The 47,663-nt window shown below is 54.7% G+C and carries 37 protein-coding genes and 1 pseudogene; 21 read left to right on the plus strand and 17 right to left on the minus strand.

Going from position 1 to position 47,663, the window contains the following annotated elements; translation table 11 throughout:
• The coding region (locus AB8B76_RS09435; RefSeq protein WP_405271962.1) for a phospholipase D family protein at positions 1-1,242 on the plus strand (1,242 nt) is incomplete at its 5' end.
• On the opposite strand, the gene AB8B76_RS09440 is transcribed toward AB8B76_RS09435, so the two are convergent.
• Positions 1,237-2,424, minus strand: a complete 1,188-nt coding sequence (locus AB8B76_RS09440) for an aminotransferase (protein WP_405271964.1) — start codon at positions 2,422-2,424, stop codon at positions 1,237-1,239. The genes AB8B76_RS09435 and AB8B76_RS09440 overlap by 6 nt on opposite strands.
• A 148-nt stretch (positions 2,425-2,572) precedes the next feature.
• Complete coding sequence (locus AB8B76_RS09445; protein ID WP_405271966.1) at positions 2,573-3,886, minus strand: diguanylate cyclase; 1,314 nt, start codon at positions 3,884-3,886, stop codon at positions 2,573-2,575.
• A gap of 110 nt (positions 3,887-3,996) precedes the next feature.
• Between AB8B76_RS09445 and AB8B76_RS09450 the strand changes: the two genes are divergently transcribed.
• A complete protein-coding gene (locus AB8B76_RS09450; protein WP_405271968.1) occupies positions 3,997-4,551 on the plus strand; it encodes a GNAT family N-acetyltransferase in 555 nt (184 codons plus the stop codon).
• Here AB8B76_RS09450 and AB8B76_RS09455 read toward each other — a convergent pair.
• The 4 genes from AB8B76_RS09455 to AB8B76_RS09470 form a co-directional block, all read right to left on the minus strand.
• On the minus strand, positions 4,525-5,958 hold the full coding sequence (locus AB8B76_RS09455; RefSeq protein ID WP_405271970.1) for a M16 family metallopeptidase: 1,434 nt from the start codon (positions 5,956-5,958) through the stop codon (positions 4,525-4,527). The genes AB8B76_RS09450 and AB8B76_RS09455 overlap by 27 nt on opposite strands.
• Complete coding sequence (locus AB8B76_RS09460) at positions 5,955-7,499, minus strand: M16 family metallopeptidase (RefSeq protein ID WP_405271971.1); 1,545 nt, start codon at positions 7,497-7,499, stop codon at positions 5,955-5,957. The genes AB8B76_RS09455 and AB8B76_RS09460 overlap by 4 nt, the downstream gene beginning before the upstream one ends.
• A 112-nt stretch (positions 7,500-7,611) precedes the next feature.
• Positions 7,612-8,172 carry a SprT-like domain-containing protein gene (locus tag AB8B76_RS09465; protein ID WP_405271972.1) on the minus strand — a complete coding sequence of 187 codons (561 nt, stop codon included), beginning with the start codon at positions 8,170-8,172 and terminating at the stop codon, positions 7,612-7,614.
• A 12-nt stretch (positions 8,173-8,184) separates the two neighbouring features.
• Entirely contained in the window at positions 8,185-9,522 is a 1,338-nt protein-coding gene (locus AB8B76_RS09470) for a M20/M25/M40 family metallo-hydrolase (protein WP_405271973.1), read from the minus strand.
• 123 nt (positions 9,523-9,645) lie between these two features.
• Here AB8B76_RS09470 and AB8B76_RS09475 point away from each other — a divergent pair, with 123 nt between their 5' ends.
• Together AB8B76_RS09475 and AB8B76_RS09480 are read left to right on the plus strand one after the other, a co-directional pair.
• Positions 9,646-10,287, plus strand: a complete 642-nt coding sequence (locus tag AB8B76_RS09475; protein WP_405271974.1) for a 2-hydroxychromene-2-carboxylate isomerase — start codon at positions 9,646-9,648, stop codon at positions 10,285-10,287.
• A 75-nt stretch (positions 10,288-10,362) separates the two neighbouring features.
• Positions 10,363-11,982: an amidohydrolase gene (locus AB8B76_RS09480; RefSeq protein ID WP_405271975.1), complete on the plus strand. Its 1,620-nt coding sequence runs from the start codon at positions 10,363-10,365 to the stop codon at positions 11,980-11,982.
• Between the two features lie 40 nt (positions 11,983-12,022).
• On the opposite strand, the gene AB8B76_RS09485 is transcribed toward AB8B76_RS09480, so the two are convergent.
• Together AB8B76_RS09485 and AB8B76_RS09490 are read right to left on the minus strand one after the other, a co-directional pair.
• Positions 12,023-12,616 (minus strand): NYN domain-containing protein, encoded by a 594-nt coding sequence (locus AB8B76_RS09485; protein WP_405271976.1) that lies wholly within the window; start codon positions 12,614-12,616, stop codon positions 12,023-12,025.
• Between the two features lie 12 nt (positions 12,617-12,628).
• Positions 12,629-13,177: a cupin domain-containing protein gene (locus AB8B76_RS09490; protein ID WP_405271977.1), complete on the minus strand. Its 549-nt coding sequence runs from the start codon at positions 13,175-13,177 to the stop codon at positions 12,629-12,631.
• Positions 13,178-13,254: 77 nt separating this feature from the next.
• On the opposite strand from AB8B76_RS09490, the gene AB8B76_RS09495 reads away from it, so the two are divergent.
• The 5 genes from AB8B76_RS09495 to AB8B76_RS09515 all read left to right on the plus strand — a co-directional run bounded on the left by AB8B76_RS09495 (position 13,255) and on the right by AB8B76_RS09515 (position 18,975).
• A complete protein-coding gene (locus tag AB8B76_RS09495; protein WP_405271978.1) occupies positions 13,255-13,956 on the plus strand; it encodes a creatininase family protein in 702 nt (233 codons plus the stop codon).
• Positions 13,947-14,981, plus strand: a complete 1,035-nt coding sequence (locus AB8B76_RS09500; RefSeq protein ID WP_405271979.1) for a ketopantoate reductase family protein — start codon at positions 13,947-13,949, stop codon at positions 14,979-14,981. The genes AB8B76_RS09495 and AB8B76_RS09500 overlap by 10 nt, the downstream gene beginning before the upstream one ends.
• Entirely contained in the window at positions 14,972-15,727 is a 756-nt protein-coding gene (locus AB8B76_RS09505; protein WP_405271981.1) for an SDR family NAD(P)-dependent oxidoreductase, read from the plus strand. Before AB8B76_RS09500 ends, AB8B76_RS09505 begins: the two co-directional genes overlap by 10 nt.
• Before the next feature lie 276 nt (positions 15,728-16,003).
• Positions 16,004-17,149 carry an acyl-CoA dehydrogenase family protein gene (locus AB8B76_RS09510; RefSeq protein ID WP_405271982.1) on the plus strand — a complete coding sequence of 382 codons (1,146 nt, stop codon included), beginning with the start codon at positions 16,004-16,006 and terminating at the stop codon, positions 17,147-17,149.
• 251 nt (positions 17,150-17,400) lie between these two features.
• Positions 17,401-18,975, plus strand: coding sequence for an arylsulfatase (locus AB8B76_RS09515; protein WP_405271984.1), 1,575 nt, complete (start codon positions 17,401-17,403; stop codon positions 18,973-18,975).
• A 142-nt stretch (positions 18,976-19,117) separates the two neighbouring features.
• Here the strand turns inward: AB8B76_RS09515 and AB8B76_RS09520 are convergent, their stop codons facing one another.
• A complete protein-coding gene (locus AB8B76_RS09520; RefSeq protein WP_405271986.1) occupies positions 19,118-19,762 on the minus strand; it encodes a hypothetical protein in 645 nt (214 codons plus the stop codon).
• A gap of 150 nt (positions 19,763-19,912) precedes the next feature.
• On the opposite strand from AB8B76_RS09520, the gene AB8B76_RS09525 reads away from it, so the two are divergent.
• The 3 genes from AB8B76_RS09525 (at position 19,913) to lipA (ending at position 23,044) form a co-directional block, all read left to right on the plus strand.
• A complete protein-coding gene (locus AB8B76_RS09525; RefSeq protein ID WP_405271988.1) occupies positions 19,913-21,346 on the plus strand; it encodes a MipA/OmpV family protein in 1,434 nt (477 codons plus the stop codon).
• Between the two features lie 41 nt (positions 21,347-21,387).
• On the plus strand, positions 21,388-21,954 hold the full coding sequence (locus AB8B76_RS09530) for a hypothetical protein (protein WP_405271990.1): 567 nt from the start codon (positions 21,388-21,390) through the stop codon (positions 21,952-21,954).
• Between the two features lie 103 nt (positions 21,955-22,057).
• Positions 22,058-23,044, plus strand: coding sequence for a lipoyl synthase (gene lipA / locus AB8B76_RS09535; protein WP_405271991.1), 987 nt, complete (start codon positions 22,058-22,060; stop codon positions 23,042-23,044).
• Between the two features lie 171 nt (positions 23,045-23,215).
• Here the strand turns inward: lipA and AB8B76_RS09540 are convergent, their stop codons facing one another.
• A complete protein-coding gene (locus tag AB8B76_RS09540) occupies positions 23,216-23,935 on the minus strand; it encodes a DUF3313 family protein (protein ID WP_405271993.1) in 720 nt (239 codons plus the stop codon).
• Between the two features lie 206 nt (positions 23,936-24,141).
• Here AB8B76_RS09540 and AB8B76_RS09545 point away from each other — a divergent pair, with 206 nt between their 5' ends.
• The 5 genes from AB8B76_RS09545 to pepN are packed head-to-tail and all read left to right on the plus strand — an operon-like array spanning position 24,142 to position 29,678.
• Positions 24,142-25,023 (plus strand): NAD(+) kinase, encoded by an 882-nt coding sequence (locus AB8B76_RS09545; protein ID WP_405271995.1) that lies wholly within the window; start codon positions 24,142-24,144, stop codon positions 25,021-25,023.
• A complete protein-coding gene (locus AB8B76_RS09550) occupies positions 25,024-25,875 on the plus strand; it encodes a rhomboid family intramembrane serine protease (protein ID WP_405271997.1) in 852 nt (283 codons plus the stop codon).
• Between the two features lie 38 nt (positions 25,876-25,913).
• Positions 25,914-26,192: a YeaC family protein gene (locus tag AB8B76_RS09555; protein WP_405271999.1), complete on the plus strand. Its 279-nt coding sequence runs from the start codon at positions 25,914-25,916 to the stop codon at positions 26,190-26,192.
• Positions 26,189-27,034, plus strand: a complete 846-nt coding sequence (locus tag AB8B76_RS09560) for a DUF2797 domain-containing protein (protein WP_405272000.1) — start codon at positions 26,189-26,191, stop codon at positions 27,032-27,034. The genes AB8B76_RS09555 and AB8B76_RS09560 overlap by 4 nt, the downstream gene beginning before the upstream one ends.
• A 1-nt stretch (position 27,035) precedes the next feature.
• Positions 27,036-29,678: an aminopeptidase N gene (gene pepN, locus AB8B76_RS09565; RefSeq protein WP_405272001.1), complete on the plus strand. Its 2,643-nt coding sequence runs from the start codon at positions 27,036-27,038 to the stop codon at positions 29,676-29,678.
• Here pepN and AB8B76_RS09570 read toward each other — a convergent pair.
• From AB8B76_RS09570 to AB8B76_RS09595, 6 genes are read right to left on the minus strand one after another with little or no spacing between them, the layout of a single operon-like run.
• A complete protein-coding gene (locus AB8B76_RS09570; RefSeq protein ID WP_405272003.1) occupies positions 29,667-31,361 on the minus strand; it encodes a BatD family protein in 1,695 nt (564 codons plus the stop codon). The genes pepN and AB8B76_RS09570 overlap by 12 nt on opposite strands.
• A complete protein-coding gene (locus tag AB8B76_RS09575) occupies positions 31,339-33,156 on the minus strand; it encodes a VWA domain-containing protein (protein ID WP_405272005.1) in 1,818 nt (605 codons plus the stop codon). The genes AB8B76_RS09570 and AB8B76_RS09575 overlap by 23 nt, the downstream gene beginning before the upstream one ends.
• On the minus strand, positions 33,149-34,198 hold the full coding sequence (locus AB8B76_RS09580) for a vWA domain-containing protein (protein WP_405272007.1): 1,050 nt from the start codon (positions 34,196-34,198) through the stop codon (positions 33,149-33,151). Before AB8B76_RS09580 ends, AB8B76_RS09575 begins: the two co-directional genes overlap by 8 nt.
• Positions 34,195-34,665, minus strand: coding sequence for a DUF4381 domain-containing protein (locus tag AB8B76_RS09585; RefSeq protein ID WP_405272009.1), 471 nt, complete (start codon positions 34,663-34,665; stop codon positions 34,195-34,197). Before AB8B76_RS09585 ends, AB8B76_RS09580 begins: the two co-directional genes overlap by 4 nt.
• Entirely contained in the window at positions 34,655-35,602 is a 948-nt protein-coding gene (locus AB8B76_RS09590) for a DUF58 domain-containing protein (RefSeq protein ID WP_405272011.1), read from the minus strand. The genes AB8B76_RS09585 and AB8B76_RS09590 overlap by 11 nt, the downstream gene beginning before the upstream one ends.
• A 49-nt stretch (positions 35,603-35,651) precedes the next feature.
• Positions 35,652-36,608 carry an AAA family ATPase gene (locus AB8B76_RS09595; protein WP_405272013.1) on the minus strand — a complete coding sequence of 319 codons (957 nt, stop codon included), beginning with the start codon at positions 36,606-36,608 and terminating at the stop codon, positions 35,652-35,654.
• Between the two features lie 226 nt (positions 36,609-36,834).
• On the opposite strand from AB8B76_RS09595, the gene AB8B76_RS09600 reads away from it, so the two are divergent.
• On the plus strand, positions 36,835-41,664 hold the full coding sequence (locus tag AB8B76_RS09600; protein WP_405272015.1) for an NAD-glutamate dehydrogenase: 4,830 nt from the start codon (positions 36,835-36,837) through the stop codon (positions 41,662-41,664).
• Positions 41,665-41,880: 216 nt separating this feature from the next.
• On the opposite strand, the gene rmf is transcribed toward AB8B76_RS09600, so the two are convergent.
• Positions 41,881-42,084, minus strand: a complete 204-nt coding sequence (gene rmf, locus AB8B76_RS09605; protein ID WP_008295319.1) for a ribosome modulation factor — start codon at positions 42,082-42,084, stop codon at positions 41,881-41,883.
• Positions 42,085-42,274: 190 nt separating this feature from the next.
• Here rmf and AB8B76_RS09610 point away from each other — a divergent pair, with 190 nt between their 5' ends.
• From AB8B76_RS09610 to AB8B76_RS09620, 3 genes and pseudogenes are all read left to right on the plus strand, one after another.
• On the plus strand, positions 42,275-43,645 hold the full coding sequence (locus tag AB8B76_RS09610) for a M20/M25/M40 family metallo-hydrolase (protein WP_405272017.1): 1,371 nt from the start codon (positions 42,275-42,277) through the stop codon (positions 43,643-43,645).
• A gap of 194 nt (positions 43,646-43,839) precedes the next feature.
• Complete coding sequence (locus tag AB8B76_RS09615) at positions 43,840-47,046, plus strand: TonB-dependent receptor domain-containing protein (RefSeq protein ID WP_405272019.1); 3,207 nt, start codon at positions 43,840-43,842, stop codon at positions 47,044-47,046.
• Positions 47,047-47,099: 53 nt separating this feature from the next.
• Positions 47,100-47,663: pseudogene (locus AB8B76_RS09620) on the plus strand (hypothetical protein); the annotation flags it as partial.

Here is a 47,663-nt window from a genome sequence, read left to right on the forward strand (position 1 = left end):
GGAGCGGTTTTTTTTGACGCTTTGTTAAAGGCAGCAGACCGAGGCGTGCGAGTGCGTCTTCTTATTGACGACATTGGTACGCTTGAGATCGAGCACCAGCTAGCGCCCCTCAACAGCCATCCAAACCTTGAGCTACGGTTGTTTAATCCCTTTGCTAGCCGTAACTCTCGAGGCTTTGACGCCTGGGATCTTTTTCGGCTATCGCGTCGCATGCATAACAAGACGCTCATTGCGGATCAGGAGCTTTTGATCTTCGGAGGTCGAAATATAGCCTCCGAGTATTTTGCCGCAAATCCTGCTTACAACTTTGGTGACATTGATGCGGCTGCGGTGGGCACGGTTGCGAAAGATGCGTCGGCGATGTTCGATCGCTATTGGAACGATCTTTATAGTATTCCCTATGAGCAATTGGCGGACGATGGCGAGGCCTTGGATCTTGCGGAGCTACGGGAGGAGCTAAGGGCAAAGACTCGAGATCTTATCGGTTCACCTTATGCCAAGCTCGTGCAAAACCGGGCGATTGCCATGAGCGATATCCACGCCGAAGAGTATCTTTGGTCACCGTATAAACTTGTCTACGACAATCCTGATAAGGCCCTTGCCGACGAAACGAGACCCGAAGAGAAGCTCAGTTACTCCCTGAGTCGAATGGCGAGCAAGGCTACATCAGAACTGTTTGTCATCTCACCATACTTCGTTCCGCGAAAAACGGGTATAGAGTGGCTGTCAGGTATCGCGGAGCGTGGTGTGCAAGTCAACGTTCTTACTAACGGACTTGCGGCAAATGATCACCTGATTGTCTATGGCGGATATGCGCCTGCCAGGAAGCCGCTTCTTCGCGAAGGGGTGAACTTTTACGAGCTTCGGGGCGACGTCACGATGCAGGGCACCGAAGCTTCTGAACTGACTGACGCTGACAGCAAGCTACATGGCAAGGCATTTGTGGTAGATCAGCGCTACATGTTTATTGGATCCTTCAACTGGGACCCTCGTTCTGCGAACCTCAATACTGAAATGGGCGTCGTGATCGACAATAGTGATTTTGCGAGTTCATTCACCGCGGAAATGTACTCCGCCCTGGAGGAGCTCGCTTACTCGGTCTACCTGGAAGGCAACTCTCTGCGGTGGCGAACTAGCACCGATGGAGTAGAGCAGGTTTTCACCAAAGAACCTGAGTCAGGGTGGTGGAAGCGTTTTATGGCTAACCTGACGCGACTGCTGCCAATTAGAGGCCAGTTATAGAGCAGCGGATGCGCTTTTTTTCAGTCGCGCAGCGAGCTCGCTCATATCCGACTGCTCGATGTTAGCGAAAGCAAAGCGAAGAAAGCGCTCTTGTCCCGGGCCAAAAAAACTACCTGGTAAGCATAGAATGTTCTGCTCATCAGCTAGACGACGGGCAACTTCTTTGGCGCTTTGATGCTCAAAAGGGTGGCGAATGTACGCAAAGTAGCCTCCCGCGGAGATCAGTTCGTAACCCAGATCGTTCTCGCGAAAAATGCGCTTCATCGCGTTTTCTCGCCCTGCGAGCATTGCGCGCTTTTCCTCTACCCATGGCCAGGCATGCTTCAATCCATAGAGCGCTGCGTCTTGCGAAATGCGCGGCGTGCAAATCTGTACGGTGTCCATAACCTTGGCCACGGCGTCTATCACGCGTTCACTCGCTGACACCGCGCCTATGCGATATCCGGTGAGGCTGAAGGTTTTTGAGAAGCTGTACAGCTGCACGAGGGTTTCATCCCAGTGACTTTCTTGAATCAAATTGTGCGGTGGTCCTTGTTCGTCTGTCAGGAAGTCTCGATAAGTCTCATCGAGAATCAGCGCTATACCGCGCTGCGCTGCAAGGTCTCTAAATTCACTGATGACTGAAGGTGGGTATACCGCGCCCGTTGGGTTGCTGGGAGATACCAACACAATGGCCTTTGTTTCGTCAGTAAGTAGTGCGGCAGCTTCCTTGGGATCCGGTACGCCGGCTCGGTCATGGCGAAAGGGCAGGTGAATAGCGTCGATCCCTTGCATCTCCAGCCACATCTGATGATTAAAGTAGTAAGGCACGGGTAGCATCACTGCGTCGCCGGCGCGGGCGAGCGCATGCACAGCAAGACAAAAAGCTTGGTTGCAACCCGCTGTGATTAAAATGTTCTCTGCAGCGACATAACCCTGATAGCGCTGACTCACGTGATTTGCCAATGTTTCACGAAGCTCGGGTATGCCCTTAATTCCGGTGTACTGTGCGGTTTCGAATAGCTGCGCTCGTTCGGCAACGTGCTGGCTTATCTCCGCAGCAGGAGGATAGCTGGGTACGCCCTGAGCAAGATCCAGAAGGGGCTTATCAGTTGGGAACTCTCGTCCTTCGATCCAGGAGTGCGCTTCAGCAATCGGAGGGTCAATAGCGTTGAGAACATCTGGGTTAAGGGCTAGTTTCATTTAGCGGGGCCGGCGCGGAAAAGAGTGAGCCGCTAAGGGTAAATTCTTTGGAGTGGCAGAGGAAGACGTCGTTGAGGTCTTTATTGGGCTTTGATGCTGGTTTTTATCGGCCCAGACTGATTGCGTTGGGTATGTGACGGGGAGATATCTAATCATCCGCGGGGGAGGGCTTAACCATGTTTCTTCCACTGTCCTTTGCTTCATAGAGTGCGTGATCCGCTGCGTCGACGAGTATTTCGCAAGGGTCTTCAGGTGTGGGCAAGACAGCCGAAACACCTAAGCTAATGGTAACCACTGAGTTAGGGTGTTCGTCCTCTCGCGAAATCGCCAGATGCTCCACAGACTGCCGACAGTGTTCTGCAATACTCACAGCCTCGCTTAAGGATACTCCGGGCAGTAGGATTACGAACTCCTCGCCGCCGTAGCGGGCTACACAGTCGCTAACGCGATTGCCGTATTCCTGAATTGTATTGGCTATGGCTTTTAGGCAGTCGTCGCCTGCCAGGTGACCCCAGTGATCGTTATACAGTTTGAAGTTGTCGATATCGGCAATGATGAGTGCAACCTCTGTTTTGTTACGGTAGGCCCTTCGCCACTCATTTGCGAGAGCGGTGTCGAACTTCCGTCTATTACCGATACCAGTGAGTCCGTCGGTCATCGAGAGTTCTGCTAGAGCTTCATTTAGCTTGTCCGCCGCAGCTTCTGCTTGTTTTTCAGCCGTTATATCTTGTATCAGACTTACAAAGTACTGAGGCTGCTGTGCGGCGTCTGTTACTAAAGTCACCGTGAGTCGTATCCAGAAATAGTGACCTTGCTTGTGCCGATAACGTTTTTGCATGGAGTAGGTGGTGCGTGTACCTGCCAGCATTTCATTGACGTACTTCAGGTCTTCGTTGAGATCGTCGGGATGGGTAATGTCCTGAAACGTGAGTTTGAGTAACTCGTCTTCTTCATAGCCCAATATGTCGCAGAGCTTTTGGTTACACTCAAGCCAGCCGCCGTCTAGATTGACTCTGGCAATACCAATTCCCGCGGCACCAAACACGGTCTTGAAGCGATTTTCAGATTCCTTTATCCGCTCGTATTCAGATACGTCCGTGAACGCGGCGAGTCTGTAGGTCGTGTCGTCTACAGGAAAGCTGTGGGGTGTCACCATGACCTGCTTTATTCGGTTATTGTCCAGAGACAATTTGAGTGCATAAGGCCTGGTGTCGTTATCCGCGAAGCGCTTTTCCATCGCCGTTTGTTCATCAGGTGTAATGACGGTGGAGACTATGGTGCCAATAAGCTCGGCGGGCTCGCGCTCCATGAGTTCACAGAATGCTGTGTTTGCAGCGATGATTATGGAGTTCTGAGTGATGACGAAGGCGCCGAGCCAATCCAGGCTGCGCGTAACTGCCTCGGGGCCGTGCTCTTGAAGCAACTTCTCGAAAAAGTCGTCTAGGGCAAATCTTGGATTCATACAAAGCTACCCTTCGATGCAAACACGACGATACAGTCGCTTCCGCACTATTGATTAACGATACTACTTGTCTGAACGTTTGACGAGGTGTTGAGAGCTAGAGGTTTGTGATGTTAGGTGAGCATATTCGGATCGATGTGGACGCAGAGCTACAGTTGCGGGCCTTGGAACTTGAGCATGCCCCGGCGCTGTTTGACTGTGTCGAGCAGAATCGCGCCCATCTTCGTCGTTGGCTCCTGTGGGTCGACACAACAAAGTCCCAAAGCGATATCGAGGCTTTCTTAGGCTCAGAAGTTGTTAAGTGGCGAAAGGGTACTGCGGCTGGCTATGCGGTTTTTCACAACGCTCAACTTTGTGGTGTTGCCGGGTTCAATCAACTTGATCGGGAAAATGCTCTCGGAGAAATCGGTTACTGGTTGGCAAAGTCGCATACCGGCCAGGGCATCATGAAGCGCACAACGAATGCGCTTTGCGCCCATGGCTTTAATCAGCTCGGCTTGAAACGAATAGAGATTAGGTGTGCAACGGGCAATGCTGCCAGCCGACGGGTAGCTGAGGGTGTTGGCGCAAAATTTGAGCGGATAGAAGAGGCCGCCGCTGTGCTCAACGGTGCCTCTGTAGATCACGCGGTTTACGCTTTAGGGCGAGCTGCCCCAAACGTCTAGCTGAGGCTCCGATTCTATTGCCGGGGCCGCTTCAATCTCCTTTAGCGGTCCCAATACGGCGACAAGCATGCGCTCTGGATGAATGTACCTTTGAGCAGCCATCTGTACCGTCTCCGCGGTGACCTTTGCGACACGGTCTGGGTAGCTCTTTGATAGCTCGTGGCTTCCTTCTGCGAGCCATTCTTTTGCGTAGCTTTGGCTGGCATCAACGCCTGTTGCGTAACGCGTAGCGTAGATCCCGTCTACGAGTGCGCCTTTGGCGACAAATAGTTCGTCCTCAGTAACCTCTGTTTCGCGGATGTCGCGCAGCTCCCGAAATGTAACGTCTACCAGCAAACGCACAGCTTCGGGGCGACCATAGGTTCGAAATGAATACGACCCCGGGCCCCTAAGGCCAGGCTGAAGAAAAGAGCTGTTGTCGTTAGTTAAACCTCGAAGCTCTCGAGAGCTTCGGTACAGCCGCGAGTCCAGATGGTAGGCGCCGAGAATGTAATCCATGACTTCCAGTGCTGCCTGATCTTTTTTAGGTACCCGAGGAAGCTCATGACCGATGACTACCCAACCTTGGATACGCTCAGCGTTAGTGAGCAGTAGTTCCCGCTGCGCGGGTGCATTGACCGGAGGAAACTCAGTGAGTTTAGGCGGTGCCGCAGCGCTGAAATCCTTAAAGTGCTGGTTGGTTTCTCTAACGACGCTGGAGCGTTTGAAGTCTCCCGCTACGGCTAGAGTTATGTTTTTAGCCACCGCAAACTGTTCGTGAAGCCTACGCGCACCCGAGCTGGTCGCTGTGGCCTGCTCCTCTGAAGTGGCGGTTCTTCTGAAAGGGTGGCCCGCGAACAGCCGGTCCTCGAACATCGCGACAGCATTTACCAGCGAGTAGTTGTAATCGATGGTTCCGCTCGACTTGCGCAGTTCGGCTTCTGCGCTTTTCCTATTGAAAGCAGGGGCCGTGAGTATCTCGCTGAGCAACTGTAGCGCTTGCTTTGTTTTACTCTCGGGTACGTCAAGAAGTACCTCGGTAGTTTCGTGTTGTTGCGTGACGTGATATTGCGCGTTCATTTGCGCGAGTGTGCTTGAAAACTTGTCGGCGCTGAGTGATTGAGGTCCCCGACGCAAAGCAGCGGCTAGTGCAGCCGCATCTCCCGGTTCCCCATGACCGGTCCCCACACCGAGGTAGGCTTTCAGGGTGGTGAGGGGGGCTCGGTGGTCCTCGGCGACGTAGGCAACAAGGCCGTTCTCCAAGACCACCTGAAGCGACTCGGGACTCGGTCGTGCCGTTACGGCGGCGTCAAGCTTCATCTCCCGTGGGTGTGTAGTGTCTTGGGCTGCAACGAAGTCGCAGGTGATTCCCGTAAAAAGAATAACGATGGCTGCTTTGAGTCCGCCGGCGCGGATAAGCGTGTTCATTGTCGCGGCTCCCGTTTTGCTGACTTGTGGCGCGGACGAGCGACGCCGACGCTGCGGTTATCCAACGTGAAATAGTTTTGGGCGAGTCGTTGGATGCTTTCTGAATCCACCAAATCGCGAGCCTCGAGATACTCGGGCAAGGTTCTCCAGCTATCCATGGTCTGAAAGTGGCCTATTTGGAATGCGAGGGCGCTGGCATCGCGTTGGGTTCTAAACCATGCTGTGCGCAGGGCGCTCTTAGCCGTAGCTAGTTCGGTCTTGCCCACACCCTCGTTCAGAGAGACTAATGTTTCTTCCAGTACCGCCTCTGCTGATTCCAGATCGTTCTCATCCCTGAGAATGAGCTCGAAGTTCATCGTGCCCGGCACACCAAAGCGGTCAGTATGGACTACGCGAGTATTGACGTTGACCGTCGCGGACAATTCCTTTGCTTGCACAGCACTGCGCAAGCGAGCGCTCATGATTTCACCAAGCACATCAAACATCGGACGGTCGGGGTGTCCGACTGCTGGAATGAGATAACGGAACTCAACTCGTGGGTTGATCTCGTCGTTTCGATAGATCAGGCGCCGCTCCGCGCCGGGACGCGGCTCTATGGCAGGGGTTCTGCTGGGTTCAGGTGCGGGCTTCATCCAGCCGAAATAGTGCGCTACACGCGGGATCATCTCTTCCAGGGTCACACCGCCAATAAGCACAATCGTCGTGTTGTTGACCACAAAATACTCTTCGTAGAGTGCACGCTGCGATGTACGCGTGTACTCGTAGAAGTCGGTCATGTATCCCTCGGGCCAAAATACCGGATGGATGAGACCAGACACAGCATTCATTTGCTCGTAATAGGGTGTCGATGGCTTGTTGAGATCTCCAAGACGCTGCTCCACAAGTATCATGCGCTCTTGATCAAACTCTCGAAAGACAGTGTTCGCCATGCGGTCGGCTTCGAGTCTGAAAAAGAGATCGATGCGCTCGACGGGCAGGTTGATATCAAACTTCATGTACTCCTGCTCAGTAGTGGCAGTGAGATTTGTTCCACCGAAAGCTTGATACCATTTGTTAATAGCACCGTTCTCCCGGTATTGGGAGGCTTCTTTTTCCAGAGCGGCAAGCTCCGCTTGAAGCTCACGCATGCGCGGTGTGTCGTCGTTGTGCCGATAATTGTCTACGGCACCTCGCTGTCGAATAGCGTTTCGGGCACGGTTCTTTTCTTCAATGTATTCGGCTTCCAAGATCTTCATGCGATCTCTAATTGGACGTTCCGAAGACCAATCACTCGTTCCAAGGGATGGAGTTCCCTTGAACATAATGTGTTCTTGAAAATGCGCTGCGCCGAGAAGCCCCGGAGTCTCATGAATAGCGCCCATGTCGGTGAAGATCTTCGCCTCTACCCTCGGATCACCGTCCCTTTCGAGCACCAGTAAGCGAAGACCGTTTGCAAACAGGTGTTCGCGGACTGGAAGGTCATAGGGGGACGCTGCATGCGCAGTCGCTATGAAGAGGGGTGTCCACAGCAATAGAGCGAAAAGAGTCTTGGAGTTGAGCATGCGTCTGCAACCTGTCCTAAACGGATTTTTCAAAGCAGTTTCCAAAAAATAAGGGTTCGGGCGTCAGTATAGGAGTCGCACAGTAGTGCGGACAAGCCGCGGGATTCCTCCGCTAACTCCGATGGTCTACGTATAGAAAACGTTCTACGAACTCCCCATGAATATGATATCGCTGGCCCCGTTTTCCGTAGAGGTAGTCCGCATAACGGCGAGATCGACGATAGACCTTACGAAGGACGCGTTCATCACCGTTGCGCATAACTGCAATGAGGGTAAAGGGGGCATCTGACATTTTATCGTCGAGCTCTGCGTTCTGAGAACGCCCGGAAGCACGGGGTGTGGCACCCAGACTCGCTGCGACCTGCCGCCAGCGCGGCCCATGTTTGTGACGTATGCCGGCAATGAGGTGGGCGAGCTCATGCCGGATTGTGTCTTCTAAATCAGCGACGGCACTGGTGCCTATAAAAGTCTTCGACAGCACAACTCGTCCGTCGATGTGAGCTTGTCCATAGGAGCGCCGAGCATGGTTAAAACTCAGCTCGGCGAACGCATGCTCCCAGTGAGCGAAGCGCGCCTGCGCCTCCCTCAGCTCACGCGCAAAGATTGTCCTGATAGAAGCTTCGGTAAGCGGAGTATCGTCTTGTCGCTCCGGGAGCTCTAACTGTAATTGCATGCTCAGGGCTGATTAGTCCGCCAGACCTGCTTCAGCCAGGATGGTCAGGATTCCGATTTGAGGGCCCAAATGCGCATCGATCGGTTGCCACCACTCATGAAGGGAGTGAGCTTTCCCGGATTTGCCGCCACGACTCATCGTGACGGCGGGGATTCCCTTCGAGATAGGCAGATTCGAATCCGTGGAAGAGATTTGTAAAGACGGAGCTACGCCAAGCGCTGTTGTAGCAGCCATAGCGCGTTGCACTAGGGCCGATGACGCGTCCCCTTTAGCCGCGGGCCTTGTGCCTACGCGGTCTACGTCGACAGTTAGGGGTGGTCCATCTAGTCGGCCTTCGTTTTCCTGCTCAAGTGCCGTTTGAATCGCTGATTGGAGCACGGCATCGATATCATCAAGTTTGCCCTGATTGCCCGAACGCATATCGATCTCCATCCAGGCTTCAAAAGGAATGGAGTTGATTGATGTGCCCCCACCGATACGACCGACGTTGTAACTTGTTTTTTCGCCAACGCTTGTGACCGAGGGCGCGTGCTCGTCAAAGAGCGCGATAGCGCGGCCCAGAGCGTGCTGCGGATTGGCGAGACCGAAAGCTCCCCAGGAATGGCCGCCGGGACCTCTAAAGGTGACGCGATAGCGGTGAGAGCCGACACCACCGTATACGATACGCTCGGCATTCCCTCCGTCGACTGCTATGAAAGTGTCAATTTTTTCTGCTCCGTCGCGAAACAGATACTTCACTCCCCGAAGATCGCCGAGGCCTTCTTCGCCGACGTTTCCAATAAAGAGGACATCCGCTTCGGTTTCAATCCCAGCGCTGTCGAAAGCCGATATCACCTCAAGAAGCGTGACCAGCCCGCGGGTATTGTCGCCAATGCCCGGGGACACCATTTTCTCGCCTTCAAACTTTACCGTGACATCCGTACCCTCGGGAAATACGGTATCGAGATGTGCTGCGTAGGCAACGACTTTGTCACCGGACTTTCCCGGACGACGGCCGATCACATTCCCAGCTCCGTCGATGCTGACGTCTTTAAGGCCCCGAGCCCTAAGCATTTTCGCAAAGTGGGCCGCGCGAATTTCTTCTTTAAACGGAGGTGCGGGAATTTCGGTTAGTTCGATGAGCTCTGCGCGAGACTGGTCTTCAATCGTCAACACATAGTCCAGTGCCGCTTGAACCCGAGAGTCGGTAGTTAGCGCTTCCATCTCTGCCGTATACTTTGGCATGACGGCGGTGTCCCCTTCGGCGGCTTGAAGGTTGAGCTGTGCAGCGCCGACCGTCAGCGCTAAGACACTGCAGACAACCGCGGGCAGTGAAACCGCGGGCAGTGAAAAAGTAGATGATTTATTCATGGGGTATCCCGTTAACATTGATAAAGGATCGAGCTTACTTCGTCGTATCATGACAAGGCCGGAGTCGTATGTCAGCTTTTACCCGAAAAGACCCGATACAAACAGAAACCAGGAGAGCCAGTTTTGAGTGCAGCCATCGATTTATACTTTTCGTTCCGCAGTCCCTACAGCTACATGGCGGCGCAGCTTGCCGAGGACGCTCTTTCAAACTTCGATGTGACGGTGCGTTTCAAGCCCGTCTTTCCTTTGGCTATTCGTGAGCCGAATTTTTTTGATAAATCCAATCTGGACCGGGTTCGCTACATTCTTATCGACTGGGTGCGCCGTGCCGAAATGTTAGGGCTCCCTGCAGCATGGCCACAGCCGGACCCCATAGTCCAAGATATCGAGACTATGGCTATTTCTGATCAACAGCCCTACATCGAACGTCTGAGTTACCTTGGCGTTGAAGCCGAGTTACGCGGCGCCGGTCTGCCCTTTGCGCGAGAGGTTTCGCGGGTGATCTGGAGTGGGACACCAGACTGGAATCAGGGGGATCATCTTGCCCGGGCGGCGCAGCGAGTTGGCCTCGATTTAGCCGCCATGGAGGCTGCGATTGGAAGCGGAGAAGCGCATAAATCCATCGTTGAGTCGAATCAGGAAGAGCAGATGGCAGCGGGGCATCGGGGTGTTCCTCTCTTTGTGTATAAGGATGAGCCATTCTTTGGACAAGATCGGATTGATTCGCTGTGCTGGCAGCTTGGGAAGGATGGCTTGAAGCGTTGAGCTTGAATGACCACCGCTAATCGGCTGTATGCTGCATGTTGTTTGGTATGTAAACGCAAGAACGAGGAAAGTGAGATGGCAAAGTTTAGGAAAGCGATAGTCGCCGCAAGTGCTGCACTGGCATTCAGCACGGCTCCCTGGGTTTCAAAGGCGGCAGACGACTCAAATGTAGCTCAGCCTACGCTGTCGGGTTTACAGGCCGAAGCGGTAATGGGCGTTGCGAGCCGCGACAAAATGATTCAGGAGATTATTGACAGCCTGTTTTCATTCTCGGAACTGGGTTTTCAAGAATTTGAAACGCAGGCTTACATGACAGAGCTTCTTGAGAAAGAAGGTTTTAGCGTAGAGCAAAGTGTGTCCGGCATGCCTTCGGGTTGGTGGGCCACGTGGGGCAGCGGTAAACCCGTCATCGCCTTGGGCTCAGATGTAGATGGCATTCCTAAAGCATCGCAAATGCCAGGCGTTGCTTATCGACAGCCTATGGTCGAAGGCGCGCCGGGACACGGGGAAGGACATAACTCCGGCCACGGCGTAACGGTGGCAGCGGCCGTGGCGGTAAAAGAAATCATGGAGCGCGAAGGTCTCCCGGGTACGTTAGTAATTTGGCCAGGCATAGCGGAGGAACTTGTAGGCGCGAAATCCTACTATGCGCGAGACGGGCGTTTTGAAGACGTTGATGCTGTGCTGTTCACCCATGTAGGGCGCAATCTGCAGACGTCCTGGGGCGGCGATAGAGGCACAGGTCTGGTCTCGGTTCAGTATGAATTTAACGGTGTGGCGGCTCACGGCGCAGGCGATCCCTGGCGCGGTAAAAGCGCCCTGGATGCAGTGGAGCTGATGAATGTCGGCTGGAACTACAAGCGGGAGCATCTTCGACCCTTACAACGTTCCCACTACGTCGTCGTTGATGGCGGTGATCAGCCGAATGTTGTGCCTTCAAAGGCGAGCGTCTGGTACTTCATTCGAGAAATCACCGCGAAGCACATACTCGAGAACTTTGAGTCACTTCAGGAGATTGCCGAGGGCGCTGCAATGATGACGGGCACCACCGTTGAGCGCCGCATTATCGGTTCGGCATGGCCGCGACACTTCAACAAGGTGATTGCCGAGCGTATGTACCGCAACATTCAGGCCGTCGGCCTTCCGGAATGGTCTGAAGATGATCAGGCCTTTGCACTGGCGGTGCAGGAGTTGATGGAAGCTGAAAACCTTGAGGAAGAGGGACTGGCTACCACGTTGAGTGAGCTCCAAGGGCCGCCTGAAAAACCAATCAGCGGTGGTTCTGATGATATCGGTGACGTGTCATGGAATGTGCCTACGGTAACACTGCGCTTCCCATCGAACATTCCTGGGACTATTGGTCACAACTGGTCATCGGCGATGGCAATGGCAACGCCAATTGCTCATAAAGGGGCGTCAGCAGGGGCTAAGGTGCTCGCAGCGACGATGATTGATCTTCTTACCGAGCCTGAGTTGCTCGAAGACGCTTGGACTTATTTCCGGGAAGAGCAGCTCAAGGATATCGAGTACGTGCCCTTCATCAGTGATGATGATGTGCCGGCAATCGAAAAGAACGAAGCGATCATGATGCAGTACAAGGATCAACTAAAGCCGTTCTACTACGATCCTTCCAAGTACTCGACGTATCTTGAGCAGTTGGGCGTGGATTATCCGCAACTCAAGCCAAAACGCTAGAGCTTCCGCTTCGTTGAGAACAGGCCCGGCGCTCAGAAGGTCAGGTCTTCGCGCGAAGGCCGTTGGGTTGGATTGGCAGAGATGCCAGGGGCGCTAGATAGTCCTCAGGCTGTGTCAGCAAATCGAGTTCGGCGCTGATGCTAGGTAGCTGCAGGCGGCCGCCAACGACGTAAACGTCGTGGCGGCGTTTCCAAATCCAGCGGTGCGCTTTCGCGCGATCTTTGAAGCGATCGTTGGACACGACGTCCGCGAGCTTTTCTTTGGCGTCTTGCAGAATCCAGGGGTCAGCCTGAGTGCCGCTGGGTACAATGCCAAAGTTTTTTGCCCAGGGTTGTGCTGTCGTGAGTGTCTCGAAGCACGCGCTCTGTCCTTCCCGTCCATCTCTAAACAGGTAGCCTGTGTTAGCGTCAAAAAAGCAGCTGACGCTCGCACCGTTTTCCCTACAAAACTCCGCGATCGCTAAGACATAGCGGAGCTCGGGGCGCTTTGGGCCATGGAGTAGTGCAATGTTGGTTCCGTCAAGGACAAAGTGGCGGCCGGCAAGCGGTTTTTCTGCCTGCTCGAGCGGTGCATCAATCGGCGGTTTTTTTTTGTGGGTGAAGGGGGCCGTAATGATCGACAGGAGGGATTTCACTTCGCCAGGACTCTACTCGTGCACACGGACCCACATGGCCTCTCCGCTATTGGATTGTTCCGAGCTGACGGGCCCGTTGCCAATGATCTGTACCACGGCATCGCTATCGCCGCGAGCTCCATCCCAGTGAGCTGCTCCGGCCGGGTGGAACATGTAGCCGCCCGCTGTTATCTCTTTTGCAGTTGTTGGATCAAAGACGTCTCCAATGCCTGCATACCAGCTTCCCTCTATCACGGTGACGTGCCGATCTTGAGAATGGAAGTGTGGGGTATCCATGACGCCCGCCGGAAATCGCACCCGAATGACATAAACGCCGGATTCCGCGGGGTTACCGCGCAGAACCGCAAACTCTGCACCCAGCCCGTCGGGAACAGGAGTCCAGGTGAGTTCGCTTCTCTGTGTGACCTGAAACGTGGGTGAGCTAGTCTCCGCTGCGCCGATGGGTACACTGAGACAAAGGAGAAGGCTAACAATGCTTGTGGTGAGCTGGGCTTTCATGGAGTCTCTACCAAGAAAAAGGAGACTGAATATTAGCAGCCAGTTAACCATAATGGCGCTCAAGGCTGGCTCTTCATCACCTTGGGTCGGCCTCAGCCACTTTTTATGCTGGTAAAACACGTCAGGCGTAGGAGTCATCGTTGAAGATTAGCGAAAGCAATTGGTTTGAAATAGAAAAGTATCTACAGCGTGACGATCGCTGTGTGCTACCGCTGGGGAGTACAGAGCAGCATGCTTACCTCAGTCTATCCGTGGATTCGATCTTGTCAGAGAGAATGGCTAGAGATGCCGCAGAACCCTTAAATATACCGGTGTTCCCCGCTGTGCCCTACGGCGTGACTCCCTATTTTATGGGTTTTCCCGGCACGGTCTCTTTGAGTGCCAGTACCTACGAGGCGGTGCTTCGCGACGTGCTCGATAGTCTTTACACCCATGGCTTTCGACGCGTACTCATTGTTAATGGACATGGCGGTAACAGCCCGGTGCAATCGGTGTGCGCTCAATGGACGTTGGATAATGCCGGAGCCGCTTGCCGTTTTCATGATTGGTGGCGCGCGCCGAAGACCTGGGCTGCGGTAAAGGCCGTCGATCCCGTCGCTTCTCACGCGTCGTGGATGGAAAATTTTCCCTGGACTCGACTCCCTGATCGAGAGATGCCTCAAGAGCAGAAGCCCTTTGTGGATTTTGAGCGCCTTCGCGAGAGCGGTCCCCAGGAAGTACGCGCTCTTATTGGCGACGGTAATTACGGCGGTGAGTATCAGAAGTCCGACGCTATCATGAATGAATTATGGGATGTTGCTGTCGCCGAAACTCGTGAGTTACTGGAAGGCGAATGGCAGTGAGTGTAGTTGATGACGACCCGATACTCATTTGGGGCGCTGGCGCCATTGGCGGGGTTTTAGGTGCCTACTTCGCTCGAGCGGGCCAGGCGGTGCATATGGTCGATGTCGTTCAAGACCACGTTGAAGTGATGCGCGGTGAAGGTTTACAGATTCAAGGCCCCGTAGAAGAATTTCGACAACAGCTCGTATCGGACACACCCGCAAGTCTGCGAGGAAAATTCCGGCGCGTTATTCTGGCGGTGAAAGCCCATCACACGGACGAGGCGCTTGATGCGCTTGTTGATCATCTGAGCGAGGACGGCTTTGTTTTATCCGCGCAAAACGGTCTCAATGAACGTCGTATCGCCGAGCGGATCGGCAGTGAGCGGACGCTGGGTTGTTTCGTTAACTTTGGTGCCGATTGGTTGGCACCCGGACGCATTTTGTACGGCAATCGCGCTGCGGTGGCTTTGGGCGAGCTGGACGGCACCCGCACGCAGCGTCTGTGCGATATGCACGCGCTTTTCCAAACAGTTGAGCCCAATGCGGTGATCACCGATAACATTTGGGGATATCTGTGGGGCAAGCTTGGCTACGGTGCCTTATTGTTTGCGACAGCGCTGACTCCCGAGTCCATGGCGGAGGCTATGGATTCCCAAGCGCACCGTGGCGTCTATGCAAAGCTTGGCACAGAGGTTATGCAATTGGCGGCAGCCGCGAGAATCGAGCCTTTGGGGTTTAACGGCTTTGATCCCAAGGCGTTTGCAACGGGTGATCAGGGGGGCATTGATCGTTCCATCAATGCCATGGTCGAGCACAATAGACACACCGCAAAAACTCACTCGGGTATCTATCGAGATTTGGCGGTCCGAAAGCGTAAAACTGAAGTAGATGCGCAAATGGGGATTATGCTGGAGCTAGGGCGACGGTATTCGCTAGCTACACCGGCGATTGCAGCTTTGTGTGATCTTATCCACGACATTGAAAACAATCAGAGAGAGCAGTCTATGGGACTGTTAGACGAGATGTTGCAGCGATGCGCCTAGGTATCGAGGGCAAGCTTTTTGTGGTGACTGGCGCTGCTCAAGGAATCGGATCCGCTATTGCCAAAGGCCTTGTGGAAGAGGGCGCCTCTGTCGCCGCCGTGGATATGAATGCCGAAGGTTTAAAGCAGCTGGCTTCGATTCCCGGGGTGCATACCTATGTCGCAGACCTTTCTTCGGCGGAGGAGGCCCACAGTCTTTGCAGCACGGTGATTGACGATCTTGGGCCTACTGACGGTCTGGTGACAGCCGCTGGCGGCGTTCGGGGTCAGGCGGGTAAAGCGCTTGAAACCGTGAGCGAAGCTGAGTGGAGGGTGATCTTTGCTGCCAATGTCGATGCAGCGATGTGGTGTGCCCAGGCGCTTGCTCCGGGTATGAAGGCCAAAGGTAGTGGTTCAATAGTCACGATCTCATCCGGAGCAGGACTGCGGCCTAGTTTGACTGGTATCCAGTCCTATGCCGCAGCCAAGCACGCGCTCGTTGGCTTAACTAGGCAACTGGCCCTCGAGCTGGGGCCGGCGGGCATTACCGTTAATTCGGTGGCGCCTGGTTTTGTCTTGTCGAACCCCTCTACAGAAAAACAGTGGAAGGCTTTTGGCCCGGATCGGCAAGAGCAGGTGCTTAACGGCATTCACATGCGCAGGCTCGGTTATGCCAGCGATATTGCGGACGCGGTGTTGTTTCTCTGCTCCGATCGCGCGCGGTGGATCTCTGGTCAAATCCTATCCGTCGATGGTGGGCACGCCTGAACTGAGCGCGAATCTGTTCATCGCCATCAAAGCAACGGAGTTTCTTCCCGGCGTTGTCGCCGTGAGGTCGGCTAAGACCAGTAAACGTTCTGGCGCAGTGACGTTTTCTTCTACGCCGAAGTTTTCACCACGATTTTGTTACTTAGGGTCAATGCACTTGTGACTTGGGGTCAGTGCACTGGGACGCGGGCGACCATTACTATTCTCAACTGAAGTAAACCAATTCCCTGTTATCTCTATTAGAGTTTTCTGAATGCCGACCAGGAGTACATGCGCATGATTCCAAGAACTGTTTATGACGAAGAACACGAGATGTTCCGAGATAGTGTCCGACGCTTTCTTGAGTCTGAGGTCGTGCCTTTTCACGCGCAGTGGGAAAAAGATGGACAGGTTGACAGAGAGCTGTGGCGCAAAGCAGGAGAGCAGGGCTACCTGGTGCCGCAAGCGCCCGAGAGTTACGGGGGCGCAGAGGCGGATTTTCGTTACAACGCAGTTATCGACGAGGAAGTTTCCCGCTCGGGTTGCACAGGTTTGGGCTGGGGTGTGCACAGCGATATCGTTGTTCCTTATCTCATGCGCTATGGCAGCGCTGAACAAAAAGACAAGTACATCGCTCCCTGTGTCAGGGGAGATATCGTCACTGCCATCGCCATGACTGAGCCAGGCACCGGCTCTGATCTGCAGGGGATACGCACGAGCGCTGTCGCCGACGGCGATGAGTACGTGATAAACGGCTCGAAGACTTTCATCACCAACGGGCAGCATGCCGATCTTGTGGTCGTGGTTTGTAAAACTGATCCTGACGCTGGAGCGGCGGGTACCAGCCTGATTTTGGTAGAAGCAGATAGAGCCGGCTTTGAGAAGGGCCGGAACCTCGACAAGGTAGGAATGAAGGCCCAGGACACTTCAGAGCTGTTTTTTAGTGATGTCCGTGTGCCCAAAGAAAACCTGTTGGGCGAGGAAGGCAAAGGCTTTGTTTACCTAATGCAGGAGTTGCCTCAAGAGCGTCTGTCTATCGGCATTATGGCGATGGCGGCATCCCGTGTGTGTTTGGATCAGACTATTGAGTACGTAAAAGAGCGCAAGGCTTTTGGCAAACCGCTGGCCGCGCTTCAAAACACGCAGTTCAAGTTAGCGGAGTTGGATACAGAGTTGACCAGTGCCCAAGTGTTTATGGATCGATGCCTTGAGCTTTTGGTGCAAGGGGATTTGGATACGGTAACGGCGTCAAAGGCCAAGCTGTTGGGCTCCGAGCTCCAGTGTCGCATTGTTGATGAATGTGTTCAGCTGCACGGTGGCTATGGCTATATGTGGGAATATCCCGTCGCGCGGGCGTTTGCCGATTCTCGAGTACAAAGGATCTACGGCGGTACCAGCGAGGTTATGAAGCTTATTATCGGCCGCTCGTTGATCGCAGATTAAGGCGAGTCTTTGCTGCTCCCTCTGCGACACTGCTACGGGCTGCGCAGCGTAGGCTCAAGCAAAATTTTCTGTGGCGCTGACGTTGCGGTGGAACTACGTGCCGATATACTCACGAGCGTGCCCGGTTAAGCGTCTACGTGGCTTTAATCAAGCCTACTACCATGCTTACTACTAAGATTAGTGACGGGTTTATGGGGTCGCCTTGCTTTTGGCGCGGAGGCCAGTTTTTCAAGCTAAATGAGATCATCACTATGTTTAATCTGAAGAGTTTAGCCGTCACCTCCCTGGCTGGGGCGGCATGGGTTTTCAGTATGGGGTCCGTCGCCGCTGATAAACCTAATATCCTCGTACTGTGGGGTGACGACGTAGGTGTTTGGAATGCCAGCGCCTACAACCGTGGTGGTATGGGTTATCAAACGCCCAATATCGACTCCATTGCCAATGAGGGAGCGCTGTTTACCGACATGTACGCACAGCAGTCCTGCACCGCGGGTCGAGCGTCGTTCATTCTTGGTCAGCAGCCCTTTAGAACGGGCCTGTTGACTATTGGTATGCCGGGTAGCGATCAGGGGATTCCCGATTGGACGCCGACGATTGCCGACCTTCTGAAGGATCAAGGCTACAAGACCGGGCAGTTCGGTAAGAATCACCTGGGTGACCAGGATAAGCACCTTCCTACAAATCATGGTTTTGATGAGTTTTTCGGCAATTTGTATCACCTGAATGCCGAGGAAGAGCCCGAGACTTACTACTACCCGAAAGACCCGGCCTTCCACGAGAAGTTTGGTCCTCGCGGTGTTCTGCATTCCTATGCGGATGGCAAGATTGAAGACACCGGTCCACTTACGCGCAAGCGAATGGAGACTGTAGATCAGGAGTTCGGAGGCGCGGCCAAAAAATTCATGGCTGCCGCGGTCAATGAAGATAAGCCGTTTTTTGTCTGGATGAACTTTACCCGCATGCACGTGTGGACGCACCTGCAGGAAAAGTACCGCGGTAAAACTGGCATTAGCCTCTATGCGGATGGAATGGCCGAGCTGGATGACATGGTCGGTAGTTTCCTTGAGGAGCTTGAGACCCTCGGTGTGGACGACAACACTATTGTGATCTTCTCCACCGACAATGGCGCTGAGAAGTTCACCTGGCCTGATGGAGGTGCGTCACCTTATCGCGGTGAAAAAGGCACCACCTGGGAGGGCGGAATGCGCGTACCTCAAATGGTTAAGTGGCCCGGCACTATTAAGCCTGGAACAATCTACAATGACATCATGAGTCAGGAAGACTGGATGCCAACGCTGCTTGCGGCGGCGGGGGTGCCTGATGTTAAAGAGCAACTCGCCTCAAAAGGCGGCATGCGTGCTAACGGAAAGAAGTTCCGAGTGCATCTGGATGGCTATAACTTCAAGCCTTACTTTGAGGGTGCAGAAGAAAAAGGTCCGCGGCGCGAAATCATGTATTTTGCCGCTAGCGGTATGCTGAACGCGCTTCGCGTGGATGATTGGAAGGTTGCTTTTGCCATCGAGCGTGGACCTATCAATGAAGCGTATCGTGAGACTCCGGCTTGGCCTGTCATCACAAATCTACGCGCAGACCCCTTCGAAAGTGCCTATTCAGAGTCAGGCATGTACGTACGCTGGTATGCCGACAACATGTGGCTGATGGTGCCCGCACAGGGTTTTGTACAACAGTTCTTTGCCACCATTGCGGACTATCCTTTTCAGGCTGGTGGTTCTCTGAGCGCAAGCAATATTGGCTACGGGACCCTTGAGCGCCAGAAGGCCATGGGTAGCCTGAAGACCTTAATGGATCTGGCTATTCAGAACTAAGCGGGAGGCTCTTGAAGAGCTCCTGATTCAGGGCTCCTGATTTAGGGCTCCTGATTCAGGGCTCAGAGTGCTTATAAGCCCGGGTGATAATTCATCCGGGCTTTTTTTGTGGCTAGAGCAATCAGCACATTGAGACGGATTGTTAGTCCAGAAGTCCCTGGTCTTTGAGGTCGCCAATGAGAGAGGCGATCACATCATGACGAAGCTTGTCTGTTGATCCCGCCTTTATCGTGTCCGAAACCGCTTGCCACATATGCTCTTGTGTGTCCGTGACGTACAGGTCGGCGATGACTTCGTGAGTCGTGTTGGATGTCCAAACCGGCTGCTGGTAAGCGACTTCGTAGGCATGGCCGTAGTACCCGGGAAACCCGCCGTAGTAGCCCGCACCATACATCGGGGTAACGCCGTAGTAGATGGTTCCGGGGTGGTAAATTTCTTCGGTGTTGGCACCGATGTAGCGTGTAACCAACACGGTATCAAGCTCATTACTGCTTGCAGCCGCTACGACGTCCTCAGCGGTCACTTCGCCTTTGGGCAACAAACTGTGGGCGGCGACGGCATTCACTCCGTGGCCAGCAAGGGCTTTGACAAACATGTTTTCGAAGATAATCCGGTTCTCGCGGTTCTGGGTGACGGCTATAACCAAAACGCCGTCCAGGTCGAGTTTGCGGAGCAGTGGATCTACGTAGGAGTGCTTGATCGTTGAGTTCGTAGAGCAGGCGGTGGTGAGTGCTGCCAGGGCGAAGGCAGCAATAAAGCGAAGTACCGGCAGAAAATTTGATCGCACAAGGAAACACCTCTGTAATTGTGCGCCAAGGATACCGCTAAAAGGGACGCTTTCCCTTTATAATTGTCGAGATGATTTAGGTCATGGCTATGTCTTAAAAAGTGGAAGTCCACGACCCTTTGTGTTTTCCCATACAAAAGCGATCAGTTGATGAACCCCATCCAAACCGCAGCGTGCCGACTGGGCATAGTGCTAGCACTATGCGCGCCGCTATACGTGAATGCGTTTGGTGACTTACGTACGCTCGACCCTGAGGATCGAAGCGGTGAGTGGTCCTTTGGTTTTGCCTACATTCTCGAGGATGTGATCTACGCGGGAGAAGAGCGAGAGAGCACAGATTTGGTGCCGCTCTTTACCTATAGCGGTAAACACCTGTTTCTCGATAGCACCGATTTTGGATGGCACGCGGTTGATAACTCGCAGTGGCAGCTGGATGTATTTGGCAGTTACTTTACTCAGGGTTACAACGATCACAGCTTTTATCGTGAAACCGGCGCTGTGCGACCGCCGGATGATGCTCTCAAAGGAATGGAGCGTAAGAACACCGTAGAAGCAGGCTTGGAGCTCACTAGGAAAACAGATTTTGGTCGGTTTTCTGTGCAGCTTCGACAAGATGCCCACGGTGTTCATGACGGCGGTGAGTTGCGGGCGCGTTGGGCGAACGTAATCCGTGGTAACCAGTGGCAGCTTGAGCCTTGGGTCGAGTACAACGTTTTATCCGAAGATAAAGCGGACTACTACTTTGGGGTGCAATCGGACGAAGCGACGGCTACGCGCCCGGCCTATACGGTTGAGCAGGGCAGCGTCTGGGCGGCGGGTCTAGCGGGCCGTTACTCCTTGTGGAGGCACCATCAATTAAACCTGAACCTCGCCTATCGGGCCTACAGCGATGAAATAGCCAGCAGCCCTATCGTTGCCGAAGACAGCGGTGTCAGCGTTCAGTTTGGATATCGGTACGAGTTTGGCGGCGAAAAGCGGCCGAAAGACTCGGGTGAATACAACTTTGCGACGAATAATGCTCGGCCCACGTCTTTACGCGTCGCCTATGGGTGTACCACGGAAACCAAATTTGTCGAGATTCTGCAGGGTGATATCAACTGCGCCGATTTAGATACGGATCTGGCTAGCGTCTTCCTTGGTCGGCAATTGTCTGATCGAATGCTGACACTGCCCATCGAAGGATGGCTGCAGCTTGGCCTGGGGCGACGCTTCGAGAATGATCTTCAGGATGATTTCTGGGAGGGTGTCTTTGCCTTTAAGGCGATGTTTCGGCAGTTCCCTTGGTCTGATAGTGTGGAGACGCGGGTAGGCTTTTCGAATGGCGTGTCCTATACGGGTCGTATCCCCGCCTTGGAGCAGGATAAAGCTGCGAGGAAAAACCGACGCGAGAGCCATTTACTGCACTATCTGGAATTCAGTCTCGATGTGTCGGTAGGGGATCTGTTCAGACTGGACGGTATGCGAGATCTCTTTGCGGGTTTTTATGTACACCACCGGTCCGGGATTTTTGGTAGCTCCAACTACTACAAAAATGTGGATGGTGGCTCAAACGCCAACATGCTCTATCTCGAATGGGAGTTTTGATGGAAAAGGGTTATTAAACAATGACCTATAAAGCTTTATTAATGTTAGTTATTTTTTCGTGTTTCTCGATAACACAGGCCTACGCCCAGCGTGCAGGGCAATCCATATCGGTGCAATACGGTGTCGTTACCGCAGGCAAACAGGTTGATCTCAACTCCGGTGCTGTTCCTCAAGGGGCGGTAGTGGGTGGTGCCCTGGGCCTGGCTTCCGCGCGGGGTAAAAAGTCCAGCAAGAGGACGCGGAACACTATCATCGGCGCGGTAGCCGGCAGCGCTATCGCCGGATCGGCCCAGGGCGATACTCGAGGCATGATTTATAGCGTGGCCCTTACAGGATCTGCCGGAGAGATGCAGGTAGTGACGGATCAGCGAGAGATACGTATCGGTGATTGTGTTGCCGTCGAGAAGGCCGGTGAGACCGCTAATCTTCGGAGGGTAAGCGATGGATTTTGCGATGAAGCCAATGCAAAGGCTGTGGAAGAGCTGGCCGAAGAAAGCATTGAAGAAGCTAGTGAGTGTGAAATGGCGAAGGACGCGGTGGTCAATGCTGCCACTATAGAAGAAGCAGAGCTGGCGGCGGTGAAGATGCGCCTGCTGTGTGATGACTAGGGCGCCTAACGCTTGAGTACGCTCTTGGGCGAGCGGGTGAGGTATGTAGCCGCCCTAAGAGCTATAATTTGATGACCTATGAGTAGGAGTGGAAAGTACAATCATGAGCGGTAGCTCCAGGATTCCTGTCGTTGATGTTTCTAGTGGCGAGAAGTTCGTCAACGATCGCGGCATGTCCGTGATTAAGGATGGGATTAAGGCCAGTGCAGAGGGTTCTAGCCGCCTGCCGAAACCTAAGTGGCTTCGGGCGAGGATTCACGGTGGAGAGACCTATGAGCAGGTCAAAAGCATTGTGCATGAGCATCGTCTGGCTACGGTCTGCGAAGAAGCCAAATGCCCCAACATGAGCGAATGCTGGAGTGCCGGTACTGCCACGATCATGCTGATGGGAGATGTGTGTACCCGGGCTTGTCGGTTTTGTGCGGTTAACACGGGTAACCCCAAGGGCTGGCTTGATGCCGAAGAGCCTGAGAATACCGCGCGCTCGGTTCAACTTATGGGCCTTAAGTACGTGGTGTTAACCTCGGTGAATCGCGATGACCTTCCTGACGGCGGAGCAGGGCATTACGCTGCCTGTGTCAGCCGGGTAAAAGAAGTTAATGCGGACACTGCGGTCGAAGCGCTTACCCCTGACTTTTTGGGCAGTCTCACGGATGTTGAAACGGTAGTAGACAGTGGGATTGAGGTCTTTGCCCAAAACGTAGAGACAGTCCGACGGCTAACCCACCCTGTACGGGATCCGCGAGCGGGATACGATCAAACATTGGAAGTCCTTGCTCACGCAAAAGCACATCGTCCCGGTGTTCTGACGAAAACTTCTCTGATGTTGGGTCTTGGTGAAACGGAGGATGAGATTCGGGAAGCACTTGAGGATCTTCGCGCTGCGAAGGTCGATATTGTCACCTTCGGGCAGTACCTCCAGCCCACGGCCCACCACTACCCCATCGAACGTTACGTCACCCCTGAGGAATTCGAGACTTACCGGGAGTGGGGTTTGGCCATGGGGTTTCTTGAAGTCGTCTCTGGTGTTCTGGTGCGTTCCAGCTATCGCGCTGAGCAGGTGCTAGAGAAGAATAACGTGGGTCTGTAAATACGAATCTTTAGCCCACTACCGGGTTTAAGTCGAAAAAAAAGAGGCGGAGATTGTTACTCCGCCTCTTTCGTTGTGCCCTTACGTTGTGCCCTTACGTTGTGGCCTTACGTTGTGGCCTCACGTTGTGGCCTCACATTGTGGCCTTAACGACATCCTGCTGCGAAACGCTTACTCGCTGTTGCCACGAGCCTGCATAGCCAGTAGGCCATCATGAATCTGCTTGGCCCAGCTGTTGAAGTTGCGTCGCACCTCAGCCATGTTGGTCACGCTATTGTTAACGCCCCACATGGTCGAGTTCGCGCTGGTTCGTGTGTCCTTGATGATCGCCAGGGGCTCGCCGCTATCACCATCGGCTAACATGATCGCCAGAGACATGCTGCCACCGCCTTCGGTGATAACCGTTGTCCGCGCAGTTGTCCTGGACATTTGATCATCCTTCGGGCCCGAGGGCGCAATTTGGGTGATTATGGCCTCGAGCTTTATCACATCATCGCCGCCTTGATCGGTGATCTCGAAGGCGCCACCGTCTGTTAAGGCTTTAGCCATGGATTCCTGGAAATTGCTTTGTAACTTTGCTTTATCGCTGTCCGTGAGTTCCCATTCCCGGTTGTATCTGTTCACCATGCTACTGCTGGTATTTGGCTGAATGATTTCTACGTTGTCCACGTCCAGCGGTACGATGAATACTTTTGTGTATCGAGCATAGTCGGCATTCGGATCGATATACGCCAGGTCCGAACGGGAGTTATCAACCTTTGCCAGGCCTCCCATAATCACTTCAGCGTCTTCGCCTGTTTGGATACTAGGCTGCTCAGCACAGCCTGCGAGCATCGCTAGAGGCAGTGCGAATGCGGTGAGTGTTCTGGGGAAGTTTCGAAAAGTCTTCATAGGGATTGTCCTTTCTTCTATTGCGCAGGTTGTGCTGGGAGCACTGAGAAGTACAGTTTGCCACTGCGGCGCCGAAGCGCAAGCGTCATTCATCGGCAGTCGGCTATTATCGGTGGATACTACTTTAGCTATTCGTCGTTGCAATTGAACGATGTCCACTACCGGCCTGGCTGGGTATACTGGTTTTTTTTCAATGAGTGCGTTGCATGCCCGGAGTATTTTCCCGAGTCGGGGTCGTAGGTCGGAGCCGTCAGGATGGCATCGAAGCGGTATTGGAAGAACTCATGTCTGCTCTGCGCGAAGCGGATGCTGAGCTTTTGTTAGAGGATCGTTTTGGCGATCTTACCGCAGAGGGTTGTGATACCCATTCCCGCGACGCTATTGGTGCTGCAGCCGACCTGATCATTGTGCTGGGTGGAGATGGCTCCATGCTTAGCGCAGCGCGTGAAATGCTTCAGTACGGTAAACCGATGCTGGGTATCAATCGCGGACGCCTGGGTTTTCTCACTGACATAAGTCCCGACCGTGTTTCCGAACAAATCGCGGCGGTCATGAGCGGTGATTTTAGTAGTGAGGAGCGTTTCCTCCTCGATGTCAGTGTGGTTCGTGGGGGCGAAACTGTTTCCGAGGGTGATGCCCTAAACGATGTGGTTGTGAACTCGGGAACCTCGGCGCAAATGATCGAGATCGAGCTCTATATCGACGAAGAGTTTGTGAATCGTCAAAGGGCAGATGGACTGATCGTGTCCACACCCACGGGGTCGACGGCTTACTCCCTATCCGGCGGTGGGCCCATCATGCATCCGGCACTGGATGCACTGCTAGTGTTGCCGATGTTTCCTCATGCGCTATCGAGTCGCCCGATTGTCATTCGCGGTGACAGCGAGATACGTATCGATGTCTTGGCGCGCAACCGTATCCACCCTCCTGTCACCTGCGACGGACAGGTGAACATGACAGCCCGTCCAGGAGACTCTGTTGTGCTGCGCCGCAACCCGTCGGTACTAACGCTACTGCACCCTCCGGGTCACAGCTTTTATGCCAGCTGTCGCGACAAGCTGCGTTGGAGCGGTGCGCTGGTCGACTAGATGTCTGTGCTTCTCTATCGCGGTTCCCTGACTGAAGACCTTCGCCCCCTCAGCGCATTGTTGTGGCAGCAGAAGATTGCCCATCGCATTGTGGAAGAGGACGGTGTTCAGGTAGTGCTTCTTGCCGAAGGGGCTGACAAAGATCGGGCAGACGATTTTCTCGAGCGCTGGCAGAGCGGTGAGCTCCAGGTGACTTTGCGACCGGCTCCTACGGTAAACCGCCCAAAGGGAAACGCTCTCCCGGCACTTGTTCGCAGCGCACCAGTAACACTCGCGCTTATTGCGATGAGTATTCTTGGCTTTTTGTTAGTGTATTTAAACGCGCCCGTTAGCTGGGTGGCCGCGTTCACCTACGAGCCCTTTACTCTGCAGGGTGGGCGTCCGATGTTTAGCGAGGCAAGCGGTCAGATCTGGCGTTTGGTGACTCCCGCCTTTTTACACTTTGGTTTGATGCACATCGTGTTCAACAGCCTGTGGTGCTGGGAGCTCGGGCGGCGTATCGAGTCAGCTTTGGGTAGCTTCAATCTTTTGGGTTTGTTTGTGGCGACGGCGGCGCTGTCCAATTTCGCCCAGCACACAGTCTCCGGTTCAGTGCTCTTTGGCGGGCTGTCAGGCGTGGTCTACGCATTTCTGGGTTTTTCCTGGGTCGCAGGTCGGATAAATCCGCGCTGGCAGCATCTGGCTCCCGCTACGCCCATCATGTTGTTTATGGTGGGCTGGTTAGTCGTATGCCTACTCGGACTTGTTGATGTGCTGGGGTTTTCCGTCGCTAATGCTGCTCATGTCGGCGGTCTGTTCAGCGGCTCGGTTATAGGGGTGGCCTTCGCTCTGCTTTACAGGAAGCAGCACTGATATTGCGTATAATCGCGCCTCTTTCTACGGGAGGCCGCATGGACTATCAATCACTCATCGACACGCTCAGCCCGGACATTGTCGCGCGCTTGCGTCAGGGTATCGAAACGGGTCGCTGGCCCGATGGTAAGCCCGTGACGCCAGAACAGCGAGAGCATAGCCTTCAGGCGGTGATTGCCTGGGAACAGCAGCATCTTCCTCAGGACCAACGCGTGGGCTATATCGACAAAGGTAAAAAAGCGGGCGCATCGCGCTCCAGTGGCTCAGAGACTGAGCAACTGCGCTGGGCAAGCCAACATGAGGAATCCAAGGAATGAGTGTTCTTTTGGGAGAGGGAGGTATCCGTAAGATGACCTCCTCGCTAAGTGACAGCGCGGTGGATTATGCGCTCCCTATGGGCGAGGCCAGCGTACCCCTGAACGCCTTGCTCGGGCAGTCTATCTCCCTGAGCTTTCTCGGAGCCATCAACTGCGTCCACTGTGGGCGGAAGACCAAGAAGAGTTTCAATCAGGGTTACTGTTACCCATGCTTCCAGCGACTTGCCCAGTGCGACAGTTGTATTATGAGCCCCCAGAAGTGTCATTACTCAGCGGGTACGTGTCGCGAACCCGAATGGGGCGACGCGAATTGCATGGTGGATCACTTCGTCTATCTCGCGAATACATCGGGCCTGAAAGTAGGTATTACCCGGGGCACGCAGGTACCGACGCGTTGGATAGACCAGGGAGCAACTCAGGCACTGCCGGCGTTTCGAGTGGCCAGCCGACTTGATTCAGGTTTGGTCGAAGTGGCCTTTGCCGCTCACGTTGCTGACAAAACCGCATGGCAGAGAATGCTCAAAGGCGCGAATGATCCTATGGACCTACCCGCCGAGCGCGCGCGCTTGGCCGAGACCTGTGCAGACACCATTGAGACGCTTCGCCAGGAGCGGGGCATCGATGCCATTACCTCACTGGATACCAAAGACGTCACTACTATCGACTATCCAGTGCTGGAGTACCCAAGCAAAGTGAAGTCGATGACCTTCGACAAGATGCCCGAGGTCGCTGGGACGCTCATGGGTATCAAGGCCCAGTATCTGATCCTCGATACGGGTGTGATCAATATGCGACGGCATGCGGGCTATCAAGTCGCGCTGTCACAGATGACGGAGAACTGAGATGCGTGACGGGCAACCAAAGACAATTTTTCTGAGCGACTATCAGGCGCCGGCCTTCACGGTGAGTCATACCGAGCTCCATTTTGAGCTCTTTGATGAGCACAGCCTGGTTCATGCACGCTTACATTTTCGTCGTTCTGACGGCGTGTCTGAAGATACCCCGCTCCTACTGAACGGTCAGGAGCTGGAGTTGTTAGCACTGGCGGTGGACGGACAAGAAGTTGCGTCAGAGCACTATGAATTGAGCGATGATTTTCTGCGCATTGACGGGCTTCCCCAGAGTGGGGTACTCCAGACGTCCGCGCGTATTTATCCGCAGTCCAACACCTCGCTTGAAGGTTTGTATCGCTCTCGAGGTTTGTTCTGCACGCAATGCGAGGCCGAGGGTTTTCGAAAAATCACCTGGTTCCCCGATCGTCCCGATGTGATGTCGACCTATGCGGTAACCATCGATGCCGATGCAGGGCAATGTCCGGAACTCCTGAGTAATGGAAACCTGGTGCATAGTGAGGAGCTAACTGAAGGGCGTCATCGGGCTGTCTGGGAAGACCCGCACCCCAAGCCAAGTTATCTCTTTGCACTCGTTGCCGGAGACTTGCAGCGTGTAGAGGATAGCTTCACGACGGCCGGCGGACGCGACGTTCGCTTGATTATTCTGGTCGAAGAAAAGGACCTCGATAAGTGCGCTCACGCGATGGACTCTCTCAAGCGCTCCATGCGCTGGGACGAAGAACGATTTGGTCGAGAGTACGACCTGGATGTCTTCCATATTGTGGCGGTGGACGACTTCAATATGGGCGCCATGGAAAACAAGAGCCTTAACATCTTCAATACTTCCTGCGTTTTGGCTGCTCCCGATACGACTACAGATCTCGGGTATCAACGCATCGAGAGTATCGTCGCCCACGAGTATTTTCATAACTGGTCTGGCAACCGGGTCACTTGCCGAGATTGGTTTCAGCTGAGTCTCAAAGAAGGTTTCACGGTTTTTCGAGACGCGGAATTTTCTGCGGATATGGGGTCGCGATCCCTTAAACGTGTCGAAGATGCCATGACCATGAGAACCCTGCAGTTTGCCGAGGACGCAGGCCCCATGGCCCATCCCGTGCGCCCCGCATCATTCATTGAGATCTCTAATTTCTACACGCTCACGGTATACGAAAAGGGCGCCGAAGTAGTGCGAATGATCCAGACCCTCCTGGGCGAGAGGGACTTCCGTCGTGGCAGTGACCTTTATTTCGAGCGCCACGATGGGCAAGCAGTCACTTGCGATGATTTCATAGCCGCGATGGAAAACGCATCGGGTAAGGATCTGACGGACTTTAAACGCTGGTATTCTCAAGCGGGAACGCCAGAGCTCAGTATCAGAGATAGCTGGGACGAAGAGCAGGGAACTTACACCCTGACCGTTTCGCAACAAACTCCTGCGTCACCGGGACAGAGTGAAAAGTCCCCCGTGGTGATTCCTCTGGCGATGGGCTTGTTGGGCGAGGCGGGTAATCTGCGGATCAAACTTGACGGTGAGACGCCTAACAACGAGAGCGCGGACAATACTCACCGTGTCCTTATTGCAGATAAGCCGACCCAGACGTTCCGTTTCACAGAACTCCCCGAGCGTCCTACACCCTCGCTTTTGCGAGGGTTCTCGGCGCCAGTGCGCGTCGACTACCCCTATAGCCGGGAGCAATTGCTCGCCCTGGTGAGTCGTGACGATGACGACTTTGTTCGCTGGGATGCCATGCAGCAGTTAATGGTCTCAGGCTTGCAAGAATTGCAGGAGAATCCCGAGGCTGCGCTTGACCCGATACTGGAGACCGCGGTCAACGCGATTTGCAGTCAATCCCTTGATCCCGCCGTGCAGGCCGACATGCTTAGGCTCCCATCGGAAACCTATCTTTCCGAACTTGCCAGCCACGTCGGTAAAGCTGATGTGCATGGCATTTTTCGTGCGAGGGAAAGTCTCAGAAAATCGCTTGCCACAGTGTTTCGCGAGCGTTGGGCCGCACTCTTTGAGTCCTTAAAGGTCACAAAGCCCTACGCGGCGACCGGAGAGCAGATAGGGTCTCGTGCTCTGGCGAATGTCGCTCTTGATTACCTTGCGACTGCTGATGATCAGGGAGTCGCGCTGGCGAGGGACTATTACTTTGCTGCCGACAATCTCACGAATCGCCTGGTGGCGCTCCGCGCTGTGTTGCGTGAGGGTAGTGCAGAGCGCGGAGAGGAGTTGCTGGAAGACTTTTACCAGCGTTTTTCTGGTGAAGCCTTAGCGATGAATCACTGGCTGGTCGTGCAGGCCGAAAATACCAGCGGAGACGCCATTCGTCGCGTCCGCGCGCTTATGGAGCATCCTGCCTATGACGGCCGAAACCCGAACAAAATCCGGTCTCTTATCGGTGGGTTTGCCAATGGCAATGCCGTGCACTTCCACCGCGAAGATGGCGCCGGGTATCGCTTGCTGGGAGAGGTTGTGGAGTCGCTAAATGCGCAAAATCCGCAGATCGCTTCGCGTTTGTTGGCCCCTTTGACGCGATGGAGAAACTACGCTGCCGGAGCTGAGCTCATGCGCGCAGAGTTACAACGCCTATCTGAGCTACCATCTTTATCTCCGGATGTTTATGAAGTTGTTAACAAGTCACTGGCTTAAGTAGAGCTCGGGTAGGGCACTGCTCGCGGGTCGCTTTGTTACGCTCTTGGGTAGCTCCCGAACAGCTCTAGCCAAGGCGCTACCATTCCATTGCGGGGTGGCGGCGTCTACGCCGTCATCGCTGTTCTCGAGCTCTTCGCGGTAAAGACATCGTTCCAGCTCGTGTACCGCTGTCGTGAGCGCTGCGGAATCCTGCTGTAGCAACCAGTCGTTGATTGGACCGGAGTATCCCTGGTCGTGAAGCCACAGGCGCAGTGATTCTCGGGCAAGTACGGGGTCGTTGGCCTTACAGGCATCAAATAGTTTAGGTGGGGTTTTTGAAACAACGGCTTCTGGACTTGCCTGGGTTTCGACGCGTGGGCCTCGTCGCCACCATAGAAAAGAAGTGACTATCCACCCTGAAGCGCAGAAGGCTGCAATCCAGGGCCACAGGTTACTTGCTGTAGTTATAGTGGGTTGGCTCAGTGCCCCTACCTCGCTTGTTGGCAGAGCGGCAGGGCTGTCAACCGGGTTGAGGGATACGCCGGGACTTGGTAGCACGGTTAATACCTGTGCCGGTAGCCTCGCGATTTTCAGGCTGTCGCTTTCGGTATCCCACCAGGGAATCTCTAATGCAGGTAGTTCATAAACACCGTCTTCTACGGCAACCAGTGCAAGGCTGTCGCTGCGAATTCCCGTTACGCCCTGGTCGTTGTTAACGTTGTTGATCAAGGGTTGGTCGGGATAAGCGCGAAGCCCGTCGACACTATTGCCATCGATGGGCGGTAGTTGAGCGCCCTGTAATCCTTCACCGGTAAGAGTAATCGTGCGCGTAATGGAGTCGCCTATGCGCAACTGATCCAAGGGAGCGGACCACTGCTCTTCAATGGTGAGATTGGATGAGGGTAGCCATGTTGCGTTTGGATAGCTGGCGGGGCGCGGACGCACCGGTATGGTCAGCGCGTCGCTACGGCGTCTCAATAATCGTCCTGCAGGTCGCGTGTCAAAAAGTGTACGTCGGCCGGACGCTATCCGCCCGGAGAAGGTCTGTTCTGGAATAACCAGATCACCGCTGGACTCGGGAAAGATGGCGTAGCGGATTTCGTGGACCAGCCAGGGGCGGCCATTGATTGTGCGTTGGAATGAGTTTTGTCCCAGAGTTTCGACGTAAGCGTTGGCGATCTCGAGTTCACTAATGCTGCGGGAGTCCAGGTTCACCGCCTGCTGTACCCGAAGGGTCAGTAGTAGCTGCCCCTGTACATAGACTTCGGAGCGATCCACCTCTGCCTCAAAGATAACGACTTCGTCTTCCGCCTGAGCAGTGGGTTCCGGGCCCACGGTGACGGCCAGCGCTTCGCTGCGTTTGCCGTCCACCTCAAAGGGCGGGATTACCAGGGAACCTTCCCGTCGGGGTGTAAGCTCGAGAGTCAGCTCGCGAGTTTGGCTGCGCTCTCCGTTTACAATGCGCGTGCTGATATTGGATGAACTCTGCAGAATGTCGAACAACTCCTCAAGCGCATCAAGGTTTGCGTCGCCGGGATCACTGCTGTCATCGCTGCGCAGGGACAGACGCACGGTGTCGCCCATGGCAATGTTGTAGCGATCAAGAGAGGCCTGCAGCGCTGCCTGAGCCGGTAAAGCTAGCGCAGCCACGAGGCACACGAGGATCCAAAGAAAATGTCTACCAGATTTCTTTTGTGTCACGGTTCTTTCCTTGCTGCTGTCTCTGGCGGCTTTCAAAGCGGAACTTCTCTCGCAATAGCCCCGAGGGGTCATCGGGGACGCGGCGTAGCCATTGCTGCATTGCCTGATCCTTCTCCAAGTCTTCCTGCATAGCGCTGTTATCTATTTCAGGCTGCGGCATGGGCCGCTGCTGTGCCTGCTCGGATTGCTCACTGTCTCCCTGGGAGCCATTCTCACCGTCAGCATCTTGCTGATTTTGCTCCTGCCCGTTTTCTGACTGAGAGTCGTCACTGCTGCCTTGCGGGTTGTCTTGTTGTCCCGAGTTGTCCTGAGGGGACTGTGATTGATCCTGCTGGCTATCGCCGCTTTGTTGTTCTTGATTTCCTTGTGAGTCCTGCGGCTGCTGCTGGGAGTCTCCCTGTTGCCCTTGCTGCTCTTCTTGTTGTTGCTCCAGTAGTTGTTCAAGTGTTGCCAGATTCTTCTGTGCATCTTCCTGATCTGGCTCGCGCTCGAGCGATGCTTTGTAGGCATTGATAGCCGCCTCCAGCTCACCCTGCGCTGCGAGGGCATTGCCACGGTTGTACCAGGCATCTGCGCTGTCTTCCTTTGAGAATGCAGTTGCTGCGGTCGCATAGTCCTCATCGCTGAACGCAGCCGTGCCACGCCAGGATGGGTTTTCAAAAAGCGCCGCGGCGCGTCCAGCGTCACCGTCCGCCAGTGCCCGCTCTGCCTGTTGATCGGCCCGAAGCCATAGGTCTTGCCATTCAAAGGCCTCACTTTTTTGTGCGGGGAGTACAGTCACAACCAAGGGCAGCATATAAACCCAGCCTCGGCGAAAGCTCACCAAAGCAATGAGAAGTAATGGCAAAACAAGCCAGTGGGCCATGTCCTGCCAACGATCGGCTTGGCGATCCAGGGATATAGTATCGTCGTCATCGACGATGTCGGACTGAGTGAGCAATGCCTGTAAATCGCTATCATCAACCGTCATCCTGCGGTATGTACCCCCGGTCTCGGTAGCGAGCTCAAGGAGCAAGTCCTCATCGAGGGCCGGGACCACGATCTCGCCGGACTGATCTTTCAGAAATCCGCCACCGGGAAGCGCAATAGGGGCCCCGACGCGAGTTCCCACCCCCAAGACCGCAAGATCCCGCGGTTGGCCGGCGAGAATTGTCTGGATACTGCTCAGGTCGCGGTTTCGGATGCCGTCGGTAACCAGAAGGATTCGCCCTCTGCGGACGCCTGCAGAATCCAGCAATGCCACAGCGCGTTCCACTGCATCAACGGGGTTTGATCCGGGAAGGGGCATCATTTCAGGTGTTAAGGCGGGAAGTAGGTTTGCGATGGTGGGATTGTCATCGGTCAGAGGCGCGACAATATGTGCGTCTCCGGCGTAGGCGATCAAGGCGGTGAGTCCTTCCTTGCGTTCTCGCAGTAAGTCCAAAAGCTTGCGCCGCACGCGATCCTGTCGCGACGGTTGAAGGTCTGTGGCGAGCATCGAGTAGCTCAAGTCGACCACGAGGACCAAAGCGTCCTGTTTTTGCAGCACGGGCTGGGGTAACTGCTCCCAGCTAGGACCCGCCGCCGCTAAGGAGCCAATTATCCATGCTAAAAGCAAGGCAGGCAGACCGCTGCTACCTCGGCGAACTGATTCCCGACTAATGAGATGCTCAAGGAGCTCGGGGGCCACTATGCGCGACCAGCTCGCTTCCTGTCCTCGCTGCCTCCACAGCAAAAAGCCCAGAACTAGACAGGGAAGCAACAACAGCAGCCAGTGCGGTCGCAGGAAGTGAAAATTACTGAGAAGCTCAGTCACGGACAGGAAAGCCTACAGCGCTTGGTGTCGATGCCGACGAGCGATGGCGCCACAGGTAACGGATGACTAAAGCAAAACTCAGGGCCATGGCGAGGAGCAGCGGCAATGCGCTCAGAGATTGCTGGGGTCGATACAGGGCCTTGTCGACCTCAAGAGGCTCCAGCTGCTCGAGGAGCCGATAGACCGTGGCTAGCTCTTCCGGGTCCCGGGCGCGGAAGTATTGTCCGCCGGTGCTTTGGGCGATAGATGTAAGGCTGCTCTCGTCCAGGTCTGCAGAAGGGTTTACCGTGCGCGCGCCGAGAGGCGAGCCCAGCAGTCCCGGCAGCGTAAGCGAGTCGGCGCCAATCCCGATCGTATAGATGCGCACGCCCAGGTCCGCAGCGAGCTTAGCTGCCTCCAAGGGGTCTACGGTGCTCGCAGTATCCTGGCCGTCGGTAAGCAAAATCAGTACGCGGCTTGTGGCCGGGCGTTCTTGAAGCCGCTTCACCGCAAGACCAATGGCATCACCAATGGCTGTCTCTTGTCCCGCAAAACCTATTTGTGACTCCAGCAGAAAACGTTGCACCGTTTGGATGTCGAAGCTCAGGGGCGATTGCAGATAGGCCCGACTTCCAAAGAGAATCAGGCCCAGGCGGTCACCGCTACGCCGGGACATAAAATCGCTGCCCAGCTGCTTTACCGCATCAATTCGTCGGGCCATGCGATTACCCACCTGCATATCTTCCACCCGCATGCTTCCGGAAATGTCGACGGCAAGCATCAGGTCTCGACCGCTGTTGGGAAGCTCAATCGCTTCACCGACCCAAAGGGGGCGCGCGGCGGCCAGGAGTAGACAAAGCCAGATTGTCCAAAGCGCTATTGCGGGTACCTTTCTTGCGGCGCTGACCACGGATTCCTCATCGTCGTTGGTCAGACTCTGCCAACGGTTAAAAAAAGGTGCGCGGAGCGCCGGTCGTTCAACAGTTCGTGGTGGCGCGAAGCGCCTTATGAGCAAAGGCAGCGGAAGCAACAGCAGGACTGCGGGCCAGAGCAGGGTGATCATCTCGGCCGCTCCATGTTCTTGAGCCAGCGACCTGTCGCGTGCAAGGCGTCTTCACAGTCTTGCGAATCCACCTGCGGAAGATAGGCAAGATCTGCCAGCGTGCCATCGAAATAAGGCTCTTTTCCCTTGGCCAGAGAATTCAAAAAATCCGCCCAGGCCTGCCCTGTAAGACCCGCGCAATTCCGGCGACCTGCAACGCCAATAGCCACACGTCGTTGCAAAAGTCCCAGAGCGGCCGCGCGCTCAGCGTCAGACATATCTTTCTCTTCTAGAGCGGCAAAAGCACGCCGCGCCGCTCGAATCGGAGCAGCGCGAAGATGAAAGCGCCAAAGACGAAGGAGTCCGTAAACGATGAGGCCCAAGCTTAGAAGAGCAAGTAACCACCACCCTGGCGCCAAGGGCCACCAATGCACCGCCGGTGGCTCGCGGAGCGGTTCGAGCATGCCGATGATGGATTCAGGATCCATGCTTCACCGGGTTTGCGTTGCTGCTAAAAGATATCGACCCTGCCGCTTGCGAACCCCCATAGATGTTTCTTAGGAGTGTCAGAGGCGCTTGAGTGGTGCTGCCGCGGAGCATGGGTATGCCTAGTCGCTGCAGTTGCTGCTGGTGGCCTTCTAACCGTTGGCTATACAGCTCGGCAAAGCGTTGGGATAAACCTGGCATACCGGTGTCCAGCTCGGCGCGCTTGTCTCCGTCAGTAACGCTATAGCGTCCCGCTGGAGGAAGCTCCGCCTCAAGAGGGTCACTGCAATGGATGGCGGTGATTTCGACGTGGCGGGCAAGCTGAAACAGTTCCTCGCGGGCTTCGTCCTGCTCGGCGCCCTCAAAGTCACTGATAAGAAACACGCTGGAACCGGGTCTCGCAACCCGGCGCACACTGCGGAGCAAGGTGCTAAAACGATTGTTTTGGTCTTCTGGTGACTCCAGCGCTGCTGGTGTTTCCGCGAGCGCCGACAACAGAGCGAGAACCGTGCGACGACTGTTGCGAGGACGCATTTCCCAGTGGTCTGCGTCACGCATGAGCAGGCCGCCGACACGTTCATTGCTGGCCAGTGCGCTCCACGCCAGCAGCGCAGCAATCTCAGCGGCAAGCACGATTTTAAAGCAGTGCTGCGAGCCAAATTGCATGGATGATCGTTGGTCTACCACAAGAAGTACGGGGCGCTCCCGCTCTTCGTGAAACATCTTTGTGTGTGCAGCGCCGGTTCGCGCGGTGACGCGCCAGTCAATAGCGCGGATGTCATCTCCCGGTTGGTAGCCTCGTACTTCTTCAAACTCAATACCGCGTCCGCGGAAGTTCGAGCGTTGCCCGCCGGCGAGTTGAGCGAGAGCCCGACGTCGTCGCCGGATATCCAGCTGCCGGGCAGGAAAGCGTAAAGCCAGCAGCCGTGCAATATCCACGGTTGCTCCGCTCGCAGGTTGTGAGGGGTCTAGCGTCAACACGTAAGTATCAGGCCACCGGTACGAGTCGGAGAATCTCGTCGATCACCTCATCACTGCGCACCCCGGCGGCTTCCGCTTCGAAACTTAACAACAGGCGGTGCCGGAAAACGTCTGCAGCTACACCCTGAACGTCGTCGGGAGAGACAAAATCGCGACCGTGGAGCCAAGCGTGGGCGCGTGCACATCGGTCAAGGGCAATGGTAGCCCGAGGACTGCCGCCATAATCGAGCCAGTGAGCCAGATCGTCGCTGTAAGGCGCGGGGTTTCGGGTGGCCATCACCAGCTGCACAATGTACTCCTCGACAGCTGGAGCCATATGCAGGGCGAGGGCTTCCTCGCGAGCTTGAAACACACTTTCCTGAGCTAGTTGCGGTGCATCCACTGCGGCGCCTTTTGCGGCTTCTGATCGTGTTAGACGAAGAATCAGTCGCTCCGCGTCTGCGTCCGGATAATCAACTTTCACATGGAGTAAAAATCGATCGAGCTGGGCTTCGGGAAGAGGGTAGGTACCTTCCTGCTCGATGGGGTTTTGCGTCGCCATCACCAAAAACAGGCGCGGCAGCGCATAACTCTCGCTGCCCACGCTCACTTGGCGTTCCGCCATGGCCTCCAATAAAGCCGACTGCACTTTGGCCGGAGCACGGTTTATCTCATCGGCCAAGACCAGGTTGCTGAACACAGGGCCTTGTTGAAAGTGAAAGCTGGCTTCCTGCGGTCGATAGATTTCTGTTCCCGTAACATCACCGGGTAAGAGGTCGGGTGTGAACTGGATTCGGTGAAAACTGCCCTCCAATGCATCTCCCAAGGATTTGATCGCCCGGGTCTTTGCCAGCCCCGGGGCTCCCTCCACGAGCAAATGCCCGTCCGCTATCAAGGCAATGAGTAGCCTTTGCACTAGGTGGCTCTGGCCAATAATCTGCTGGTCCAGCCACTGTTCCAGTTGTCTCAGGTCGCTAGAGGTCAAGGTTTCTCCTGTTGAAAATCTGTCAACGTAAACAATTTGATGAGCTTTTTGGCATGCAGCGCATGCGAGGGGTGCGATTCTAGCGGAGTACGGCCTCCGGGGCACCCGCTGCCCACATAATCGACTGGCATATTGCCGTAAAGTTCCCTTCCCGCGGCGCTCATGGTACCTGTCTTTGCGATACACTGGCCGCCTAATAAAGCGGTGTTAAATAAGGGGACCTGCTATGGCGTGGGAGACACTCAAGCAAGCCTTGCTTGACGACCTCGCGGGCATTGTAGTCAAGCGAGCCGACGCAGAGCATCGGGATGACCTCACTCTTCTCTCGGACACTTTCTTCAGTCGATTTTCGGCGGAAGATATGCGTGATCGCTCTCCCGACAACCTTTACGGCATGCTTTACGGCTTGATGCGCTTTATGCAGAGCTGGGCGGGGGATGCTCCAAAGGTTCGCTTGCTAAACCCCCAGATTAGTACCCACGGCTGGGAAAGCACGTCGACAATCGTCGCGGTGCTCTGTCGTGACATGCCTTTTTGTACGGCGTCGGTTCGAGGCGAAATCAATCAGCGCAATCTGGGTATTCACTGCCTGGCGAGCTGTAATTTGCGTGTTGCTAGGGCCAAAAACGGTGAGCTTCAGGGGTTGCTGGGCAGCGAGCAAACTGCCGCTGACGCCTCTGCGGAAAGCCTTCTTTATTTCGAGATTACGCGCCACAGCGACTTGAGTGAGCTTGACGAACTTCGGGAGAGCCTCGAGCAAATTCTCGAGGAAGTGGCTATGGTAGTTGGCGACTTCGGTGCTATGCGAGAGCGGCTGGATGAAGCGCGGGAGTGCATCGCCGAAGCGGCTTGTGTCAGCGACGAGTTTCGTGATGAGGCGGCTGCATTTATCGAATGGTTGCGCGGCGATCATATGACGTTTCTGGGTTACGAGTATCTTCGCGTAGAGGAGGGCGAGGTGCATGTCGATAGCAGCTGCAATCTTGGTGTGCTTCGGGGGCTGGAGACGCGCGGCGCTGCAGATCTTGAACACGATCTGGCCTGGATGGCACCTGAGGAGTTTCATCGACGCCAGCTAAGTTTTGGCAAATCGCGCCGACGGGCAAAAGTGCACCGTCAGGCCTACCCCGACTATGTCGAAGTCAAAACTTACGATGCGTCCGGCGCAGTAACGGGTCAGCATCGATTTCTTGGACACTACACTGCGGCCGTCTACAACATGGATCCGGCGGAAATACCTATTCTGCGCCGAAAAGTGAGCCAGGTTCTTGGGCTTTCGGGGCTCGCGGAAGAAGAACACGATGGACGGGAGTTAAAACGCGTATTGGAGTTAATGCCTCGGGATGAGTTGTTTCAATCATCTACCGCGGATCTCTATAACACGACATCAGCAGTCAATCGTATTCAGGAGCGGCGCCATACGCGATTGTTTGTGCGCAAGGATGCGCACGGCAAGTTCATTAGCTGTCTTCTGTACATGCCCCGGGATCGCTACACCACCCAGCGACGAATGAATATTCAACGAATTCTCACCAAGGCTTTTTCCGCTGAAGAGTCTGAGTTCAATACGCAGTTCACCGAGTCCGTCTTGGTGCGGGTGTACTTTGTTTTGAGAGTGGATCCATCGCAGAACCATGAGTTTGACGTCAATGAAATCGAGGAGCAGATCGTGCAGGCAACGCTAGCGTGGAAGGATCGACTGCGGCTTCGGTTGCTTGAGGAGTTCGGCGAGGAGCGCGGTGAGCAACTCATGCGTGAACTGGGTGACGGCTTCGCCCCTGGTTATCGTGATGACTTCGATCCCCGGGTCGCTGTACTGGATATACAGCACATATTGGCCTTAAACGGCACAGATCGTCTGGGTATGAACCTGTATCGTCTTTTGGAGGAAAAAGATGATCACCTGAAGTTGCGCTTGTATCGCATGGGTTCGCCTTTGCCCTTATCAGATGTGCTGCCGATTCTGGAGAATTTGGGCCTGAGGGTGGTGGCAGAAAGAGCCTACCCCGTGCGCGCAGCCTCGGAAGGTCGATACTGGATTCAGGAATTCAGTTTGATTTATTCCCTCGCCAAGAATATTGATCTGGAACAGGTGAAAGAAGAGTTTGAAGATGCCTTTTCGCGTATTTGGTATGGGCAGGCTGAGAGCGACTCTTTTAATCGTTTGCTGTTGGGTAGTCGCCTTAGCTGGCGCGAGATCGCACTTTTACGCGCCTACGCCTGTTACTTTGGCCAGATAAATTTTGCTTACTCTCGCAGCTATATCGCTGAAACCATGGCGGCCCATCTACCTATATCCTCCAGCATCGTTGAGCTTTTCCTCACGCGGTTCTCCCCGGTGTTTGACGGAGATGACGAGTGGCGTGATCAGCGCGAGGCTGCGGTAAAGGAACGCATTTTGCTGGCGCTGGATGAGGTGGAGAACCTCGGGCAGGACAGGATTATTCGCCAGTACGTCGAACTCATTTCGGCGACAGTGCGCACCAACTTTTTCCAGCAAGGCGAGCTTGGAGATAGTAAGTCTTACTTTTCCTTTAAGCTGCGCCCGGGCGATATTCCCGATATTCCTCGTCCGGTTCCTCTGTTCGAGATTTTTGTTTATTCGCCTCAGGTCGAAGGGGTGCATCTGCGCGGCGGGAAAGTCGCGAGAGGCGGCTTGCGCTGGTCGGATCGATTGGAAGACTTCCGTACAGAAGTCCTCGGCCTGGTGAAAGCACAGCAGGTCAAAAATGCGGTCATCGTGCCTGTGGGCGCGAAAGGTGGTTTTGTTGCCAAACGCCTGCGTCCCGATATGACGAGGGATGAGGCGCAGGAAGAGGGCGTGGCTTGCTACAAGACCTTTATTCGAGGTCTGTTGGATATCACGGATAACCGGGAAGAAGATCGTATCGTTCGGCCTCAGCTTACGGTGTGTAAGGATGACGAAGATCCCTATTTGGTCGTGGCTGCTGATAAGGGCACTGCGACGTTTTCCGATATCGCTAACTCCCTGTCAGAAGAGTACGGATTCTGGCTGGGTGATGCCTTCGCATCGGGCGGTAGCGTGGGCTATGACCACAAGAAAATGGGTATTACGGCCAGGGGTGCCTGGGTTTCTGTAGAGCGCCATTTTCGAGAAATGGGTGTCAATGTCGCGACGACGGAGTTCTCGGTCGTGGGAATCGGCGATATGTCTGGCGATGTCTTCGGTAACGGAATGTTGCTGTCAAAGCATATTGCTCTGCTGGCAGCGTTTAACCATATGCATATTTTTGTGGACCCCAATCCTGATGCCGAGCGCAGCTATCTTGAGCGGGAGCGTTTGTTCGCTTTGCCAAGATCGGGCTGGTCGGATTACGACACGTCGTTGATTTCTGAAGGGGGTGGCGTGTTTAGCCGTAACGCCAAGTCCGTCGCTATTTCTGAGCCTATGAAAGCGCGATTTGGCATTACCGTTAATCACATGACGCCGACAGAGCTGATCAGCGCGATCCTGCGGTCCGAAGTAGATCTGCTGTGGAACGGTGGTATTGGCACCTATGTGAAATCGAGCTCCGAAACCCATACCGATGTAGGCGATAAGGCAAACGACGGGTTGCGAGTGAACGCCAGGGATTTGCGCTGCAAGGTAATTGGTGAGGGCGGTAATCTGGGGATTACGCAATTGGCGAGAACCGAGTTTGCGCTCATCGGAGGTCGCTCGAATACCGACTTCATCGATAACGCCGCGGGTGTGGACTGCTCGGACCATGAGGTCAATATTAAGATCTTGCTGGACGCCATTGTCGCGAGAGGTGATCTCACCGAGAAGCACCGTAATCAGCTTCTTGAAGATATGACCGAGTCTGTTTCGGCCCTGGTGTTGGCAAATAATTACCGGCAGGTCCAGGCAATCAGCATCGCAGAGCGCGAAGCGCGAGTGCGTAGTGGCGAATACCGTCGTTTGATTTCGACCCTCGAGAATGCAGGGCGATTAGATCGAGAGCTCGAGTTTTTGCCCACGGACGAAGCATTGGCAGACAGAAGAACGCAAGACCTGGGGCTTACCCGTCCAGAGCTTTCGGTCCTGATCTCCTACAGTAAGGCGATACTCAAGGAAGAACTCATTGCCTCGGACTTAGGCAGCGATGCTCATTTGCTCCAAGCGGTGTCTACCGCGTTTCCCGCCAAGCTCAAGGAGACCTATCCCGAGGACCTCGCTGAACACCGTCTGCGCCGCGAAATCATGTGCACTCAGGTTGCGAACGATATCGTGAATCGCATGGGTTTGAACTTCGTTTTGCGCCAGCAAAAAGCGACAGGTGCCCCCGTGGCGGATGTCGCTCGTGCCTATACGGCGGTTATGGAAATATTTGGTATCAGCACATTGTGGGACAGTATCGAGGCGCTGGACTTCACCGTAGTGTCTGACGTTCAGATTGAAATGATGCTCGACGTCATCCGCCTGGTGAAACGCGCGACTCGTTGGGTATTGCGTAATCGTCGTCACCAGATTACCCCTACTAGCATGATCGAAGAGTTTTGCACTGGCGTGACGGAGTTGCAGCGTGCCCTTCCCGAGTTGTTGCGTGGTCGAGCCGCGGAGCAGTACGAAGCGCGGCTGCAGAGCTACAACGAGGCAGGGGTTAATGCCCAGACCGCTGCGCGAGTTGCCGGCTGCATGCACGCAGCAACGGCGCTGGCGATTGTCGATGTGTCTACGCAGACAGAGAACGATCTCATGGAAGTGGCGACCTTGTACTACCATTTGGGCGAGCGTTTAGAGCTGGATTGGTTCGGTGCGCAGGTCTTAGGCAGCAAGGTAGAGAACGAGTGGCAAGCCATGGCTCGAGAAGCCTACATGGAGGACCTGCAGTGGCAGCAATGCACTCTTGCTCAGGGCGTTCTGCGCTTGAGAAACGACGATCGCGATGTGGTGGCCTGCATCACTGCCTGGGAGGAGCAGGAGAGTGCTCTGCTCAAGCGCTGGAAAGACATGCTGAGTGAGCTCCACACAACATCGTCGCCGGACTTTGCGATGTTCGCAGTGGCTAACCGTGAGCTGCTGGACTTGGCCCAAAGCAGCCGGAGGGTTTGAGTTACCTACTCGCCAAGCTGCCTACTAGGCTACCTACTGGGCTACCTACCAAGCTATGTTAACTTTCAGTTAACTTCTAATTGCAGCGTAATGCAGGGACCCTAATGCAGGGAGCCTAATGCAGGGAGGCAAATACGCGGAGGCAAAACCATCGCAGAAGACGTTGGATAAGCAGGTACTCGCAAGTCAGCATTGGCCCCCTGGCAGGGCTCCGGACTACTGCATGCGTAGGCGATGCACTCCGGACACACCAATGAGGCCATCTAACTGATCGGCGTGTCCCTCTCGCCACCCGGTAATCCAATTGATTCGTTGTTGCTCCGTCGTGTGCGGGCAACTTTCGCTGCTCCGACCTGATACTCCTGCCTGATAACCACGCTCATAAGCTCGAGCAGTCATATCGCGTTTCTGTCGGCGCATCGCTATTCCTCTCATGTCATACATAGGGGCTTACCTGTATATAAGCAGAGAAAAACGGTTTCAGCTACTATTTTTTTGTTACGGATACAAGCGTGTCTATGTCGCAATGATATAAAGAATTCACATATTCGGGCTCGCATCCTTTACTGGCGCCTTAAGCAGTTTGTGATCGACTCTAAGTCAGGGCACCATGAGTCCTCACCGATATCACGTTCAGGACGATTCCCCGATGTTTTTCAGAGTGTTTAGCAGCGCCATTCTTGCACTGGGTTTGGTAAACCCAACGTTTGCCCTTGATGAAAAGGAGATAGCGATCCGCGATGCGGTGACTCGTGGGCAGGGAGAGGCCCTGGCCCTGCTGGAGCAAGCCGTGAACATCAACAGCGGCACGATGAATGTAGATGGCGTGAGAGAGGTGGGACAACTATTCGCCGAGGCTTTTTCCGATGCCGGATTTTCAACCCGCTGGGTGGACGGGGAGGTTTTTAGCCGTGGTGGCCATCTGGTGGCAGAACACGGAACGAAGGGCCCCAGGGTCCTCCTGATCGGTCATCTGGATACGGTGTTTGCGAAAGACAGTAGTTTCCAAAAATTTGCGCGCATTGATGAAGATCATGCAGCAGGGCCCGGTATCACCGATATGAAGGGCGGAGATGTGATTATTCTGCAGGCAGCCAAGGCCCTTGACGCTGCCGGGGTTCTGGACGAACTCCAACTGCGGGTAGTCCTTACTGGTGATGAGGAGTCCCGCGGGCGGCCCTTGGGCGTTGCCAATGCCGCGCTTATTGAGGCGGCAGACTGGGCCGATATAGCTCTGGGCTTTGAGGATGGCGATGGCGATCCAAAGACCGTGGTGACGGCGCGGCGCAGCTCTAGCGAATGGCGGTTGAGTGTCACCGGCAAGCCGGCACATTCCTCTCAGATTTTCCGCGATGACATCGGATTTGGCGCGGCATTGGAAACCGCAAGAATTCTCGACGCCTGGCGGGTGGCACTGTCAGCCATTCCCAATCTCACCTTCAACCCCGGCTTGGTGATGGCGGGAACCGACTTGGATCACGATGACAGTAATACACGGGGGACTGTCTTTGGAAAGAATAACGTGATCGCACAGACAGCGGTTGTCACCGGCGGGATGCGGGCAATCAGTCCTGAGCAGATTGCCAACGCGGAGGCGACGATGCGAGAGATTGCAGCGGAAAATTTAGCGCAGACCACCGCAGAGGTGACCTTCAATCATGGATATCCTCCCATGGCGCCCTCTGCCGGTAACGACACATTGCTTGAGTACTACAGCGCTATCAGCGAAGAGCTGGGTTATGGCCCGGTGGTGGCTGTGGATCCGCGAAGGGCTGGAGCTGCTGACATTTCTTTTGTAGCGGACCGTGTAGAAGCTGCTATCGACGGTTTAGGTCTTATGGGCGACGGCGGCCACACAGTTGACGAGGTCGCGGATCTTCGAACCTTGCCACAGCAGACCCAGCGTGCCGCTATCTTGCTTTACCGCATTGCGAAGGGAGCTGTAGCCCTCCAAAAGTCGCGCACATCCTCGGGATCTTAAATGGCAGTAAAGCGATAGATATTTGAAATTTTTGTGACTCAAACAAAGCCATTATCGACGTCGATTACTGTCACAAATTTGTCATAACTCGATAACATTACCGTCACATTACGAACCTACGATGCCCCGATTGCTTTTATGGATGGGGCGCAGCGATGTCCCTCCATGTCAATATTCCTGACTTAGAGGTCGTAATGACACAGTTGTTTGGCGCTCGGCGTACCTTGCCAGTCTTGTTTACCTTGCTTTGCCTCACGCAAACCGGCCATGCGGCAGATGAACTACTGCTCTACGTCTTTGACGAAGGCCTTGCTGTGCAAGGTGCCACTGTCACTATCGATGGCGAGCCTGCAGGCACAACTCGTCGTGACGGGTCTCTGTTTGTTGACCTTGAAGGCGACGGTCAACGAGTGCTTGCGATTACAGGCAGCGATGGCGTAGTTCAGCGCGATCGCTTTTCATCCGCTTCAGGCCAGCTGGTGGATGTGATCAGCAATTTTGGCGTTGGTGACAATCAGGCGATCATCGATGTCTACTCTCGCACAGAGTCAGCTGCGGATCGTCGTGAGGTGCCTACGGGTGAGCTTCAAATCACGGTCCGTAAAGGTTCCGACGCTGCCGCAAACCAATTGGTTGTAATTTCTAATGGTCAGGGCGGTGTGTCGACAGATGCACAGGGCTTGGCGTCTAAAGCGGTTCCCCGTGGGATCTACCGTGTAACCACTAACGGCGTTTCCCGTGAGGTTCGGGTTGTGGCCGGTGTTACCAGGGGTGTGCAGCTCAACCTGCCCGAAGCCGAAGGACTGCTGTCTATAGCCGCGCCACAGATTGAGGAGGTCTTCGTTCTCGGTACTTTCGATCCCGGTGGCTTCGAGCTATCTGAGCGAGATACCAACCTCATTGTCGACACGCTGGGCGTTGAAGAGTTGGCACGCTTTGGTGACTCAGACGTTGCCGCCTCGGTTATTCGTGTGCCCGGTGTGGCGGTGCAGGATGACAAGTACGTATTCATTCGCGGCCTGGGTGGTCGCTACGTGACATCGACTTTGAATAATTCGACGATGCCGTCGACCAACCCGACCAAGCGCACGGTTCCTCTGGATTTGTTTCCTTCCAACTTCGTCAATCAGTTGGATATCAAAAAGACTTTTTTGCCCTTCATGCCCGGCGAATCCACTGGCGGTAATTTGGTTATCAACACCAAGACCTTCCCTGACGAGCGCTCCGCAAGTGTTACTGCATCACTTGGCTATGTGACGGATCTCACGGGGAACACCGTGGGTGTAGATCCCGCGAGTGGCAATTTTGATTTTATCGGCTGGGATGACGGAACCAGAAAAGAGAGCATCGTAGTTTCGACTATCGGGGACATCGTTTCTGACGGCGGCAGAGTCACGACGGACGATGGCACCACTTTTACCTTGGAGCAGGAACAACTTCGCGAGCTACAGCGCACCGCGGGTATTTTCCTTGCTGAGGATTGGGATCTGGATTTTGCTGAGACTACGCCCAACGGCAGTCTTGGTGTTAACTATGGTGATCTGTTTTACCTGGGGGAGGGCGAGCTGGGCTTCTATGCCGCCGTAAACTACTCCAACGAGTGGAGCCAGCGCGGCAACGGCATACGTCGAAGCTACAGCGCCAGCGGGATCGTCGCCGATGACCAGAATTACGAGTCCTATTCTCAAAACATAGATATTTCAGGTCTTGTCTCGATCGGCTACAACATCGGGAACAATACCTTCGAGTGGAATAACGTGGTGTCCCGCTCCACCGAGAGCTTTGTCGAGCGCTCCGTTGGTCGCGAGGGTGACGAGTTCCGGTCGGTTTACCAAGCGACAAGTCAATGGGAAGAACGACAGTTCTTGTCTTCTCAGATCGTGGGCTCTCATTTTCTTAACGAAGATGGGTCGCTCTTTGGTGAGTGGCAGTTCACTGCGAGTCAGGCGCGCCGATACGTTCCTGGACGAACAGATGTTCGTTTCAACGCAGAGGCTAACCTCACCGAGCCAGCTGATTTGCGCGAGGGTTACAACTTCTCGCAAGCAAACAACGAGCAGAGCGAATTGCTCAACGGGTTCTTCTTTTCCTCCGGTAGCTCCTCGAAGCGTTATGACGACCTGACCGACGACAACTTCGACGGTTCATTCGATATCACTTGGGACGCCTACGATGACGGTGCCAGCTTCGGTCAACTGCGCTTCGGAGCGCAGGCTATTTACCGCGAGCGGGACGCTGAAAGCGCAACCTACGGGTTCTTCAATAATGGCGCTGACGCCACTTTGAGCAGGTCGCCCAATGTGCTCGTGTCTGACAATATTTTTGTCTGCGGTGAGGGGGCAGGCACAGTGACCTGCGAGGATGACTCTCAGGGCGGTGTGCAGAATAGCCCCACGACAGGATTTCTCTTTCAGGTGCGGACTCAGGTTTCCGACGAATACCAGGCTGAGCTTGAGTACAACAGCGTGTACGCCATGTACGACCATACCTTTGATGGTGTATGGGAAGTGATTGCCGGCGCCCGCTATGAGCAGTACGAGCAGGTGACCGACACCTTCGACCTGACTACGGGTAACCCCGTTCAAGGAATCGTCGATGAGGGAAGCCTCTTACCGGCTCTGGGCATCAACTGGTTCTATTCGGACACTCAGCAGTTGCGACTCGCGATTAGCCAGACCGTAGCGAGGCCCGACTTCAAAGAGGCATCAAACGCGGTGTTCTTTGATAACGAATTTAACGTACGTGTTCGTGGTAATCCCAATCTGACGATTTCCGATATTTTCAACGCAGACCTTCGCTGGGAGTGGTATTTCGGAGATAACGATACCGACAACATCTCAGCGGCTGTGTTCTATAAAGATATGACCGACCCTATCGAGCGCGTCTACCAGGCCGCATCGGGAACGGCGAGCAACTCACGAACGTTTCAGAACTCCGAAGCCGCGGAGCTTTACGGCGCAGAGATCGAGGGCCGTAAAGAGTTTGTGTTAACCGACGACTACAACAACACCCTGTTTGTGTCCTTCAATGCGGCCTACATCGAGTCAGAGGTTACGCTCCTTAATGGCGACGCCCGAGCGCTTCAGGGACAGCCAGAGTACACAGCGAACTTCGTTATTGGCTACGACAACGTACCCGGCGGACACCAACTCACACTCCTGTACAACCACAACGGCGAATCCATTGCAGATGTCGGCATCCTTGGGCTTCCAAACGTCCTGCTCGAGGAGCGAGGAGAGCTGAATCTGGTCTACCGCTATGACATTTCAGAGAAGGCAACGTTAAAGGCGCGTGTAGAGAATATTTTTGACGCAGAAGTGGAATACACCCAAGGGGATCAGATATTCCAATTCTACGAAAAGGGCACCACTTTCCAGCTCGGATTCGACTGGGAGTTCTAGGCAGTACCAGAGGACCCACTTGGGTTAACAACGTTTCACCAGGGAGTGAAGTGATGAACAAGCAGTTTGTATTGGCTCTAGTCGTGTCCTTAGGCCTTGCGGGCCTCAGCGGATGCAGCGAAAGCGATAGCGCGACGATCATAATCGAGGCGCCCGAAACCGGTAACGGTGGCGGTAACGGCGGAGGCAATGGTGGTGGTAACGGCGGCGGAAACGGCGGTACCGACCCTACAGCTTGCCCTGAGGGCACTGAAGAAGTCTCCGCGGGCACCTGTCTGCTGAGCGGTACTTACACGAGTGATCTTACTCTTGCGGCGGGTAACGTTTACCAACTGGATGGTCGGGTGAACATCGGCAACGGTAACTGTTTGCTGTCCAGCGCTGCGACCTGCGACAACGGCGACGCACTGGTCAATGCGACATTGACTATCGAGCCCGGCGTAAACGTTCGAGGCCTACCTTCTGATGATCCTCTCAGCGCGGCGGTGCTGCACATCACACGCGGAAGTATGATCAATGCGGTGGGTACAGCTGCTGCACCCATCATCTTTTCCTCAGCCGATCCAGATTTCACCACCCCTGGAGAATGGGGCGGCTTGCAAATCTCTGGTTTCGCT

This window comes from Congregibacter sp. (genome assembly GCF_045107095.1).
GTDB lineage: Bacteria > Pseudomonadota > Gammaproteobacteria > Pseudomonadales > Halieaceae > Congregibacter.

Excerpts from the sequence above, each read along its gene's own strand:
- AB8B76_RS09440 (WP_405271964.1), bottom strand. The coding sequence starts at position 2,424 with ATGAAACTAGCCCTTAACCCAGATGTTCTCAACGCTATTGACCCTCCG.
- AB8B76_RS09445 (WP_405271966.1), bottom strand. The coding sequence starts at position 3,886 with ATGAATCCAAGATTTGCCCTAGACGACTTTTTCGAGAAGTTGCTTCAA.
- AB8B76_RS09450 (WP_405271968.1), top strand. The coding sequence starts at position 3,997 with ATGTTAGGTGAGCATATTCGGATCGATGTGGACGCAGAGCTACAGTTG.
- AB8B76_RS09455 (WP_405271970.1), bottom strand. The coding sequence starts at position 5,958 with ATGAACACGCTTATCCGCGCCGGCGGACTCAAAGCAGCCATCGTTATT.
- AB8B76_RS09460 (WP_405271971.1), bottom strand. The coding sequence starts at position 7,499 with ATGCTCAACTCCAAGACTCTTTTCGCTCTATTGCTGTGGACACCCCTC.
- AB8B76_RS09465 (WP_405271972.1), bottom strand. The coding sequence starts at position 8,172 with ATGCAATTACAGTTAGAGCTCCCGGAGCGACAAGACGATACTCCGCTT.
- AB8B76_RS09470 (WP_405271973.1), bottom strand. The coding sequence starts at position 9,522 with ATGAATAAATCATCTACTTTTTCACTGCCCGCGGTTTCACTGCCCGCG.
- AB8B76_RS09480 (WP_405271975.1), top strand. The coding sequence starts at position 10,363 with ATGGCAAAGTTTAGGAAAGCGATAGTCGCCGCAAGTGCTGCACTGGCA.
- AB8B76_RS09500 (WP_405271979.1), top strand. The coding sequence starts at position 13,947 with ATGGCAGTGAGTGTAGTTGATGACGACCCGATACTCATTTGGGGCGCT.
- AB8B76_RS09505 (WP_405271981.1), top strand. The coding sequence starts at position 14,972 with ATGCGCCTAGGTATCGAGGGCAAGCTTTTTGTGGTGACTGGCGCTGCT.
- AB8B76_RS09510 (WP_405271982.1), top strand. The coding sequence starts at position 16,004 with ATGATTCCAAGAACTGTTTATGACGAAGAACACGAGATGTTCCGAGAT.
- AB8B76_RS09515 (WP_405271984.1), top strand. The coding sequence starts at position 17,401 with ATGTTTAATCTGAAGAGTTTAGCCGTCACCTCCCTGGCTGGGGCGGCA.
- AB8B76_RS09525 (WP_405271988.1), top strand. The coding sequence starts at position 19,913 with ATGAACCCCATCCAAACCGCAGCGTGCCGACTGGGCATAGTGCTAGCA.
- AB8B76_RS09530 (WP_405271990.1), top strand. The coding sequence starts at position 21,388 with ATGTTAGTTATTTTTTCGTGTTTCTCGATAACACAGGCCTACGCCCAG.
- lipA (WP_405271991.1), top strand. The coding sequence starts at position 22,058 with ATGAGCGGTAGCTCCAGGATTCCTGTCGTTGATGTTTCTAGTGGCGAG.
- AB8B76_RS09540 (WP_405271993.1), bottom strand. The coding sequence starts at position 23,935 with ATGAAGACTTTTCGAAACTTCCCCAGAACACTCACCGCATTCGCACTG.
- AB8B76_RS09545 (WP_405271995.1), top strand. The coding sequence starts at position 24,142 with ATGCCCGGAGTATTTTCCCGAGTCGGGGTCGTAGGTCGGAGCCGTCAG.
- AB8B76_RS09550 (WP_405271997.1), top strand. The coding sequence starts at position 25,024 with ATGTCTGTGCTTCTCTATCGCGGTTCCCTGACTGAAGACCTTCGCCCC.
- AB8B76_RS09555 (WP_405271999.1), top strand. The coding sequence starts at position 25,914 with ATGGACTATCAATCACTCATCGACACGCTCAGCCCGGACATTGTCGCG.
- AB8B76_RS09560 (WP_405272000.1), top strand. The coding sequence starts at position 26,189 with ATGAGTGTTCTTTTGGGAGAGGGAGGTATCCGTAAGATGACCTCCTCG.
- pepN (WP_405272001.1), top strand. The coding sequence starts at position 27,036 with ATGCGTGACGGGCAACCAAAGACAATTTTTCTGAGCGACTATCAGGCG.
- AB8B76_RS09580 (WP_405272007.1), bottom strand. The coding sequence starts at position 34,198 with ATGATCACCCTGCTCTGGCCCGCAGTCCTGCTGTTGCTTCCGCTGCCT.
- AB8B76_RS09585 (WP_405272009.1), bottom strand. The coding sequence starts at position 34,665 with ATGGATCCTGAATCCATCATCGGCATGCTCGAACCGCTCCGCGAGCCA.
- AB8B76_RS09600 (WP_405272015.1), top strand. The coding sequence starts at position 36,835 with ATGGCGTGGGAGACACTCAAGCAAGCCTTGCTTGACGACCTCGCGGGC.
- rmf (WP_008295319.1), bottom strand. The coding sequence starts at position 42,084 with ATGCGCCGACAGAAACGCGATATGACTGCTCGAGCTTATGAGCGTGGT.
- AB8B76_RS09610 (WP_405272017.1), top strand. The coding sequence starts at position 42,275 with ATGAGTCCTCACCGATATCACGTTCAGGACGATTCCCCGATGTTTTTC.
- AB8B76_RS09615 (WP_405272019.1), top strand. The coding sequence starts at position 43,840 with ATGACACAGTTGTTTGGCGCTCGGCGTACCTTGCCAGTCTTGTTTACC.